This window comes from Duganella sp. Root1480D1, assembly GCF_001427305.1.
Taxonomy (GTDB): domain Bacteria; phylum Pseudomonadota; class Gammaproteobacteria; order Burkholderiales; family Burkholderiaceae_D; genus Rugamonas.
This window is the reverse complement of sequence record NZ_LMFZ01000010.1, coordinates 1-54,964: the sequence shown is the minus strand read 5'-3', so window position 1 is coordinate 54,964 and position 54,964 is coordinate 1. Positions and strand designations below refer to the sequence as shown.

Sequence of the window (54,964 nt, the reverse complement as noted above, 5' to 3'; positions counted from 1 at the left end):
AGCGCGGGCGCGCCGCCTTGCACCAGTTGGCAGGGCAGGTGGCCGACGCGCGCGTGCCTTTGCCGACGACAGCGAACCGGGATCGAATCGCACGCTATGTCCGGTTTTTCCAGGACGGCGATTTCGATGCCATCCGCGCCATGCTGGCGGCGGAGGTGCAACTGGAGCTGGTCAACCGGCTGCGGCTGGCGGGACGCGACGGCGTCAATCCATATTTCACCCGCTACGCCGCCGAACCGAAATGGTGCTTTGAACTCGGCGCCGTGGAAGGGCGAATGGCAATGCTGGTCTTCGACCGCCATGGCACCGTGGACAAGCCGGCCCACTTTGTCCTGCTGGCATGGCAGGGCAGCCAGCTTGCCGGCATTCGCGATTTCCTGTTTGCGCCCTATGCGATGGAGGCCGTCGATTGGATACGCCTGCCGGCGGCGGTTTAGTCGTCGTCGAAAGCGTGCAGCGCTGCCGAGACCAGCAGGCCCACAATGCCCAGCAAGCCGAAAGCATAGGTGAGCAAAGGCCTGGCCTGCCTCATTTCCAGCGCGAGCGCGCCGGTGAGCAGGGACATGCCGACCAAGGCCAGCACGCCATTGATGAAAAGGGATCGCCTAAGCGCCAGTCGGGCGCCGTGCGCTGCATACCATTTGGCGATCAGCCAACTGGGCAGGCAAGACAGGCCGATCAGGAGGCCTATTAACTCAATACCGAGCAGGTGATCCATCAATGTATGATGTCAGAACTGAAATATTTACGATATCAGTTGCGGCCCATTGCGGGCAAGTAAAAACTTGATCTAGGGCATATCGCCCCCTCAAACGTGTACCTACAATGCCACTTATCGAGATTGCATTGTGGGAGCCATCGTGGGCTGGAGCAGGAGACAGATTGCCGGAATAGTCAGGATCGCGCTGTTTGCGATGCTGATGGCCGTCTCCGCCCCAACGCTGTCCACGTTGCTGGCTGCGGCTTGCGGCGATAACAACGTCGCCCATTGCCACGCACAGCCGAAAGCCCACCACGTGCTCCAGAAATGCGGCTATTGCATGGTGCAGGCCGACCTGCCCGCCGTGCCGCCGCCGCCTGCCAGTCTTGCCTTGGCGCTGCTGCTGCCGGCTGGCGCCGAGCCGGCATTGCAGGCTCACGCAGCGCTGCCGCAGCAGGAATCCTTCGCGCCTCCTTCGCGCGCCCCACCTTCCGCCTGATCCTTCGCAGCAGTACCTCCCGGCTTTGCATTGCACGCGCCCTGTGGCGGCGCGGTGGCAAGGCCCTCGCTCGCAAGAACAGGAAAGGAAGCATCATGAACACCCGTCTTATTCCCCTGGCCGCAGCATTGCTGGCCGTTTTCTCGGCCCCGGCATTCGCCGATCACGAAGGGGAATCGCCGCTCAAGATGGTTGGCACCGTCGTCATCGCCGGCAACCACCCGACTTCGCTGCCAACCCAGATCCCGACCACGATTGAAGGCATCACCCGCACCCAGATCGAGGAACAGGTCAACGCCAGCGATGCGGAAGACGCACTGAAATACCTGCCTAGCCTGCTGGTGCGCAAGCGTTATATCGGCGACTACAATCACGCCGTGTTGTCCACCCGCGCTTCCGGAACCGGCAACAGCGCGCGTTCTGCGGTGTACGCCGACGGCGTGCTGCTGTCGAACTACCTCGGTAACGGCGCCACGTTCGCGCCGCGCTGGGGCATGGTGGCGCCGGAGGAAATCGAGCGCGTGGACGTACTGTACGGCCCGTTCTCGGCAGCATATGGCGGCAACTCGGTCGGGGCGGTGGTCGACTACGTGACACGCATGCCGAAGCAATTCGAAGCGCATGCCCGGGTGGCCTATGTGCGCCAGCCGTTTGAGCTGTACAACACGAACATGACCTCGACCGCGCGCCAGTCCAGCATGTCGCTGGGCGACCGCCACGGCGCCTGGTCGTGGTTTATCAGCGTGAACCGCACCGACAGCGATGGCCAGCCGCAGACTTACACCACGCGCGCCATGGCCAGCGGCACGCTGAATGGCAAAGGCGTGCCGGTCAGCGGCGCCGTGGCCGACAAGGACCGCACCAACCGCGACATCTACGTCCTTGGCACGGCGACCCAGTACAACACGGTGCAGGACCACGCCAAGATCAAGCTGGCATACGACTTTTCGCCGACCGTGCGCGCCAGCTACTCGCTGGGCTGGTGGCAGAACGATTCCAGCGGCTCGCCCAATACCTACCTGCGCGATGTGGCGGGCAAGCCGGTGTTCAGCGGCCCGGTGTTGATCGACGGCCGCAGCTTCACGCTGGCAGCGTCCGACTTCAATTCAAGCAAGGAAGAACTGCGCCACGTGATGCACGGCTTGACGGTGAAGAGCAACACCAAGGGCGTATTCGACTGGGAGGTGGCCGCCAGCCTGTATGACTACAGCCGCGACATCCTGCGCGCGCCGACCACGGCGCGCCCGGCGGCCGCCAGCGGCGGCGCCGGCCGCATCGTCGACCAGGGCGGCACTGGCTGGAATACGCTGTCGCTGAAAGGCGTTTATCGCCCGGACGGCATGCGCGGCACGCATATCTTCGACTTTGGCTACCAGCGCGCAGCCTACAAGCTATCCACCGTCGAACGCGGCACGATGGACTGGCAAAATGGCGATCCCGGTGCGCGCAACCAGGCTTTCTCCGGCCGCACCAGCATCGACAGCCTGTACCTGCAAGACACCTGGAAACTGTCGCAAGACTGGAAGACCGTGCTCGGCGCACGCTTCGAACATTGGGAAGGGCGCGACGGCGAAACCGCGAATGCGACCACCGTGGTGCGCCATGCCAAACGCAGCGACAATTTCGTCTCGCCCAAGGCGGCGCTGGCCTTCCAGGCCAATGAGGACTGGACGCTGAAAGCTTCCACCGGCCGCGCGATTCGCATGCCGACCGTGTCCGAGTTGTACCAGGGCGGCATCAACAATACCGGCACCCTGATCAACAACGATCCGAACCTGAAACCCGAGCGTTCCTGGACCACGGAACTGAGCGCCGAGCGATTGGTCGGCAATTCCGCCTTGCGCATCACCGCTTTCTTCGAACGCAACCGCGACGCGTTGTATTCGCAGACCAATGTGCTGGTCACGCCGAATGTAACCAATGTGCAGAACGTCGACCTGATTCGCACCCATGGCCTGGAAACTGCCTGGTCTAACGAGAACGTGCTGGTCGAGGGTCTGGACATGCAGGCCAGCCTGACCTGGACCGACTCCAGGATCAAGCGCAACGAGAAATTCCCGGCCAGCGCAGGCAAGTGGCAGCCGCGCATTCCTGAATGGCGCGCCAGCGCCGTAGCGACCTACCGCGTCAACGACAAGCTGAGCGCCACGCTGGCCGCACGCTACAGCGGCAAGCAGTACTCGACGCTGGACAACACCGACATCAATGGCTTCGCCTACCAGGGCGCCAGCAAGTACTTCACGGTCGATGCGCGCCTGCGCTACCGCATCGACAAGCACTGGAGTGCCGCTTTCGGCATCGACAATGCCAACAACTACAAGTACTGGAACTTCCACCCTTACCCACAACGCTCGTATTCCGCGGAGGTGAAATTTGATTGGTAATGCGCTCGAGCTGGGCCAGTTTGAACTCTGGTGCCAGCCGCATGTGACGGCGCGCGACGGCAGCGTGTCTGGTGTCCAGGCCTCGGTGCGCTGGCGTCATCCGGAACGTGGCGTGCTGGCGTTCCCAGCGTTCGCCGATGCGCTGGCGGCACAGGGCTTGCAGCAGGTCTTTGTGCTGCACATGGTGTGCGATGCGCTGGCCGCGCTGCGCATGTGGGAAGCCGACGGCTTTAGCTTGGCGCTGGAACTGTCCGTGCCGCTGCCGTTGACGCCATCGCTGGCAGCGGAGATCGATGGGCTGCTGGCGCAAGCCGGCGTGGCGCCGCAGCGCCTGGTGCTGAGGGAGTCTGAAGCAGCCGGCTGCTGCGAAGTGTCCAACCTGCTCGACTGGCTGCATGTGTGCGAAGCGGGATGCGCGCACGCTGCTGGTGATTTCATCGTGGCGCCACAACCGATGCAGGTCCTGCCTGCCGCGCTGCGCCGCTGGCAAGCCAGCTATTCGGTGATGAGCGCTGCCGATGCCTTCAGCTGAAATGCACCTGGCCGAAGAAGCCGTATTGCAGGCTTTGCGCAATGCGGCTGGCCACCAGTCGGAATTCCTCCGCCACGGCTGGTTCGAACAGGCGGTCCACGGTCGACTGGAACAGCGCAAGCCAGCGCTGGAAGTGCTGCGGCTGAACGCCGGGCAGCGCCATATGCTTGCCGTAGACGTTGCCCTGGAAGCTCTTGGTGCCCAGCATGGTGGTGCTCCAGAACTCCACCATGCGCGCCAGGTGCGGCTCCCAGTCGCCGATGGCGGCATTGAACACCGGTCCCAGTTCCGGATCGGCGCGCACGCCGTCGTAGAACTCGTAGACCAGGGTTGCAATGGATTCTTGGGTCAGTGGTAAAGTCATGGCTCCATTTTAACCTTGCGGAGCGCACCCATGATCATCGTCCACCACCTCAATAACTCTCGTTCGCAGCGCGTGCTGTGGTTGCTGGAAGAGCTGGGGCTGGCGTATGAGATCAAGCACTACCAGCGCGACCCGAAAACCATGCTGGCGCCGCCGGAACTGAGCAAGGTGCACCCGCTCGGCAAGTCGCCGGTCATTGAGCATGAAGGCAATATCGTCGCCGAGTCGGGCGCCATCCTCGAGTATCTGGTGGAGAAGCACGGCAACGACCGTCTGGTGCCGCCGGCCGGCACGCCCGACAAGCTGCGCTGGCGCTACTTCATGCATTACGCGGAAGGATCGCTGATGTCGCCGCTGCTGATGAAGTTGGTGTTCGACAAGGTCGAATCGTCGCCGGCGCCATTCTTCGTCAAGCCGATCAAGCGCGCCATTGCGCAGAAGGTGATGTCGAGTTTCGTGCAGCCGAACATCGATCGCCACCTGGCCTACCTGGAGTCCGAACTCGCCCAGCGTGAATGGTTCGCCGGCAACGAGTTCAGTGCTGCCGATATCCAGATGAGCTTCCCGCTCGAAGCCGCCGCGGCCCGTGGCGGCCTTGGCGCCAGCCATCCGCGCCTGCAAGCTTTCCTGCAGCGCATCCATGCCCGTCCGGCCTACCAGCGCGCGCTGGAGCGCGGCGGCCCTTACGAACTGCTGCGCTAAGTCTTAGTGTGAATTTGAATATAACTTAGTTGTGAAAGAACACTAAGTGGGTTATGATGTTCCTGCCTGATCCAAAAACCAATAACAAGAAAGGAACATCACAATGATCAATCGAGAAGTCCGCTCGCGAATCGCCCAGGAATCCCTGTCCCTCATGGAGGCCGGCGGCTACCAAAATTCACGCGGCAAATATGTCGATATCGCAAGCGCCCTGGCGCAGGCCAAGGCCGGTACCGTACATTACAAGGGCGAGGCGCTGCAGCAACTGGTGAATGGCCGCGGTGACCGGCAGTCCTTCGCGACCAAATTCGAGGTACGCAACGAAGCCACGCTGGCGGCAGCGCGCCGCCTCATCGGGCTTGGCTATGCCGATCCACTGTGCCTGAACTTCGCATCGGCCAGGAATCCGGGAGGCGGTTTCCTCGGCGGCGCAGAGGCGCAGGAAGAGAACCTTGCAAAATCCTCCGGGCTTTATCCGTGCATCGTGCAGAAGTCCGAAATGTACGAAGCGAACCGCGCACACAAGTCGTGCATCTACCTGGATGACATGATTTATTCGCCCAAGGTGCCGGTGTTCCGCGATGACGATTACGGTATGCTGGACGAACCGTATGTGGCGTCGATGGTCACCGCGCCGGCGGTCAATCGCGGTGCAGTTGCACGCAATGAGCCACAGCGCCTTGGCGAGCTTGAGGCGGCCATGCTGGCCCGCATTGAAATGCTGCTGGCGCTGGCCGCCCACCATGGCCATACTGCGCTGGTGCTTGGCGCCTGGGGCTGCGGCGTGTTCGGCAACCAGCCATCGGACATGGCGCGCTGGTTCGCCGAGCATCTGCTGCACAGTCCCAAGTACCACAACGCATTCGAGCACGTGGTCTTTGCCGTGCTGGATCGGAAGGGCGCGGCAGTTGCCGCGTTTGAAGCGCAGTTCACTGGAGAAGAATCGAAATGAGAAATGTCGTCGAGCTGTGTGATTATGTCCGGGACTATGGACAGCCCAGGATGGTCCTGTTCTGGGGACATCAGCCTTCCAGGAACGGCGCAATCACGAAGACGTGCTTCAGCCAATGGTTCGAGGCGGCCTTTGTCGTCGATGAAATCCGCTACCTGACGGCCGAGCACTTCATGATGGCAGGGAAGGCGCGCCTGTTCGGCGATGCCGTTGCGCTTGAGCGCGTCCTGCAATCGCCCAATCCCGCTATGGCCAAAGCTGCCGGCCGCGAGGTACAGGGCTTCGACGAAGAGGTTTGGGCGGAGAACCGCTGGGAGATCGTCGTCCAGGCCAATTACGCAAAGTTCTCGCAGAACGCACCGTTGCGCGACTTCCTGCTCGCCACCGGAGATCAGGTGCTGGTCGAGGCGAGCCCGGTCGATTTCGTCTGGGGCACCGGCTTTGCCGCCGATTCCCCGTATGCCGAGGTCCCATCCGAATGGACCGGAATGAACCTTCTCGGTTTCGCCCTGATGGAAGTACGCTCGCGCCTCAGGCAAGTGGAATAAATGGCCGCCGAGGCAAAGGCCGGGAGCAAGTAGCTGTGCGGTAAAATGGCGGCATGACGGGAAGATTGTTGGCCATTGATGGATTGAATATCGTGCGGCGTGTGTATGAGGCCAGTCCGGAGCCGGACTCCGACCTCAAAGCCGAGATCGCCATGCGCCATGCGTTCAACGCCTTCCAGCGCCTGGTCAATGGCCACGAACCCACCCATATCCTGCCCGCATTCGATTACGGCGGCACCACCTGGCGCCACACCCTGTACAAGGGTTACCGCGAAGGCCGGCAACCGATGCCGGAAGTGCTGCGTGAAGCGCTGCCCGAATTCTATATGCAGCTCACCAGGATCGGCATGTGCCCGATCGCCATCCCGGAAGTGGAAGCCGACGACGTGATCGGTACCGTGGTGACGCGTTGGCTCAATGAAAACCGCGGCGAGGCGGTGGTGGCCACCACCGACAAAGACCTGCATTGCCTGATCGCCGAAGGCGCCCGCATCTGGGACCATTTCAAGTCGGAATGGCACGACCGCGACTGGGTCGAGCAGAAGTGGGGTGTCACGCCCGGCATGCTGCCGGACCTGCTGGCACTGATGGGCGACGAGACCGACTCGATCCCCGGCGTCTCCAACGTGGGCGTGAAGACCGCCGCCAAACTGTTGCGAACTTACGGCACTCTGGACGCAATCATGGCCGGCGCAGGCATCCTGAAGGACAAAGTCGGCGAAAGCCTACGAAAAGAGCGCGAGATGTTGTATCTTTCTCGTCAATTGGTACAACTAAAGACGGACGTCCGGATCGGCGTGAGCTGGAACATGCTGGCCTGGGACCACCGTTAAACCACCTGATGTTAAAAGCAGTTCTCATCGACAGCAGTGCCATTGCACGCGGCCTGCTCAACACAGTGCTGATCGACGGCGGCTACGACGTGGTCGGCCAGGCGCATACCTGCGTGGCGGGCAATGTGCTGCTGATCAAGCACCAGCCCCAGATCATCTGCGTCTCGCGTGACTGCATCGAGGCCGACGAGCCGTCGATGCTGGCCATGCGCAAGGATTGGCCGAAAGCCATGATCTTCATGGTGTCGTCGGAGTTCGACCAGACCACGATCCAGAAAGCCCATGCGATGGGCATCAACGGCTACATCGTGAAGCCGTTCAATGGCGGTACGGTATTGAAGACCATCCGCAACACCATCATTGCGACGGTGAAGCGGCAGCAGAAGGCGCAGGCCGACGCGCAGGGCGCCAGCCCGACCGAGGGATCAGACGAAGTTTGAACCGTCGATGATGCCGCCGCCCAGGCAAACATCGCCGTCATACAGCACGGCCGACTGGCCTGGGGTGACTGCCCACTGGGCATCCATGAATTTCAGCGCGAACTCGTTGTTGCCATTGGCGGCAACGTCGCATGGCACGTCGGCCTGGCGGTAGCGGGTCTTGGCGCTGATGCGGCCTGCTTCCGGCGCCACGCCGGCCACCCAGCTCGCCTGGCCGGCATGCAGTGCTTCCGACAGCAGCCACGGATGGTCGTGGCCCTGCACCACCCACAGCGTATTGTTTTCAACGTCCTTGCGCGCCACGTACCAGGCGTCGGAAGAACCGTCGGCGTTCTGGTAAGTCTTCACGCCGCCGATGCCGATGCCCTTGCGCTGGCCCAGGGTGTAGAAGGACAGGCCCACGTGCTCGCCCACCACTTTGCCGTCCGGCGTCTTGATCGGGCCGGCCTTGTAGGACAGGTAGCGGTTCAGGAATTCGCGGAAAGGGCGCTCGCCGATGAAACAGATACCGGTGGAATCCTTCTTGGCCGCATTCGGCAGTTGCAGTTTTTCCGCGATCTTGCGCACCTCGGTCTTGGGGATTTCGCCCAGCGGGAACAGGGTCTTCGACAACTGTGCCTGGTTCAGGCGGTGCAGGAAGTAGCTCTGGTCCTTGGTGTGGTCGACGGCTTTCAGCAGTTCGTGGCGGCCGGTCGCGGTGTTGTGGCGCACGCGCGCATAGTGGCCGGTGGCGATCAGGTCCGCACCCAGATGCATTGCATGGTCGAGGAAAGCCTTGAACTTGATCTCCGCATTGCACAAAACGTCAGGATTCGGGGTGCGGCCAGCCTGGTATTCGCGCAGGAACTCCGCGAACACGCGGTCCTTGTATTCGGCGGCGAAATTGACGGCCTCGATATCCACGCCCACCACGTCGGCCACGCTGGCCGCGTCGATCCAGTCCTGGCGGGTGGAGCAGTATTCGGAATCGTCATCGTCTTCCCAGTTCTTCATGAACAGGCCGACAACTTCATAGCCTTGCTCTTTCAGCAGCCAGGCGGAAACGGAGGAATCAACGCCACCGGACATGCCGATGACCACTTTTTTCTTGCTCATGTTGTAAATCGTCCAAACTTAGAGGAAGTCCTCAGACTTCCTCGAATACCGACACGTGGGTGTGCAGGATTTCCAGCGGGGCACGCTTGCCTGCCAAATATTCGTCCACGCAAGTGAGCAGCAGGGGGCTGCGGTGGCGTTCGCGGCAGGCGGCGATTTCATCGCGCGTCATCCAGTGCGTGCGCAGGATGCCATCATCCAGCGGCCGGTCCGGATAGTAGGCACCAACTTCGCCGCAAAAGGCAAAGCGCAGGAAGGTCACCAGCTGTCCGGTACGCGCCGAACGGTAGCGCGACATATACATGCCCACCAGGGCAGTCGGGGTGAAATCGTAGGCGGTTTCTTCCAGGGTTTCGCGGACTACGGCCTGTTCCAGCGATTCCAGCGGATCGAGGTGGCCGGCCGGCTGGTTCAGGCGAATGCCGTCACTGGTTTCTTCTTCAATCAGAAGAAACTTCCCGTCGCGCTCGATGACGGCGGCGACTGTGACATTCGGTTTCCAGGTACGCGGCATGTTAGTCCATCCTCAGAAGACCCGACATTGTAGCCTGATCTTGCCTCTTCGTTGTTACCACGACGTGAAATGCTTGTGCATTGCAACAATTCGGCATAGGTAATGTTGGCCGTAGAACATTTCATGTTAGATTTTAGTCAGTTTTTCCCACTATTTGGAGGCAATATGAAGATTGGCGTACCGGCCGAGTCAAGGCCGGGGGAGACCAGGGTGGCGGCAACGCCCGAAACGGTCAAGAAACTAGCAGTCAAACACCAGGTGGTCGTGCAGGCGGGAGCCGGCATTTCTGCTTCGGTGACGGACGAAGCATATGCCGCTGCCGGCGCCACCATTGGCACCGCTGCAGAGGCACTGGGCGCGGAAATGGTACTGAAGGTACGCGCCCCGAATGCCGAGGAGCGCGGCCTGATGCAATCGGGCGCGGTGCTGGTCGGCATGCTGAATCCTTTTGATGGGGAAAACATTGCGGCCATGGCGGCTTCCGGCCTGTCCGCGTTTGCATTGGAAGCTGTGCCGCGTATCACGCGCGCGCAGTCGATGGACGTGCTGTCCTCCCAGGCCAATATCGCGGGCTACAAGGCCGTGATGGTTGGCGCGAATACCTACCAGCGTTTCATGCCCATGCTGATGACCGCAGCGGGTACCGTGAAAGCTGCCCGTGTGCTGATCATGGGCGTCGGCGTGGCCGGCCTGCAAGCCATTGCAACGGCCAAGCGCCTGGGCGCCGTGATCGAAGCGTCCGACGTGCGTCCGCCAGTGAAAGAACAGGTGGAGTCGCTCGGCGCAAAATTCATCGACGTGCCTTACCTGACCGACGAAGAGCGCGAGATCGCGCAAGGCGCCGGCGGCTATGCGCGCCCGATGCCGCCTGAATGGATGAAACGCCAGGCGGAACTGGTGCATGAACGCGCCAAGCAGGCCGACATCGTCATTACCACGGCACTGATCCCGGGCCGCCCGGCGCCGGTGCTGATCTCCGAAGAAACCGTGAAGGCCATGAAGCCCGGCTCCGTCATCGTCGACCTGGCGGTGGAGCAGGGCGGCAATTGCCCCCTGTCCGAACTGGGCAAAACGGTCATCAAGCATGGTGTGCATATCGTCGGCGAGCCGAACCTGGCTTGCCACGTGGCGGCGGATGCCTCCGCCCTGTACGCGCGCAATGTGCTCGACTTCCTCAAGCTGGTCTTCGACAAGGAGGACAAGCTGGTCATCGACCGCGAGGATGAAATCATCAAAGCAACGCTGGTCTGCCACGGCGGCGAGCAGTTGCGGAAATAGGAGACGGCAATGGAAGTCAGTCACACCATCATCAACCTGATCATCTTCGTGCTGGCCGTGTATGTCGGCTACCACGTGGTCTGGAACGTCACGCCGGCGCTGCATACGCCGCTGATGGCGGTAACTAATGCTGTATCGGCCATCATCATCGTGGGCGCCATGCTGGCGGCTGCGCTGACCGAGGGCCTGGTTGGACAAGTCATGGGCACGATCGCAGTAGCGCTGGCCGCGGTCAATGTGTTCGGTGGCTTCCTGGTCACCCAGCGCATGCTGGAGATGTTCAAGAAGAAGGAGAAGAAGGCAGCGCCTGCGGCTGGTGCTGCCGCCTCGGCGGAGAAGGAGGTCAAGGCATGAGCTTCATCACCATGAACCTTGTCACGATGATGTACCTGATCGCGTCTGTCTGCTTCATCCAGGCGCTGAAAGGTTTGTCGTCGCCGGCATCGGCACGCAAGGGCAATGCCTTCGGCATGGCCGGCATGGCGATTGCAGCCGTGACCACCATCGCGCTGATCCTGCGCATCAAGGCCGATATTGCAGCGGCATCGGAAGGTACGGAAGCGCTGGCCGCTGCCGCACGCGCCTTTGGCATGGACGTGCATGCGCGTTCCGGTTCCGGCAACCTGGGTCTCGGCCTGGTGGTGCTGGGGGTGCTGGTTGGCGGCGGCATCGGCGCCTTCCTGGCCAAGCGCGTCGAGATGACCAAGATGCCGGAGCTGGTGGCTGCCATGCACTCGCTGATCGGGATGGCGGCAGTCTGCATCGCCATCGCAGCGGTGGCCGAGCCGCACGCTTTCGGCATCGCCGCGCGCGGCCAGGCACTGCCGGTCGGTAACCGCATCGAGCTGTTCATCGGTACCTTCGTCGGCGCGATCACCTTCAGCGGGTCGGTAATCGCTTTCGGCAAGCTGGCGGGCAAGTACAAGTTCCGCCTGTTCCAGGGGGCACCGGTGGTGTTCAGCGGCCAGCACATGCTGAACCTGGTGCTGGCGCTGGTGATGGTCGGCCTGGGCCTGGTGTTCGTGTTCAGCGGCGGCAGCGAGCCGGCCTGGACCCCATTCCTGGTCATGACGGCGATTGCCTTCGTGCTGGGCGTGCTGATCATCATCCCGATCGGCGGCGCCGACATGCCGGTAGTGGTGTCGATGCTGAACTCCTACTCCGGCTGGGCGGCGGCGGGCATTGGCTTCTCGCTCAATAACTCGATGCTGATCATTGCCGGTTCGCTGGTGGGTTCTTCTGGCGCGATCCTGTCCTACATCATGTGCAAGGCGATGAACCGATCCTTCTTCAACGTGATCCTGGGCGGCTTCGGCGGCGACGCTTCCGCTGCGGCGGCAGGCGGCGCGCAGGCGCAACGCAATGTGAAGTCGGGTTCCTCCGACGACGCCGTGTTCCTGATGCAGAACGCCGAGACCGTGATCATCGTGCCTGGCTACGGCCTGGCGGTGGCACGCGCCCAGCATGCGCTGAAAGAACTGGTCGAAAAGCTGGGCCACCATGGCGTGACGGTCAAGTACGCGATCCACCCGGTCGCCGGCCGCATGCCGGGCCATATGAACGTGCTGCTGGCGGAAGCCGAAGTGCCGTATGACCAGGTGTTCGAGATGGAAGACATCAACAGCGAATTCGCGCAAGCCGACGTGGTGCTGGTGCTGGGCGCGAACGACGTGGTGAACCCGGCGGCGAAGGATCCGAAATCCCCGATCGCCGGCATGCCTATCCTTGAAGCGTACAAAGCGAAAACCATCATCGTCAACAAACGCTCGATGGCGTCCGGCTATGCAGGCCTGGACAACGAGCTGTTCTACATGGACAAGACCATGATGGTCTTCGGCGACGCCAAGAAGGTCCTGGAAGACATGGTAAAAGCCGTCGAATAACCACGGCCCAGCCCGTGTCACACCTTGGGGTCACACCCCGAGAGTGACACGGGCCCAACCGTAGCAGATGATGAGCCCGTGTCACAGTTGGGGTGTGACCCCAGGGTGTGACACGGGCTCTTCTGTATCCTAGTGGGTGGGTTTGGCGCGCTGGCGCTGGAAGTCGCTGATCTGGGCCGCGTAGCGTTGCTGCGAGGCTTGGGTGTGCCAGGTGTTCTGCGCTTTGATCATGGCGGCGGCGCCTTGCGGCGTGCCGACGATCTGGTCGATGCGCTTCACCGTCGCCATGCCCCAGGCGTTGCGCGGGCAGGCGATGCCACCCAGCATGGGCTTGTTGTTTTGCGCGATCGGCACTGTTTTCAGCGCGCCAATCTCGGGTTCGGATTTGCTGGCGTATTGCAGGGCGTAGTCGTAGTCGAGCGTGTAGTCGGCGCGGCCATGCGAAACCAGCTTCAGCACATTGCGGCCGTAGTCGCCGACCGAAGTGGTCTCCAGCCTTGAATTGGCGGGCCGCTTTGCCAGCAATGCGTCGACTGCTGAACCGTAGCTGCGGCGCTCCACGATGATGCCGCGCATGGAGGGATCGGCCAGCAATCTTTCCAGATCGATTTCGCCATGGGCGTTCTGCGGCAGCCTTGGCAAGGTGCTTTCCTGCGCCACCAGTTGCAGCGGCGGCACCAGGTTGGTGTTGACGAAATAGGCCAGCTTGTCCCTTTCGGCATTGCGCAAGGCAGCCACCACGCAGGCTTGTTCGCCGCGCTCGATCATCAGCCAGGTGCGTTTTGGATTGGCGTAGATGAAGCGGTGTTCGGCCTCGGGCCAGTGGGCGCTGATGTATAGCACGATCTGGTCGGCGATGCCGGTGGTGGGCTTGCCGTGCACCGGCATCGAGGCGGGCGGAATGTCGGGCATCAGCCAGGTCATCGTGTCGCGTGCCTGCGCTGCCGGTACCAGAAGGGCGGTGAGCAGGGCGCAGGCCAGGCGGTACATTGGCTTTCCTTTAGCGGCGGCCGTACATCATCAATTCGGCCAGCACGGCGCGTGCCGGGGTGGCGACATCGATGGCGGCCAGGCCCAGGCCGAGCAAAGGTTGCAAGGCCGACTCGTTGGCGAAGATGCGGGCCATGGTGTCGGTCAGGCGCACGGTCAGCTTGCGGTCCTGGCGGCGCTGGGCCGCATATTGTTCCAGTGCTTGCGGGGTGGCGCCGCGTGCCAGTGCGCGCGCCAGCTCGGTGGCGTCGCGCAGGCCCAGGTTCAGGCCCTGGCCGGCAACCGGGTGCAAGGTTTGCGCGGCATTGCCGATGGCGACGCTGCGCGCGCTGCCTGTCACGCCGGCGTTCAGGCCAAGAGGGAAGGCCAGGCGGCGCGTGGCTTGCGTGAACCTGCCGAGGCGCTCGCCGAAGGTTTCGCCCAGCTTGGCGAGGAAGGCGGCATCGTCCAGTGCCAGAAGGGCTTGCGCATTGGCCGGACGGGCGCACCACACCAGCGAATAGCCATCGTCCTGCGGCAGCAGGGCCAGCGGGCCTTCATTGGTGAAGCGTTCGTAGGCGCGGTGTGCGACCGGGGCGCTGGTGTGTACCTGGGCGATGATGGCGGTCTGCCGGTAGTCGCGCGTTTGGGCCTTGTCGGCTTGTTCGCCGAACAGGCCGCCCTCGGCTTGCACTACCACCGCTGCGCGCAGCACGCGCGCAGCCTGGCCTTCGCTTTCGAGATGCAGCGTGACGCTGTCGGCGGCTTCGTCGCTGCCGCTGACGCGCACCGGGCGCAGGGCGGCGATCCCGTGGCGCTGGCACACACTGCCCAGCGCTTCGACGATGGCGCCGTAGCGCGTGACATAGCCCAGCGCCGGCAGCTTGTGCTCGTCGCGCGTGATCATGCTGCGCCCGAATTGGCCGCGGCGCGAGACGTGGATTTCGTGGATGGCAGTGGCCTGGATCGGCCAGGCGCCGACCTGCTCGAGGATCTGGCGGCTGCCGTAGGACAGGGCCAGGGTGCGCGGGTCCTGCATGGCCTGTTCGAGCGGCTTGGCGTCCACCAGCACGATGCGCGAGGCATCCATGCCGCGTTTGACCAGCAGCGCCGCCAGCGCCATGCCGGCCGGGCCGGCGCCGCAAATGGCGATATCGTAATCAATCATTTCATCAATGCTTCAATCTCGGCCACCGTCTTGGGCGCGCCGCCCGTCAGCAGCTCATAGCCTTTATCGCGGACGATCACGTCGTCTTCGATGCGGATGCCGATGTTCCAGTACTTTTCCGGCACGCCTTCGGCCGGCCGCACATAGATGCCCGGTTCCACCGTCATTGCCATGCCGGCTTGCAGCAGGCGCGATGGCTTGTCCTCGCGTGCCACGTCGCGGTACAGGCCGACGTCATGCACGTCCATGCCGATCCAGTGGCCGGTGCCGTGCATATAGAACTGCGTGTACTTCTTTTCCGCCAGCACGTCGTCCAGCGTACCTTGCAGCAGGCCGAAGTCCAGCATGCCTTGCGCCAGCACCTGCACGGCGGCGTCGTGGGCGTCGTGGTATTTGCGGCCCGGTTGGATGGCGTCGAAGGCGGCTTGCTGCGCGGCCAGCACCAGTTCGTACAGCTCGCGCTGGGCGGGGCTGAAGCGGCCGTTGACCGGGAAGGTGCGCGTGATGTCGGAGGCGTAGCCATCGAGCTCGCAGCCGGCGTCGATCAGCACCAGGTCGCCGTCTTGGGTGCGGCGGTTGTTGGCGTTGTAGTGCAGCACGCAGGCGTTGGGACCGGACGCCACGATGGGCGTGTAGGCCGGGAACTGCGCACCGTGGCGGCGGAATTCGTGCAGCAGTTCGGCTTCCAGCTCGTATTCGAAGACGCCGGCGCCGTGGGCAGCGGCGAAGCGCATGGCACGCGCGTGGGCTCCCGAGGAAATCTCGCCGGCGCGCAGCATGATGGCGCTTTCGTGCTGGTCCTTGAACAGGCGCATTTCGTCCACCAGCGGCGGCAGGTCGCGCATGGCCGCAGGCGCGGTAGTGCCGCTGCGGGCGAGCCTGCGCACGCCGTCGAGCCAGCGCCGCTGCTGTCCTTCGCCGCCGCGGGCCAGGGGAGCGTACAGCGCGCTGGCATTGGACAGCAGGCGCACCATGTGTTCGTCCAGCGCGCCGATCGGGAAGGCCGAGTCGAAGCCGAATGCTTCGCGGGCGGCATCGGGACCGTAGCGGTAGCCATCCCAGATTTCCGACTGCAGGTGCTTTTCGCGGCAGAACAGGATCGACTGCGCGGCGGCACCGCCATGCGGGGCCACCAGCACCAGCACCGCTTCCGGCTCGCTAAAGCCGCTCAGATAGTAGAAGGAGCTGTCGTGGCGGTAGGGGTATTCGGTGTCGGCATTGCGCGTGGCTTCGGGCGCGGTGCCGATGACCGCCACGCTGCCCGCTTCCATCTGGGCCAGCAGGCGCGCGCGGCGGTCGGAGTATGGTTTCATGCGTTCAGTTCTTCCAGTTGGCGCACGGTGCCGACGTTGACCCATTCGTCCTGGTAGATCTCGCCGCCGATGCGGCCCTGGTCGGCGTATTCGAACAGCAGCTTGCCCAGGCCCGCCTTCTGGCCCGGTGTGATGCCGGCGAACATTTCGGGGCGGTACACGCCGATGTTGGCAAAGTTCCACTTCGGTGTGCCCTGGCCGGAAACGGTGTACAGGTTCAGCGCAAAGTCGCCTTCCGGGTTGTGCCAGGGGTTGGGGGTCAGCCAGATCCAGGCGATGTCGCGCACGTGGGCCGGGTACGGGTCGCCGCGGTGGTCCTTGTCTTTCAGCACGTCCAGCGCTTCCGAGAAGTCGAAGTGCGGGCAGAAGATGTCGCCCGACAGCACCAGGAAGGGTTCATCGCCCAGCAGGTGCAGCGCGTTGGCGATGCCGCCCGCCGTCTCCAGCGCTTCCGCTTCCGGCGAATACCGGATCTTCGCGCCGAACTGCGCGCCGTCGCCCAGTGCCTCCTCGAGCATGTGGCCGAGGTGGGCGTGGTTGATCACGATGTCCGTGATCCCGGCGCGCACCAGGTTCAGGATATGCCACACGATCAGCGGACGGCCGCGCACTTTCAGCAGCGGCTTGGGGCAGGTGTCGGTCAGCGGCCGCATGCGTTCGCCGCGGCCGGCGGCGAGGATCATGGCTTTCATGCGACGCCCCTCAGAAGGTGTAGCCGACTTGCGGCGCGGTGCCTTCCAGCGTGTCGAGCAGCTTGATCAGCGGCTTCAGCTCGCGGTAGCGGTTGGCGGTCTTGCGCACATATTCCATCACGGTCGGCAGGTCGCCCAGGTAATGCGGCTTGCCGTCGCGATAGTTCAGGCGGCAGAAGATGCCGAGGATTTTCAGGTGGCGCTGCAAGGCCATGTATTCGAAGTCCTGGTAGAAATCGTCGAAGTCCTTCTTCACCGGCAGGCCGGCACTGCGCGCGTGCTGCCAGTAGCGGATCAGCCAGTCCAGCACCAGCTCTTCGTCCCACGACACATAGGCGTCGCGCAGCAGCGAGGCGGCGTCATAGGTGATCGGGCCCCATACCGCGTCCTGGAAGTCGAGGATGCCGGGATTGCCTTCGTCCATCCACATCAGGTTGCGCGAGTGGTAGTCGCGGTGCATGAAGACCTGGGGCTGGGCCAGGCAGTTGGCCAGGATCGCCTCGAACACCTTGTCCAGCTCCTGCTGCTGTTTTTCGCTCAGGGTGGTGGCCAGGTGCTTGCCGATGTACCACTCGGGGAAGATGTTCAGTTCGCGCAGCATGAAGGCGCGGTCGAATTCCGGCAGCACGCCGGGCTGGCTGGCTTGCTGGATCTTGACCAGCGACGACAGCGCTTCGGCATACAAGGTGGCGGCCGAATCGTGGTTCAAAGCTTGCAAATACGTGGTGCTGCCAAGGTCGGACAGCAGCAGGAAGCCTTGCGCGATGCTTTCGGCGGCGATTTTCGGCACCGATACGCCGGCCGCCTGCAGCAGGCCCTGGACTTTCACATAAGCGGGCACGTTTTCGCGCTGCGGCGGGGCATCCATGGCGACCAGGGTGGCGCCGTGGGCGGCACGGTGCTGCGGCAGCACGTCAACGCGGAAATAGCGGCGGAAGCTGGCGTCCTCGGAAGCCGGGCGCGCCGAAGCGACGTCCACCAGGCCGGTAGCTTGCAGCCATTCGGTGAGCTCGGCAAGGCGTGGATCGGCGGCTGGGGATGGTGAATTAGATAATAAAGACATTAAAGCAGCCTGCGAAATCCGGTGAGTGGTAAAGATTCCCATATAATAAGGGATTCACATTAAAAAATCGCCTTTATGGTGTTTCTCGCGCCCCACCCATGACCCGGTTCCTGGCACCCCCCAACTCCAAGCGCTGGGCGTTCGCCTTGACCGCCATTGCCGCCGCCACTACGGCGATGTCCGCCCATGCACAGTCGCATGCCGCGGCCAAACGCCCGCCGCATGTGGAAGACAAGAATGCTCCAACCACTGTACGCGCCGAAGACATGTCCGGTCGCCCGGAGCGCGACTTGCGCCTGCTGCGCGACGTGGAAGTCGTGCACGACAAGACGCGCGTGACCGCCGACTCGGCCAGCTTCCAGCAGGTCGAACAGGAACTGGAGGCCAAGGGCAATGTGCGCCTGTGGCGTTTCGGCGACTATTACACGGCCGATGAACTGAAGCTGAACCTGGAAACGGCGCGCGGTTACGCCCTGCAGCCGACCTACCAGCTCGAAACCAACAATGCCCAGGGCAAGGCGCAGCGCATCAACTTCCTGAACGAGGATGAAGCCCAGGTGGTGGACGGCACCTACAGTACCTGCCAGGGCCCCAACCCGGACTGGTACGTGAAGGCGCGTTCGCTCAACCTGGACCAGGGCCGCGATGTCGGCACCGCCGGCGCCACCCTGATCTACTTCAAGGACGTGCCGATCCTGGGCACGCCGGCCATGTCGTTCTCGCTGTCGGGCGCGCGCCGCTCCGGCTGGCTGCCGCCGACCCCGTCCTATTCCTCGCGCGGCGGGGCCGAGCTGCTGGTGCCGTACTACTTCAATATCGCGCCCAACCGCGACCTGACGCTGTACCCGCGCTATATCTCGCGGCGCGGCATGCAACTGGGCGCCGTTGGCCGCTATATCGGCGAAACCGATGCCGGCAACTATTACGAAGGCCGCACCCTGGTCGAGTACCTGCCGAACGACAAGGAGGCCAACCGCGACCGCTGGCAACTGCAAACCGTGCATACGCAAAACCTGGCCAAGGACTGGACCTTTGGCTGGAACCTGCGCGCCGCTTCGGACAACAACTACCCGAACGACTTCTCCAAGACGGTGGCTTCGTCGTCCGAGCGTCAGTTGCTGAAGGAACTGCGCACCGACTACGGCGGCGAATTCTGGAGCCTGACCGCGCGCGCCCAGAAGTACCACGTGCTGCAGGATCCGGGCTGGCCTGCCGACCCGACGCTGTTCGTGTCGCGCCCCTACGACCGCCTGCCGGCCATCAACCTGCACGCGGCGCGCTATGACGTCGGCGGCTTCGACTGGCAGCTCGACTCGGAGCTGACCCGCTTCTGGCACCCGGACCTGATCAAGGGCAACCGCATGGTGGTGGTGCCGCAGGTCAGCTACCCGATCATCGGCACCTCGTATTTCGTGACGCCGAAAGTGATGCTGAACGCCAGCGCCTACCAGCTTGATGCCTTCGGCACCGACCCGTCGCGCTCGCTGCAGCGCGCGGTGCCGACCTTCTCGCTCGACTCGGGCCTGATCTTCGAACGCGACACCAAGTTTGGCGGCAAGAAGCTGACCCAGACCCTGGAGCCGCGCCTGTTCTACGTCTATACGCCGTACCGCAAGCAGGATCAGTTCCCGAACTTCGACACCGCGCCGGCCACCTTCAACTTCTCGCAGATTTTCAGCGAGAACCGCTTCGTCGGCTCCGACCGCATCGGCGACGCCAACCAGGTGACGGCGGCCGTGGTGTCGCGCTTCCTGGAATCGAGTGGCGCGGAACGCCTGCGCCTGGCGTTCGGCCAGCGCTTCTACTTCGCCGACCAGCGCGTGCAGATCGACAATTCGACGCCGGTCAACAGCACCCGTTCCGACCTGCTGCTGGCGGCCACTGGCCGCATCTCCAATTCCTGGGGCATCGACAGCCTGGTGCAGTACAACCCGAGCACCAGCAAGGTCACCACCTCGAATATGTCGCTGCAGTACACGCCGGGCACCTACAAGGTGATCAACGCCGGCTACCGCTATGTGCGCGACAGCTTCAAGAATGCCGACCTGTCGACCCAGTGGCCGTTGTCGGACAAGTGGTTCGGCGTGGGCCGCGTGTCGTACTCGCTGCGCGAACACAAGATGCTGGAAAGTGTGGTGGGCCTGGAATACAACTGCGATTGCTGGGTATTCCGCATGGGCGCGCAGCGCTTCGTCACCACCGCCAAGAAAACCTCGACCCAGTTCTTCTTCCAGCTGGAGTTGAACGGCTTGTCCAAACTCGGTCTCGGCAACCCGCTGGAGGTGCTGAAAAACAGCATCCCTGGCTATCGTCGCGTCAATGAAGGCGTGCGTTAAGCTTTCGATTTCCTCCACACTGATACATGAGCGTTTCAGATATGCACCCGATCAAATTAGCTGTTGCCCTGCTGTGTGCTTCCCTTGCCGTCCCGGTCCTGGCGCAGGACGCCAAGACTGCCAAGCCGGCCGCGCCGGCCGCCGCCAAGGCGGCGCCATCGAAGGGCTTCACGCCGCCTGGCCAGTCGGCCAACGCGCCGATCGACGCCATCGCCGTGATCGTCAACGATGAAGTGATCACCCAGCGCGAACTGAACGAACGCGTGGCCAACATCGTGGCCCGCATGCAGCAGCAGAAACTGGCCTTGCCCGACAGCGCCGAACTGCGCAAGCAGGTGCTGGAACGCATTATCGTGGAACGCGCCCAGCTCCAGTTGGCCAAGGAAATGGGCGTGCGGGTCGACGACAACATGCTCGACCGCGCCATCGCCCGCATCGCCGAACAGCAGAAGATGACGGTGCAGCAGTTGCGCAACCAGATGGAGAAGGAAGGCACCACCTTCTCTTCCTTCCGCGAAGAGATCCGCGAAGAGATCATCATGCAGCGCCTGCGCGAATATGAGGTCGACAACAAGATCACCATCGGCGAAGCGGAAGTGGACAACTTCATCGCTGCCGAAAAAGCGGCTGCCTCCGAGCAGTTCGAGCTGAATATCTCGCAGATCATGGTGCGTATCCCGGAAAACGCTTCGGCGGACGTGATCGGCCAGCGCCAGAAGCGCGCCGAGGAAGTGCTGCGCCAGCTGCGCACCGGCGCCGACTTCGCCAAGATGGCTGCCACCTATTCCGACGCTTCCGACGCGCTGGAGGGCGGCGCCGTCGGCTGGCGCCCGGGCAGCGCGCTGCCGCCGATCTTCGCCGAAGCGCTCAACAAGCTGAAGCCGGGCCAGAACACCCCGATCATCAAGAGCGCGGCCGGCTTCCACATCCTGAAGCTGGTCGACAAGCGCAGCATGGCCGATGCGGCCGCGCAGGAAACCGTGCAGCAGACCCACGCCCGCCACATCCTGCTGAAGGTGACGCCGACCATGAGCGCGGCCGACGCCAAGCGCAAGCTGCTGGAACTGAAGGAGCGCCTGGACAACAAGGCCGCCAAGTTCGAGGAACTGGCGCGCCTGTTCTCCAACGACAGCAGCGCAAACAAGGGCGGCGACATGGGCTGGCTGTACCCGGGCGACACCGTGCCGGAATTCGAGCAGGCCATGAACGGCCTGAAGCTAGGCCAGGTATCCGAGCCGGTGGAAACCTCCTTCGGCTACCACCTGATCGAAGTGCTGGAGCGTAAATCGGACGACGTCTCGAAAGAGAAGCAGCGCGCCGCCGCCCGCAACGCCCTGCGCGAGCGCAAGCTGGTGGAAGCGGTGGAAGACTGGCAGCGCCAGGTGCGCGACCGCGCCTACGTCGAATTCCGCGACGAATCGCTGAAATAAGCAGGCGGGGGACACCATGAGCGCCAACCTGCAAGCACGGCGCCCAGGTGTGCGCCCCGGAGTCCGTCCGGTCATTGCAATCACCACCGGCGAACCGGCCGGCATCGGGCCGGAAATCGCCATCCGGGCGGCATGGGCCATGCGGCACCAGGTCAATGCGGTGCTGGTGGGCGATGCCGCCTTCCTGGCCATGACTGCATCGGCCATCGACCCCGAGATCCGCATCAGCGCCGTCACCACCATGGCGGCGCGCAATGCCGGCCTGCCGCACTTCGGCGCCGACCGCCTGTGCGCGCTGGACATCCCGCTCGGCGCCCACGTGCAGCCCGGCGTGCTGGACAAGGAAAACGGCCGCTACGTGCTGTCCACGCTGGACGCCGCCATTGAAGGCATCCGCGCCGGCTGGTTCGAAGCGGTAGCCACCGCGCCGGTGCAGAAATCCACCATCAACGACGCCGGCGTGCCGTTCTCCGGCCATACCGAATATTTTGCCGAGCAGACCGGCACCGCGCGCGTGGTGATGATGCTGGCCGGCGATGCCAACGGCATGCCGTTACGCGTGGCCCTGGCCACCACCCATCTGCCGCTGAAAGACGTCAGCGCCGCGCTCACGCAAAAGAGCCTGGCGCAAACGCTGGACATCATCGACGCCGACTTGCGCGGCAAGTTCGGCATCGCCGCGCCGCGCATCCTGGTGGCGGGCCTGAACCCGCACGCCGGCGAAAACGGCTACCTGGGCCGCGAAGAAATCGACACCATCACACCCGCGCTGGAAGCGGCCCGGACGCGCGGCATCGACGCGCGCGGCCCGTACCCGGCCGACACCCTGTTCCAGCACAAATACCTGAAAGACGCCGACTGCGTGCTGGCCATGTACCACGACCAGGGTTTGCCTGTGCTGAAGTACGCCACCTTCGGCCACGGGATCAACATCACGCTCGGCCTGCCGCTGATCCGCACCTCGGTCGACCACGGCACCGCGCTCGACCTGGCGGCGCAAGGCCTGGGCCGCGCCGACTGCTCCAGCATGCAGGCCGCGCTGCAAGCGGCGCTGCAGATGGTGCAGGCCAACCCGGCCAGCCAATAAGAAAGACAGAACATGAAACACATTGCCCGCAAACGCTTCGGCCAGAACTTCCTGCAGGACGACCGCGTCCTCGGCGACATCATCGATTCCATCGCGCCGGCCGCCGGCGACACCATGGTGGAAATCGGCCCCGGCCTGGCCGCCATGACCGACCTGCTGCTCAAGTCCCTGCCGCACATGCACGTGGTGGAGCTGGACCGCGACCTGGTGGCGCGCCTGGAACAGCGCTACCCGCGCGAAAAGCTGACCATCCACGCCGGCGACGCGCTGAAATTCGACTTCGGCTACATTCCGGTGCCGGAAGGGAAAAAGCTGCGCGTGGTGGGCAACCTGCCGTACAACATTTCGTCGCCGCTGCTGTTCCACCTGGCCGAGTTCGCGCCCGTCGTGCAAGACCAGCATTTCATGCTGCAAAAGGAAGTGGTGGAACGCATGGTGGCCGAGCCGGGCACCAAGGCCTATAGCCGACTGTCGGTGATGCTGCAGTGGCGCTACCGCATGGCCATGCTGTTCATCGTGCCGCCGGACGCCTTCGACCCGCCGCCGAAAGTCGATTCGGCCATCGTGCGCATGATCCCGATCGAAAAGCCGCTGGCCTGCGACCAGGCGCGGCTGGAAGCCGTGGTGCAGAAAGCCTTTTCGCAGCGCCGCAAGGTGATCCGCAACTGCGTGGCCGGCATGTTCACCGAAGCGCAGCTGGTGGCGGCCGGCATCAATCCGCAAGACCGGCCGGAAGCGGTCCCGGTGGAAGCCTACGTGGCGCTGGCCAACCTGCCGGTTTGAAAGTCGGGGTCAGCTCCGGCAATCGGACACAAAGTGTCCGATTGCCGGAGCTGACCCCGACTTTCACCTTAGCGGGCGGCGGTCAGTTCCAGCACCTGGTCGGCCACGCGGTCCCAGGTGAAGGCTTTGGCGTACTCCAGGCTGGCTTCGCTGACGCTGCGCCAGTAGTCCGGCTGTTCGAATTTCAGGATCTCGCTGCGCCAGGCCGCGGCATCCAGGTGCGCCGGGTAGCGCGGATGGTCCTTGGCCCAGACCTTGATGCTGTCGAGTCCGTGCGTCAGTACCGGAATCCCGGCCGCCATCCCTTCCAGGATGGTCAGGCCAAAACTCTCCAGCTCGGTCGGATGCAGCAGCAGGAAGGCTTGGCGCAGGATGCCTATCACTGCGTCCTGGCGCTGGCGGCCGTGGAACGTCATGCTGGGCTCCTGCCCGTACCTCGCCAGCATGCTGGCCAGCAGCGGACCGTCGCCCACGATATCGAGGTGGTAGCCTTGCCGGGCCAGGCCGCTTTGCAGGAAGAAATCGGCCAGCCAATCCACGTTCTTGCTGCCATCCAGGCGGCCGATGTACAGCAAGCGCTTGGCGCCCGGGTAGGGCGGCGGGCCGGCCGGGAAAAACGCATCGTCGACGCCCAGCGGCAGCGACTGGATTTCCAGGCCCCATTTGCGCCGGGTCTTCTGCGCCGCCCGGTAGCCCAGGTAAAACACGTCCTTGGCCGGCACCTGGCGGAAGAATCCGCGCATCGATACCCCGGGCAGGAAATGGCGCAAGCGCTCACGCAAGGCGGGGTAGCGCTTCGACAGCAGGTAGGCATCGGCTTCATAGAACGTCACGATGCGGTCGTAGCGCGACAGCTCGATGCCGGATTTCCCGAGCTCCCTGAAAAAGCTGTAACTCTCGATCTTGAAGCGGCTGGTCATCAGGAGTTTGCTGAGCACGCGGTTGAGCTTGGAGTCGCGCGCGATAAACGGCAGCGTGAGCAACTCGACGCCCTCGACGTCGAACAGGCGCTTGCGGCCGGCGGCCGGCGCGCCGCTCAGCAGCGTAATCCGGGCCTTGTGCCGCAGGCGCTGGCAGAACTGGCTGACCACCGTTTCGGTGCCGCCAATATAGCCGGCCACGGTCGGGCAGATGAACAGCAGGTGGAGTTTTTCTGGTTTCAAGCGGTGGTTGCCTTCAACTTGCGTGCCGCGGCCGGCGCGGATGCGGCATACAGCAGGGCGCCCTGCAGGCCGATGAACATCATCACCCAGGAACGGCTGACCGCCCCCATGAACACGGTGTTGGTAAAGCTGCACAACACCAGCACCAGGGCAAACGCAAACACGATGCGGCCCTCGAACGAGCGGCGCTGCTGCCAGCCGGTCCAGAGCAGCGCGCCATATAGCCAGAGCAGGGCCAGCAGGCCGAAGATGCCGTAAAACGAGGCGTAGAACAGGAAGGCATTGTGCGGTTCGACGAAGGACTTGGCCTCGTCGCCCCGGGACTGGCTGGTCCAGGCGGTCTCAAACCCGGTCGGGCCGCCGCCCACCAGCGGATGGGCGCGGAACACTTCCCAGGCCGTCTTCCACATCTCGAGGCGGTAGCCGAGCGAGGTTTGCGTGACGTTGTGCTGCATCAGCTGCACGTCGCTGGCCGCGTCCCTGATCCTTTTTTGCACGTTAGGGGCCATCAGCAGGGCCACGCTGGCCGCCACGCAGAGCAGGGCGGCCTTGGCCCGGTTCTGCTTGGCGAACAGGTTGGTGATGATGAACGGCAGCAGGACCAGCACCACCCACATGCCGGTGCGCCCCATGCCGGCGCTCAGGCCGAAGAAGAACAGGGCGATGCCGGCCGCATACACGGCCCGGATGCCCTTGCTGCTCTCAAATTTGTAAAGAATCGACAGCAGGACCACGCCAATGGCCAGGAATTGCGAATACAGGATGTAATTGGCAATCAGGGACGGCGGGTCGAGCGGCCACCAGCCCTTGTAGGGCAGCTGGGCGTAGCAAAAGCCGACGAAGATCCCGCATAGCAGCGCGCGCATCCAGGGCAGCACGCGCACCTGGCTGGCGGCCAGGAAGGTCATGACGGCAATCACCCAGTAGTAGCAGTTCTCGAGCTGGGAAAACGGCTTGTGGCCGGCCGGGTGGATCAGTAGCGACAGCACCGGCAGGAGCGCCAGGATGGCCGCCGGCTTGGCCCAGGGCAGGCTGCGCCAGGAACGTGCGGCGTGGCTGAAGCCGCCGCCTGCGGCAAACAGGATGATGGCGATGCCCAGCGCGATAAACAGCAATGCCTTGGACAGGGGAAGGAAGAAGAATGCCGCCGCGTAGGCCTTTTGTGTTGCATTCAGCAGTTTTACCGGTTGGCCCTGGAAGCCTTCTGATGTCATATGTTTTTCCGGCTATGCCGCTTGGGTCGTGAAACTAGGCGACTATAGCTCACAAATATCGCGCTCATCAAGGCTGGCACGGCTGCGGCGCAGGTGGCGACGAGGAAAAAAAAAGCCCGCTCAGGGAGCGGGCTGAATCCATTTCTGTTAAGAAGTGGAGGAGACGGGAGTAAGTATGCTGCGTTGCGGCATATCTTTCCAATTTATTTTTGGAATTCCAGTCATTCCATTTGCTTATATCACGGCGTGCAGCTCACCACGATGTTGGCGCGGTCGGCGTCGCCCATCACGCCGCTGCCGTTGGCCACGCTGCAAGTCTGGCCGGTTGGCTGGGTCAGTACGGTCACGCCATACGCGGTGCCGACCGGGATGCTGCCCGGCACCACAAAGCTGGTGGCGCCCTTGGCGACCGTGATGCCGCCGCTGGTGCTGCCGTTGACCAGCACCAGGCCGTCGGTCGTCAGGTGTTGCACCGTGCCGCCCAGGGTATAGCTGTTTTGCACGCAGGTAATGCCGACATTGATGCTGGTGGTGTGGCCGGCCGAACCGATATTGCTGGTGCCGATCACGGCGCAGGTCATGTGCTCCGGCTGCTGCTTGATGGTGACCTTGTACTCGGTGCCGTAGCTGATGCTGTTGGGGAAACTGAAGGTGGTGGCGCCGGCATTGACGGCCAGGTCGTCACCGCCATTGTTTTGCAGGATCAGGCCGTTGTTGGACAGGCCGGAAATGGTGCCGCCAATGGCGAAACTGGCTTTGCCGCCGCAGGCGGCCAGGGCTACCGCCAGCAGGGCCGCGGCAATGAATTTTGCTTTCATCTGGATTCTTTCTTATTTGCAGGTAACAACCACGGTCAAGTTGACATTGATATTCGTCTTGTCGGCCTTGATGGTGCCGCTGCCGTTGCCGCTGGTGCCGCCGGTCACGGTGCAGGTCTGGTTGGTCGGCTGGCTCAGCACGGTGACACCGTATACGCTGCCGTTGCCGATCGGGCTGCCGAACTGCCAGTTGCCGTTGGCGGCCACGCCCACCGTCTGGGCGCCGTTGGCCAGCACCAGGCCGCTGCCGGTCAGGCCGCTGATGGTGCCGCCCAGCGGGTACGGGTCAGGCGTGCAGGTCACGGTGCTTTGCAGGTAGGTGTAGTAATTGATCTTGCCGGTATTGTTGGCCAGCACGCAGCTCACATTGTCCGGGGTAGTCTTGATCGTCACGCTGAACGGCGCGTCCGGGGCCATCAAGGTCTTGAAGAAATACTGGGCATTGCTGGTGCCGGTGATTTCCAGGTCGTCGCCGCCATTGTTCTGCAGCACCAGGCCGGTACGGTCGATGCCGATCACGTTCACGCCCAGTTGGATGCTGCCATTGCCCTTGCCGCCGCAGGCGGCCAGTCCGGCGACGCACAGCAGCGCGGCGGCGGCAGACAGATACTTACTCTTCATTCCACATTCTCCAGTCGGTTGCGCCCGTGGCGCGGACAAATCGGCGCCTATTTTAGTGCATTTGCTACTTCTTTAGCCGATTTGGCCAGCTTTTCCCTTGTAACAGCTTGCAACCGCGGCGCGGTACAATGCGCCCATGAAGCCGAAAGCCATCCTGTTCGACCTGGACGACACCCTGTGGCCGATCGCGCCCGTCATCGCCGAGGCGGAACTGACGCTGCATGCCTGGCTGGCGGCCCATGCGCCGCAAGTGGCGGCGCAGTGGTCGATCGAGGCCTTGCGCGCGCACCGCGCCGACCTGGCGGCCGCCCGGCCGGAACTGCTGGTCGACCTGGGCCAGCTGCGGCGCGCCAGCCTGCACGCGGCCTTTGCCGCGGCCGGCGCGGATGCGGCCAAGGTCGATGGCGCCATGGCCCATTTCTTCGCCGCGCGCAATGCGGTGACGCCGTATGACGATGTGCTGCCGGGCTTGCTCAAGCTGCGCCAGCATGTGCAACTGGGCACCATTTCCAATGGCAATGCCGACCTCGAAGTGATCGGCCTGGCCCACCATTTCGAGGTATCGCTGGCGGCCGCCCGTTTCGGCGCGGCCAAGCCGGCGCCCGGTATTTTCCGCGCCGCCTGCCAGGCGCTGGACGTGGCGCCGCACGATGCGGTGTACGTCGGTGACGACCTGGCGCTGGACGTGGCGGGCGCGCAGGCGGCCGGCCTGCGCGCGGTGTGGATGAACCGGCGCGGCGCCGCGCTGCCGGACGGCGCGCCACAGCCGGACGCGATTTGCGCCACGCTTGATGAACTGCTTGCGTGGCTGGAACAACAGTTGGCAGAATAGACCTATGCATCTCGATATCCGTGCCCAAACCCTGCTCAAAGCCCTGGTCGAGCGTTACATCGCCGATGGCCAGCCGGTGGGCTCGCGCGCCCTGTCCAAGATTTCCGGGCTGGAGCTGTCGCCGGCCACCATCCGCAACATCATGGCCGACCTGGAAGAGCAGGGCTATGTGGCCAGTCCGCATACCTCGGCGGGCCGGGTGCCGACCCCGCGCGGCTACCGCATCTTTGTCGATACCCTGCTGACGGTGCAGCATATCGACGAGCGCGCGGTGCAGGCCGGCTTGCAGGTGGCGCAGCCGCAAAAGCTGATTGCCAACGCGGCCCAGATGCTGTCCTCGCTGACCCAGTTTGCCGGGGTGGTGGTGGCGCCGCGCCACGAGTCGGTGTTCCAGCAGATCGAATTCCTGCGCCTGGGCGAGAAGCGGGTGCTGCTGGTGATCGTGCTGCCCGGCGGCGACGTGCAAAACCGCATCCTGCTGACCGATGTCGATTACACGCCGGCCCAGTTGCAGCAGTCGGCCAATTTCATCAACCAGCACTATTCCGGGCTGTCGTTCGAGGATGTGCGCGGGCGCCTGCAGCACGAGCTGCGCCAGTTGCGCGACGATATGGGGCGCCTGATGCAGGCGGCAGTGGAGGCCGGCAGCGAGGCCATGGCCGAATCGGCCGACGACATGGTGATCGCCGGCGAGCGCAACTTGCTGTCGGTGGCCGACCTGTCTTCGAACATGAGCTCGCTGCGCGCGATGTTCGACCTGTTCGAGCAGAAGACCGGGCTGATGCAGCTATTGGACGTGTCGTCCAAGGCTTCCGGCGTGCAGATTTTCATCGGCGGCGAGTCGCAGCTGGTGCCGATGGATGAAATGAGCGTGGTGACCGCGCCCTATGAGGCCAACGGCAAGATCGTGGGAACGCTGGGGGTGATCGGGCCGACCCGCATGGCTTACGAGCGGGTGATCCCGATTGTCGATATCACGTCGCGGCTGCTGTCCAACGCGCTCAGCAACCACTAAAAAATAAATGGGGACGTACCCCATTTATTTTTCGCAGAAAAATGGGGTACGTCCCCATTTATTTTTCAGTGCTTGTGCGGGCAGTTGAGCTTGGTGCAGCTGCCGTAGATGGCCAGCGCGTGCTCGGCGATCTTGAAGCCGCGCTCGGCGGCGATGCTTTGCTGGCGCTTTTCGATTTCTTCGTCGACGAATTCTTCCACCCGGCCGCAATCGAGGCAGACCAGGTGGTCGTGGTGCGAGCCTTCGTTGAGCTCGAAAATCGCCTTGCCGCTCTCGAAATGGTTGCGGTTGAGCAAGCCGGCCTGCTCGAACTGGGTCAGCACGCGGTACACGGTGGCCAGGCCGACGTCCATGTTCTCGGCCAGCAGCAGCTTGTACACGTCTTCCGCCGTCAGATGGCGCACGGGACTGCTCTGGAAAATATCGAGGATCTTCAGGCGCGGCAGGGTAGCCTTCAGGCCGGAAGCCTTCAGGTCGGTGGGGCTGTTACTCATGTTTGCTAACGTCAGTTGCGGGAAGTGCTTTATGATATAGCGTTTTAGGCACTTCTGCTCACGGAATTGAGGTATGCATAATATGCGTTTGACCCCGCTGTCTTTGTTGCAACGTAGCACTCCGCTGCTGGCCGCCGCCCTGTTGGCGGCCTGCGCCAGCCAGCCGGCCAGCGTGGCCCCGGTGGAAGCCTCACAGGGGGCCCAGACCACCCAGATCACCAAGACGCAGAAGTTCTTCTGGTTCTTCTCGCCTTACCGGCCCGACATCCAGCAGGGCAATTTCGTCTCCAGGGAAATGCTGGCCCAGCTCAAGAACGGCATGACCAAGGACCAGGTCAAGTTCCTGCTCGGCACGCCGCTGATGGCCGATGCCTTCCACGGCCAGCGCTGGGATTACCCGTTCCGCCTGGCCAAGGGCAATGGCGAGCTGACCACCAGCACGGTGGTGGTGTTCTTCGACAAGGACGACAAGGTGGCGAGCTTCGAGGGCGGCAACCTGCCGACCGAGCAGGAATACATCGCGCGCATCGCCGGCCCGATCAAGGAGTTCAAGAAGGCCGAGGATGCCAAGGGCAACCTGGCGCCGGGCAAGGCGCCGCTGCCGGGCGGCCAGGAATCGGGCACCAAGCAATAAGTTTCAAGAGCATTAAGGAAACAGCAATGACGCAACTGAATATCGCCATCGCCGGCGCCAGCGGCCGCATGGGCCATATGTTGATCGAGGCGGTGCAGAAGGCGCCCGAGGCGCGCCTGTCCGGGGCGCTGGACCGCGCGGGCGCGGCTGCCCTGGGCAGCGATGCCGCCGCCTTTACCGGCCAGCCGGCCGGCGTGGCCATCACCGCCGACCTGGCCAGCGGCCTGGCCGGCGCCGACGTGCTGATCGACTTCACGCGCCCGGAAGGCACCCTGGCCCACCTGGCCTACTGCGCCGAACATGGCGTGAAGATGGTGATCGGCACCACCGGCTTCGACGAAGCTGGCAAGGCGGCCATCGCTGAAGCGGCCAAGCGCACGGCGATCGTGTTCGCGCCGAACATGAGCGTGGGCGTCAACGTCACCCTGAAATTGCTGGAATTTGCGGCCAAGCAGTTCGACCTCGGCTACGACATCGAGATCATCGAAGCGCACCACCGCCACAAGGTCGACGCGCCGTCCGGCACCGCGCTGAAAATGGGCGAGGTGATTGCCGACGCGCTGGGGCGCGACCTGAAGCAGTGCGGCGTGTTCGCGCGCGAAGGCGTGACCGGCCCGCGCGACCCGTCCTCGATCGGCTTTGCCACCGTGCGCGGCGGCGACATCATCGGCGACCATACCGTGATGTTTGCCACCGAGGGCGAACGCATCGAAATCAGCCACAAGTCGTCGTCGCGCCAGCATTACGCCAACGGTTCGCTGCGCGCCGCGCAATTCCTGGCCGACAAGAAGAGCGGCTTGTACGATATGTACGACGTGCTGGGCCTGAACGGCTGATGGAGCACTTTACCTTCGCCAGCTACTGGCAGCGCAGCGACGCGATCAGCCACGCCGTGGCTTACCTGCTGTTGGCGATGTCGCTGGCGTCCTGGTTCTTCATCCTGTGGAAGGGCTGGGCTGCGTGGCGCATCCGGCGCGCGGCGCCGGTGGTGCAGGCGTTCTGGGACGCGCCGACGGTGGCCGATGGCGTGGCGCTGATGGCAGTGCGCGACCAGGAACGCATCTTCGCGGCCGTGGCGCAGGCCGGCGCGCACCAGGTGGCGCATGCCAGGAACGGCAGCATTGCCGCCGAGATGGGACGCTCCGAGCAGGTCACGCGCGTGCTGCGCGATGCGATCCATGTGTCGACCACCCGGCTGGAGTCCGGCTTGACGCTGCTGGCGTCGATCGCCTCGACCGCGCCGTTTGTCGGCCTGCTGGGCACCGTGTGGGGCATCTACCATGCGCTGGCGGCAGTGTCGGCGCAGGGCACGGTGCAGATCGACAAGGTGGCCGGGCCGGTGGGCGAGGCCTTGATCATGACCGGCGTCGGGCTGACCGTGGCAATTCCTGCGGTGCTGGCGTATAACGGTTTTAACCGCATCAACCGCATCACCATGTCCGAGCTCGACGCCTTCGCGCACGACTTGCACGCTTACCTGGCCAGGGATTGAACGGATGGCATTCGGCTCCTTCAACCATCACCGGCAGAAGGAATCCATGGCTGACATCAACGTCACGCCGATGGTGGATGTGATGCTGGTGCTGCTGGTGATCTTCATCATCAGCGCGCCGATGTTTACCAATGCGGTGCAACTGGAGCTGCCCAAGGCGCAGGCCAAGGCGCTGCAGCAGGAAGCCGACACCGTGACGCTGGCCATCGATGCCGCGGGCACGGTCTACTGGAATAACGATGCCTTGCAGGCAGGGGAGCTGGATCAGCGCCTGGCCGAGGCGGCGGGCTTGCCGCAGCAGCCGGAGTTGCAGCTGCGGGCCGACAAGGATACCCGCTATGAAGTGGTGGCGCAGGTGATGGCGGCGGCGCAGTCGCATGGCCTGACCCGTCTTGGTTTCGTCACCGATCCGAAGGAAAAGAAATAATGGCGATTGCCACATTAAACGGCGCCGCGATCGGCGATGAAGCGGCGTTCCACGCTGCCTGCCAGGCGGAACTGGGGTTCCCGCCGGGCTACAGCGCGACCATCGATGCCTGGGTGGACTGCCTGTCCTACCTGCGCGATGAAGACAATATGACGAAGTTCCGGCTCAAGCCGAATGAGGTGCTGGAGATCGTTATTACCGATGCGGCGAAGATGCCGGCGGATTTGCTGGAAGAGATTAGCTTTTGCGTCGGCGGCATCAATGAGCGCTATGACGATTATGGCGAGAAGCCGGCGTTGAGGCTGAGCTTGCGCTAAAACCGGTAAACCAGTGTCTGACCCGCAGGGTCAGACACTGATACGCGGCCGCCGCAGGCCGGTGTCAGACCCGGCAGCTTTACCGGTTTTGTTCGCCCGGCGCCAACGTCAGTACGTCGAACCCGGTCTCGGTCACCGCCACCATATGCTCCCACTGCGCCGACAGCGACCTGTCGGCCGTCACCACCGTCCAGCCATCCGGCAGCGCGCGCGTGGCGTGCTTGCCCGCGTTGATCATCGGCTCGATGGTAAACACCATGCCCGGCTCCAGCAGCAGGCCGGTGCCCGGCCGCCCGTAATGCAGCACCTGCGGGTCTTCGTGGTACACCATGCCGATGCCATGCCCGCAGTAATCGCGCACCACGCTGTAGCCGGCCGCTTCGGCCAGCTTCTGGATCGCATGCCCGACGTCGCCCAGCCGATTGCCCGGCTTGACCGCGCGGATGCCGGCCCACATCGCGTCATAGGTCACTTCGCACAGCTTTTGCGCCGCTTTCGACGGCGTGCCGACGTAGTACATGCGGCTGGTGTCGCCGAACCATTCATCCTTGATGACGGCCACGTCGATGTTGATGATGTCGCCATCCTTCAGCACTTTCTTGGCCGACGGGATGCCGTGGCACACTACCTCGTTGACCGAGGTGCAGACGGTGCCGGTAAAGCCGCCGTAGCCGACGTTGGCCGGGATGACTTTCTGGGTGTGGACGATGTAGTCGTTGCACAGCTGGTCAAGCTGGGCGGTCGAGACGCCCGGCTTGACGTGCGGCGCGATGAAGGTCAGCACGTCGGCCGCCAGTTGGCCGGCCACGCGGGCCAGCTCGACCTGGTCGGGCGTCTTGATCAGGATGGATTTGTTATTGCGTTTGCGCATAGGGGGTGCATGGTATCACGCGACCTTGGCCCTGTCGAAATGCGGGTTCTCAATCAGGCCGAGGACATTACCGAATGGGTCGGCCAGCTCGGCGACCTTGATGCCTTCACCTACTTCCTGAATCTCTGAGTGAGTGCTTGCTCCCAGTGCGAGGATGCGCTGGACTTCTGTTGCGATGTCTTCCACGCCCCAGTAGACCTGGCTGCCGGCCTTGCCGGGCGCGCCGTCCGGCAGCAGGCCCAGCTCGAAGCCGCCGATTTCAAAGCCGACGTAGAACGGTTGGTCGAAGTAGGGTTCTTTCTGGAATACCTTGCTGTACCAGGCCTTGCCGGCTTCCAGGTCGGGGGTAGGGTAGATGGCGGTGCGCAGGCCTTTGATCATGCTGTTCTCCTCTATTGGTGGGGTGATGGGCGCATCTTGCCATGGCTGCGGCGGCGCCGATTGGAAAAATGGAAACTAGTCGAGCAAGAGGTCTTCCGCGCGGCGGTATATCTGGCGCCGTTCTTCGAAGTCGGGCCGCAACTTCGGTGCCAGCAGAACCCCGGCAGGCAGGACGCGCGGCGGCGCGGCTGTCGGAGCCGGTGCCGGTGCGGCTGGACGCTTGGCCTTCTGGCGCTCATTGGCCTCCAGCGCACGGCGCAGGTGCAGCGCCAACTTCCATTCACGCTGGCCGGGCAGCTGGACATAGACGACCTCCCAGGCATTGCGCGCCGAACCCAGCGTCATTTGCGCAAACCGGTTCGGGGAAACTGTCATGCCCTCGTAGACGAGGTCGTCACCGACGACGGCGGCATAGCGCGTGATCGTGTAATTGGAGAGGCGCAGCCGGGTGCCGTCTGGAAGGAACAGCCTTTTCCAGAAGTAGCCGCGTTGCCCGGCAGGCTTGGCGAGTTCGAGTTGGTAGTGTAGCCAGTCGCGGATAGCGCGGTCGGCCAGGTCGGCAGGTTCGATGTCGCTGAAGTGCTCGCTCTGGAAGTCGAGCAGGGCGCGCAGCGTAGAGGCTGAAATGGCGATGCAAAGGCTCGGCGTCATTTTCTTCTCCCTCGCGAGAAGGTGCGATTTTTACCGTAAATTGGTCAGGCCAAACCGCTATTTCGTGCGATTTTTGAGCCTTTTCCGTGATTTTTTCCTTTGGACATGCGAAATCACGGAAAGTTCCCGAAAATCGCAGAAAATAGCGGTTTTGTCAGGCCAATTTGGGCCAAAAATCGCACCTTCTCGCGACAGCGCCGGGAGGCTCACCGTTTGCCCAGATGGGCGTCGGGCGAGTTGCCCGTGAAGTCCTGGAAGTCGCGGATCAGGTGGGACTGGTCGAAATAGCCGCAGTCCAGGGCCACGGTGGCCCAGTCGTGAGCCTGCCGGCCCGCTGTGGCCGGGCCGCTGGCGGCGAGGGCGGCGCGGAAGCGGCAGATGCGGGCGAACAATTTGGGCGACAGGCCGACATGGTCGCGGAACTGGTTGGCGAGATATTGGCGCGAGACGCCAAGCGCGGCGGCCAGCGTTTCCACGCGCAATGCACCGCCACTGGCCTCCAGTTCGGCCACTGCGCGCAAGGCGAGAGCTTGGCCGGCCGGCGCGCCGGCTGCGATACGTGAGGCGAGGGCCGTGGCGGCGCGGGCGCCAGCCGAAGCAACCGAGAGGCGAGCGTACAGCGCCTCGGTCAGCAGCGCCAGGCGTTCGGCATCGCTGCGCGCCACCGACCACAGGGCGTCGCCGAGCCGATCGGCCACCGGGCGGCCCCATAGCAGTTCGAGGTCGGCACGGTCATCGGCCAGGCCGGCCAAGGGCACTGGCCCGACAAACAGGCTGGCCGCCCCTGGCCGGAAGCGCACCGCCACCGTCCGTACCCGGCGCGCAGCCGGCACATCGAACCAAGTGCTCATCATGCCGACAAAGAAGGCCTCGCCGCTGTCCTGCCACAGGATATCGGTGCAATTATCGGGCAGCACCCGGTGCGAAACAGGGGCCACGGCGGGCCCGGCAGGGGCTTCGGACAGCCACAGGCAGTCCACCAGACCGGCCAGCCCCGGCGGGGGCGGAAATTCCTGATATCTCATTCTGACGCGCCGCACCAATGCATTGTTATAATGTCCGGTTCATATCCTCTCATTTTAGTGCGCTCCATCATGCAAGAAAAATATAGTCCAGCAGACGTTGAAAAAGCCGCCCAATCGCACTGGAAGGCGATCGACGCCTACAAAGCCGTCGAAAACGACCCGCGTTTCCCTAAAGGCAAGTACTACGCTTGCTCGATGCTGCCTTACCCTTCGGGCAAGCTGCACATGGGCCACGTGCGCAACTATACGATCAATGACGTGATGTACCGCTACCTGCGGATGAACGGCTACAACGTGCTGATGCCGATGGGCTGGGACGCCTTCGGCATGCCGGCTGAAAACGCGGCAATGGCCAACAACGTGCCGCCAGCCAAATGGACTTACTCCAACATCGACCACATGAAGGAGCAGATGCAGTCGATGGGCCTGGCGATCGACTGGTCGCGCGAAATGGCCGCCTGCAAGCCTGAATACTACAAGTGGAACCAATGGATGTTCCTGAAGATGCTGGAAAAGGGCATCATCTACCAGAAAACCGGTACCGTGAACTGGGACCCGGTCGACCAGACCGTGCTGGCCAACGAGCAGGTGGTCGATGGCCGCGGCTGGCGTTCGGGCGCGCTGATCGAGAAGCGCGAAATCCCGATGTACTACGTCCGCATCACCGACTACGCCGACGAGCTGCTGGACTATGTCGACAACAAGCTGCCAGGCTGGCCTGAGCGCGTGCGCATCATGCAGTCGAACTGGATCGGCAAGAGCACCGGCGTGCGCTTCGCCTTCCCGCACACCATCGCCGGCGCTGACGGTCAGCTGATCAACGACGGCAAGCTGTATGTGTTCACCACCCGTCCCGACACCGTGATGGGCGTGACCTTCTGCGCCGTGGCTGCCGAGCACCCGCTGGCCGCCCACGCCGCGCAAGACAAGCCTGAACTGCAAGCCTTCATCGCCGAATGCAAGATGGGTTCCGTGATCGAGGCCGACATGGCCACCATGGAAAAGAAGGGCATGCCGACCGGCCTGTTCGTGACCCACCCGCTGACCGGCGCACAAGTCGAAGTCTGGATCGGCAACTACGTCCTGATGACCTACGGCGACGGCGCCGTGATGGGCGTGCCGGCGCACGACGAGCGCGATTTCGCCTTCGCCAAGAAATACAAGCTGCCGATCAAGCAGGTGATCGCCGCCGAAGGCCAGTCGTATTCCGACGAAGCCTGGCAGGAATGGTACGGCGACAAGGCCGTCTCGGTGGTGACCAACTCCGGCAAGTACGACGGCCTGCGCTACACCGAGGCGCTGGAAGCGATCGCCGCCGACCTGGCCGAAAAAGGCCTGGGTGAGAAGAAGACCACCTTCCGCCTGCGCGACTGGGGCATTTCGCGCCAGCGCTACTGGGGTACCCCGATCCCGATGATCCACTGCGAGTCCTGCGGCTCGGTGCCGGTGCCTGAGAAGGACCTGCCGGTGGTGCTGCCGGAAGACTGCGTGCCGGATGGCACCGGCAACCCGCTGAACAAGCACGAAGCCTTCCTGAAGTGCGACTGCCCGCAATGCGGCAAGCCTGCGCGCCGCGAGACCGACACCATGGACACCTTCGTCGACTCGTGCTGGTACTACATGCGCTATACCTCGCCAGGTTCGGACAAGGCGATGATCGATGAACGCAACGACTACTGGATGCCGATGGACCAGTACATTGGCGGCATCGAGCACGCCGTGCTGCACCTGCTGTACGCGCGCTTCTGGACCAAGGTCATGCGCGACTTCGGCCTGGTGAAGTTCGACGAGCCGTTCACCAACCTGCTGACCCAGGGCATGGTGCTGAACGAGACCTACTACCGCGAGGAAGCCTCCGGCAAGAAGCACTGGTTCAACCCGGACGACGTGACCCTGACCACCGACGACCGCGGCCGCCCCGTATCAGCCGTGCTGAAGGCCGACGGCCAGCCAGTCAGCCTGGGCGGCATCGAGAAGATGTCCAAGTCCAAGAACAACGGCATCGACCCGCAGGTGCAGATCGAGCAGTACGGCGCCGACACCGCGCGCCTGTTTACCATGTTCGCTTCGCCGCCGGAACAGACCCTGGAGTGGTCCGGCTCCGGCGTGGAAGGTGCCAACCGCTACCTGAAGCGCGTGTGGAACTTCGGCTTCGCCCAGCGTGAGGCGATCCGCGCCGCCGGTTCGCCGCTGGCCGCCGTTGCCGCCACCGAGGAAGGTAAGGCGCTGCGCCGCGAAGTGCACAAGGTGCTGCAGCAGGCCGACTACGACATCAAGCGCATCCAGTACAACACCGTGGTGTCGGCCTGCATGAAGATGCTCAATACCCTGGAATCGGCGAAAGGCGTGGAGCCGGCGGTGCTGGCCGAAGGCTATGCCGTCTTCCTGCGCCTGCTGAATCCGGTGGCGCCGCACATCACCCACGTGCTGTGGCAGGAAATGGCTTACGCCGGCGACATCCTGGATGCCGCCTGGCCGCAAGTCGACCCGGCCGCGCTGGAACAGTCCGAGATCGAGCTGATGATCCAGGTGAACGGCAAGCTGCGCGGCTCGGTGAAGGTGCCGAAGGCCGCCGACAAGGCCGCCATCGAAGCGGCCGCGCTGGCCGAGGAAAGCGTGCAGAAGTTCCTGGAAGGCGCGCCGAAGAAGGTCATCGTGGTACCGGGCAAATTGGTCAATATCGTGGTGTAAGGCAAAGATGACGACGACTCTGAAATCCCGCGGCGCCCTGCGCCGCACCATGCTGGCGCTGGCGGCGCTGGGCGTAGCTGCCGTGGCCACCGGCTGCGGCTTCCACCTGCGCGGCTCCGGCGGCACATATACGCTGCCGTTCAACGCCATCTACGTGGGCTTGCCGGAGTCGTCGCCGCTGGCGATCGAACTCAAGCGCAATATCCGCGTCAACGGCCACACCACCGTGGCCACCAGCAAAGCCGATGCCGACGGCGTGATCGAAGTGCTGACCAACCCGGAAAAGACCCGCACCAAGTCGATCCTGTCGCTGAACAGCAATGGCCGCGTGCGTGAATACCTGCTGAGCTACAACATCCTGTTCCGCGTGACCGACAAGGCCGGCAAGGAACTGCTGGCGCCGACCAATATCGTGCTGGGCCGCCCGATCACCTTCAGCGAAACCCAGCTGCTGGCGAAAGAGCAGGAAGAAGCCCTGCTGTACAAGGACATGCAGGCCGACCTGGTGCAGCAGATGATGCGCCGCATGGCTGCCATCAAGCCGGGCGCCCCGGCGCCGGCGCCGACCCCGTCCGGCGTGCTGCCAGGCGTGCTGTCGGCGCCCGACGTCACCGCCCCTACCGCGCCGGCCGCGCCGCCGGTCCGCTAAGGGCGCGCCATGCAGTTGCGCGCCGACGCCCTGGACGGCCACGTCGCCAAGACGCTGGCCCCGCTGTACGTGATCACCAGCGACGAGCATTTGCTGGCGCTGGAGGCGGCCGACAAGATCCGCCGTGCCGCGCGTGCGCAAGGCTATTCCGAGCGCGAGGTGCTGAGCGTCGAGCGCAACTTCAAGTGGGGCGAGCTGCTGGCCGCCAACCAGGCCATGAGCCTGTTCGGCGACAAGAAGCTGATCGAGCTGCGCATCCCGTCCGGCAAGCCGGGCAAGGATGGCGGCGCCGCCCTGCAGGCTTACGCCAAAGATTTATCGCCAGACAACCTCACGCTGATCACCCTGCCCAAGCTGGACTGGCAGACGCAGAAGGCGGCGTGGGTGGCGGCCTTGCAGCAGGCCGCCGTGTACATCGACATCCCGAACATCGAGCGCAATGCGCTGCCGGGATGGATTGCCAACCGGCTCGCCGCACAAGGGCAGAGCGCGGAGCGCGCCAGCCTGGACTTCATCGCCGACCGCGTCGAAGGCAACCTGCTGGCGGCACACCAGGAAATCCAGAAACTCGGCTTGCTGCACGAGCCGGGCAAGCTGGCCCACGAGCAGGTGCAGGACGCCGTGCTCAATGTGGCACGCTACGACGTGTTCAAGCTGTCCGAAGCCATGTTGTCCGGCGACACCGCGCGCCTGATCCGCATGCTGGAAGGCTTGAAAGGCGAAGGCGAAGCGCTGCCGCTGGTGTTGTGGGCCGTCTCCGAAGAAATCCGCACGCTGCTAAAATTAAAGGCAGGCATGGCCCAGGGCCGCCCGCTGCCGGCGCTCCTGAAGGAATACCGCATCTGGGGCCCGCGCGAACGGCTGATGGAGCCGGCGCTGCGCCGCATCTCGCTACCTACGCTGGAAGCGGCGATGCAGCAGGCGGCGCAGGTCGATCGCATGGTCAAGGGCTTGCGCGCCAAGGCGTTCGCCGGCGACCAGTGGGACGCCATGCTGCAGTTAGCTTTGCGCGTCGCAAAAGGGTAAGAATATGGACATCAAGCAGTACATGCAAGACATCGGCCAGCGCGCCCGCGCCGCATCGCGCGGCATGGCACGTGCCGACAGCGCGACCCGCAACCGTGCGTTGCAGCTGATCGCCGAAGCCATCGAGCGCGAAGCACCGGCCTTGCGCGCGGCCAACGAACAAGACCTGGCCGCCGCGCGTGCCGCCGGCCTGGCGCCGGCCATGCTGGACCGCCTGGCGCTGACCGACAAGGCGATTGCCACCATGGTGGAAGGCCTGCGCCAGATTGTTTCGCTGCCGGACCCGGTGGGAGAAATCTCGAACGTGAAAATCCGCCCGTCCGGCATCCAGGTCGGCCAGATGCGCGTGCCGCTGGGCGTGATCGGCATCATCTACGAAGCGCGCCCGAACGTGACGGTGGACGCGGCCGGCCTGTGCATCAAGAGCGGCAACGCCACCATCCTGCGCGGCGGCTCGGAAGCGATCCATTGCAACCGGGCGCTGGCCAAGCTGGTCGCTGAAGGCCTGCAAGGCGCCGGCCTGCCGGCCGACGGCGTGCAGGTGGTCGACACCACCGACCGCGCCGCCGTGGGCGCGCTGATCACCATGCCGCAATACGTGGACGTGATCGTGCCGCGCGGCGGCAAGGGCCTGATCGCACGCCTGATGGAAGAAGCCACGGTGCCGATGATCAAGCACCTGGACGGCATCTGCCACGTCTACATCGACGCCAAGGCGGACCTGGCGAAAGCGCTGGACATCGGCTTCAACGCCAAGTGCCACCGCTACGGCACCTGCAACACCATGGAAACGCTGCTGGTGGCGCGCCCCATCGCGGCCGAGGTGCTGCCGCTGCTGGCAGCGCGCTACGCCACCGAGAAGGTCGAGTTGCGCGCCGACGCCGAAGCGCACACCATCCTGGCCGGCGCCGGCTATCCGCACCTGGCGCACGCTACGGAAGAAGACTGGGCCACCGAATACCTGGCGCCGATCCTGGCGGTGCGCGTGGTGGACGGGCTGGACGCGGCCATCGAGCATTGCAATACCTGGTCGTCCAAGCATACCGAGGCGATCGTCACCGAAGATTACTCGGCCGCCATGCGCTTCCTGCGCGAAGTCGATTCGTCTTCCGTGATGATCAACGCCTCGACGCGCTTCGCGGACGGTTTCGAGTACGGCCTGGGCGCCGAGATCGGCATCTCGAACGACAAGCTGCACGCACGCGGACCGGTCGGCCTGGAAGGATTGACTTCCCTTAAATACGTGGTGTTCGGCCACGGCGAAATTAGGAAATAGCGAATGCTCTGGATCAAAGCGCTGCATATCGTCTTCATCGTGTCCTGGATGTCGGGGCTGTTCTACCTGCCGCGGATTTTCGTGAACCTGGCGATGGAAACGCCGGGCCCGAGCACCGAGCGGCTGCTGACGATGGCGCGCAAGCTGTACCGCTTCACCACCATGCTGGCGCTGCCGGCGGTGGTGTTCGGGATCTGGCTGGCGGTGCTGCAGTACGGCGCCAGGATGCCGGGCTGGCTGCATGCCAAGCTGCTGGTGGTGTTCCTGTTGATCGGCTACCACCACGCCTGCGGCTCGCTGCTGAAGAAGTTTGAACGCGGCGCCAATGCGCGCGGTCATGTGTTTTACCGGTGGTTCAATGAAGTGCCGGTGCTGATGTTGCTGGCGATCGTGATTCTGGTGGTCGTCAAGCCTTTCTAAAACCGGTAAACCGGTGTCAGACCCGCAGGGTCTGACACCAGGCCCGGGACAGCCGCGTGGCGGGTGTCTGACCCTGCGGGTCAGACACCGGTTTACCGGTTTTGATTCAAACAACGGATAAAGGGTCCCCCAAATGCCATCATATTTCTGCCCATGCCCGCGCGGCCTGGAAGCCGCCCTGGCGGAAGAACTGACCGAAATCGCGGCCATGAGCCCGACCATGAAGGTCCATAACCAGGTCCCGGGCGGCGTGCACGCCTCCGGCGACCTGTACGACGCCTACCGCATCAACCTGCACTCGCGCATCGCCTCGCGCGTGCTGATGCGCATGGGCGTGTGCCACTACCAGAACGAAAACGACATCTACGACTTGGTGCTGGGCCAGCCGTGGGAAGAATGGTTCGGCGTCCACCACACCATCCGGGTCGACGTCACTGCCATCAAGTCGCCCCTGAAATCGCTGGAATTCACCACGCTGAAGATCAAGGACGCCGTATGCGACCGCTTCCGCGACATGTATGGCAAGCGCCCTTCGGTCAACACGCGCGAGCCTGACATGCGCATCTTCGGTTTCCTCGACCAGCGCCAGTTCATGGTCTACCTCGACACTTCCGGCGAAGCGCTGTTCAAGCGCGGCTGGCGCAGCGAGACCGGCGACGCGCCGCTGCGCGAGAACCTGGCCGCCGGCCTGTTGCGCGTGTCGGGCTGGAAGCCGGGCATGCCGCTGTTCGACCCGATGTGCGGCTCCGGCACCATCCTGTGCGAAGCGGCGCAGATGGTGCAGGGCATCCCACCGGGCGCGCGGCGCCGCTTCGCGTTCGAGAAGTTCCACGACTTCGATCCCGAGCCGTGGCAGAAGATGAAGACCGATTTCAAGCCGAACCCGCTGCCGCCCGAACCGACCATTTTCGGCTCCGACATTTCCGGCGACATGGTCGCGATGGCGCGCCATAACCTGAAAAGCGCCGGCATCCTGTTCGAGGTACCGCTCAAGCAGATCGAAGCGCAGCAGGTGCAGGCGCCGACCAGGGAACCGGGCATCCTGCTGACCAACCCGCCGTATGGCGAGCGGATCGGCGTGCGCGGCGACGCCAGCCTGGAAGAGGACGAACTGGCGAAGAGCTTCTACAGCGCCTTCTCCAGCACGCTCAAGCAGCGCTTCAGCGGCTGGACCGCCTACCTGTTCACCGCCGACCTGGGCCTGCCGAAAATGCTGCGCCTGAAAGAATCGCGCAAGACGCCATTCTTCAACGGCGCGCTCGAGTGCCGCCTGTTCCGCTTCGACATGGTGGCCGGTTTCAACCGCAAGCCGGCAGCCGACGCGGACGAAAGTCGGGGTCAGGTCTGACAAACGAACATGCCTCGGGCGACGCGCGTGGCCAGGATGGCCGCCGCGGGCCTCAGCATGTCCGTTTGACAGACCTGACCCCTGGCGACGCTCCCGCCAGCATTCCTGCGCCGGAGGCGCCGCACCGGAAGCCGCTGGGGCCGGGCGCGCTGGCAGCAGTCCTGGCCAGCCTGTCGATGCTGGGACCGTTCTCGATTGACGCCTACCTTCCCGCTTTCCCCAACATCCAGGCCACGCTGCACGCGACGCCGATCGAAGTGCAGCAATCGCTGACGGCCTACATGCTGGCCTTTGCCGGCATGGTGCTGTGGCATGGCGCGCTGTCGGACGCATTCGGGCGCCGCAACGTGATCCTGGTCTCGCTGGTGGCTTTCCTGCTGGGCACCGTGGGCTGCGCCGCCGCGCATTCGGTGCAATACCTGTGGTTCTTCCGCGTGCTGCAAGGCGTGTCGGCCGGCGCCGGTGTGGTGGTGGGGCGCGCCATCATCCGCGACCTGTACGCCGATGCCGCCGCCGCCCGGCTGCTGTCGCTGGTGACCATGATCTTTTCCATCGCGCCGGCGGTGGCGCCGGTGCTGGGCGGCTTCATCGTCAAGTATTCGGACTGGCGCACCATTTTCCTGGCGCTGGCCGGCTACACGGTGCTGCTGTTCATCGTCTGCTACCGGCGCCTGCCCGACACGCTGCCGCGCGACAAGCGCCAGCCATTCAACCCGCGCTACCTGTGGCGCAACTACAAGTCCATCCTGTGCTCGCCGCTGTTCCACCTGAAGACCGGGGTGGTGGCCTTCAATTTCGCCGGCTTGTTCCTGTACATCACGGCCGCGCCGGTGGCGCTGCCGGCCCACCTGCACCTGGGCCCCGAGCAATTCGCCTGGCTGTTCGTGCCAGCCGTTTCCGGCATCTTCCTGGGCGCCCTGGCCGCCAACCGCATTGCCGGCAAGACCAGCTTCGCGCGCCAGATCGGCATCGGCTTCTGCTTCCTGATCACGGCGGCCACGGTCAATGTCAGCTACCACCTGCTGGCCGCGCCCGCGCTGCCGTGGAGCGTGCTGCCATTGTTTTTCTACACGTTCGGCATGTCGATGTCGGCGCCGGCGGCCACCCTGCTGGCGCTCGACCTGTTCCCGCACATCCGCGGCACGGTGGCGTCGGTGCAATCGTTCGCCACCACGCTGCTGGGGGCGCTGGTGGCCGGCGTGCTGGCACCGCTCGCCTCGCATTCCTTCCTGTGGCTGGCCGCCGGCCAGCTGGCGCTGACCCTGACGGCGCTGGCGCTGTGGTTGACGGCGCGCGCACTCCGGCGCAAGATAGTGCCTATTTGAAAATATTGTTAGTACAAAGTAAATTACTACCAATAGTGTAGTTCTTTCTACACAAATGCATTTTATTGCCGTCAGAAATTTGTATTGCTGCTAAGTTATAGTATATTTATGCCAATTTGCGTAGTGGATTGCAAGCCGGAAGACAGCCGCTAAGACCCCATGCAACATCCCGACCAAGACATCCGCAATCGCTTGCTGATCGCGCGGCTCCCTGCCATGCCGCAGATCCTGATCAAGCTGATTGAACTCCTGCAAGCCGATGATGCCGGCATGCCGGAGCTGGCTGCGCTGATCGCCAAGGATGCCGGGATGGCCAGCAAGATCCTGGCCGTGGCCAACAGTTCGGCCTACCAGCGCCACCACCGCACGGTGGGCCTGGAGCAGGCCCTGGTCTCGCTGGGCACCGACACCATCAAGACGCTGGTGATTTCCGAGTCGGTATTCCAGACCTTCAACAATTTCCCGCACAGCGGCAGCACCGACCTGCGCGCCTTCTGGAAAGGCTCGCTGACCACCGCCGTCATCGCGCGCGACATCGCGCGCGCGCTCGATTACCCGCAGGTGGAAGAAGCCTACCTGGCCGGCCTGCTGCACAACGTCGGCCGCCTGGCGCTGCTGGCCACCGCGCCCAAGGAATACGCCTACAACTTCACCGCACGCGACGACGAAGAGCTGTGCGCGGTGGAGCAGCGCACGCTGGAAATCACCCACGCCGAAGCGGGCGCCTGGCTGATCGAGCGCTGGAACCTCGATTCCTTCCTGGCCGACTCCGTGCTGTACCACCACGAGCCGGTGCCGCGGCTGGAGGCGGCGCATCCCTTGATCCGCATCGTGCGCCTGGCGCACCAGCTTTGCTACCACGCCGACGCGCCGCAAGCGGCAGCCGACGCAGGCGCGCTGTGCGGCATCGAGGAAGACAAGCTCGATGCCTTCGTCAAGTCGGCCGCGCGGCAAGTGGCGCGTGCCGCTGAAGCGCTGGGCATCGACCTGGCCGGCGCCGACGACGTGCCGGCGCCGCCTGCCGCGCCGCCGGTGCCGCCCGACCCGGTGCAGGCGCGCCTGTCGGAAGAAGTGCGCAATATGGTGCTGGTGCAGGAGATGGGCCAGTGCTTCGCGCGCCAGCAGGGCGAAGCGGGCATGCTGGACGCCATGACGCGCTCGGCGCGCATCCTGTTCGACCTGGAGGCCACGGTGATCCTGCTGGAGAGCCCGACCGGCCACGCGCTGCAGGGCGCCGGCGGCGGCGAGGCCCAGCAGCGCCTGGCCGAATTTGCCGTGCCCCTCAACAAGCCCGGCCTGCTGGCCGATGCCGCCAACAGCCGCCAACTGGCGTTTGCCGCGCGCAGCGGCGCCGGCGCGCCTGCCGGCCTGGGCATCGCCGAAGAACAGCTGTTCCGCATCATCGGCAGCGAAGCGCTGGTGTGCCTGCCGCTGGTGGCCGGCCAGCGCTGCCTGGGCATGATCGTGGGCGGCGTGCCGGCCTGGCAATTGCCGCTGCTGCAAAAGAAGGAGCGCTTCCTGCAAGCCTATGGCAGCCAGGCGGCCAATGCGCTGGAGACCGCCCTGTCCGAACGCGGCCACGCGCGGCGCCAGCTGGCGCACGTGGCGGAGGAATACCGGGAAGCGTCGCGCCGCGTGGTGCACGAGGTGAACAACCCGCTGTCGATCATCAAGAACTACCTGTCGGTGCTGGACGCCAAGCTGGCGCGGCGCGAGCCGGTGGTGTCGGAAATGTCGATCCTGAACGAGGAAATCGACCGCGTCGGCCACCTGATCAACGGCCTGGCCGACCTGCAGCCATCGGATGCGGGTTGCGCGGCCAATGTGGCGCGCGTGGTGGAAGACGTGCTGCGGCTGTTCCGCGCCACCGACTTCCTGCCGGCCTCGGTGCAGGTGATCACGCGCATGCAGGAAGGCCCGCAGGAAATCGACGGCGACGCCGACCTGCTCAAGCAAATCCTGGTCAACCTGGTCAAGAACGCGATCGAGGCGCAGCCGAACGGCGGCCGCATCGAGATCGCCAACCGCGGCCTGGTCAATCGCGAACGCCGGCTGTACGTGGAGCTGGCGGTGGCCGACGCCGGCCCCGGCCTGTCGCAGGACGTGCTGGCCAACCTGTTTACCGCCGTGAAGAGCAGCAAGGAAGGCAAGCATCACGGCCTCGGGCTGTCCATCGTGCATAGCCTGGTCAAGAAGATGAACGGCATGATCAGCTGCCGCAGCGGCGCCAACGGCACCTCGTTTGAACTCCTGCTGCCGGCCCGCGGCAGTACCAGCCAGCTCGCCCCGGTGCAGGCGCGCGGCGTGGTCGATTCCGTATAAGGCCCGCATGAACCCGATGATCCCGACGCACCCGACCGCGGCACCGGAATTCCAGCCACGCCTGCTGCTGGTAGACGACGAACCGCGCCTGCTGTCTTCCCTGTACGAGCTGTTGCGCGTGCAGGACAGCTTCCAGCTGGTCACCGCTACCAATGGCGCCGAGGCGCTGGCGCACCTGAGCCGCCAGCAATTCGACCTGCTGCTGCTGGACCTGCGCCTGCCCGACATGAGCGGCCATGACATCATGGACTTCGTGAATGCGCGCGAGATCGATTGCGACGTGATCGTGATGAGCGGCGAAGCCGGCATCGAGGCCGCCATCGGCGCCCTGAAGCGCGGCGCCTACGACTACCTGCGCAAGCCGTACAACCCGCCCGAACTGTTGAAAACGGTGGAGAATGCGCTGCAAAAGCGCCGCCTGGCGGTGGACAACATGCGCATCGCGCAGCGCCTGGAAAACTCGGAAAAGATGTACCGCTACCTGGTGGACAGCTCGCCCGACATCATCTACACCCTGAACCATGAAGGCTGTTTCACCTTCGTCAACGACCGCGCCTACCAGTTGCTTGGCTACGCGCGCGAGGAGCTGATCGGCCGCCATTACTCGGTGCTGGTGCACGAGGAAGACCAGGAGCGCGCCCGCTACGTGTTCAACGAGCGCCGCGTCGACGAGCGCGCCTCGCGCAATGTGGAGCTGCGCCTGAAGTGCAACAACAGCGCCGCCGGCGACCGCACCTTCAACAACACCTTGATGACGATTTCCCTGAACGCGATCGGCATGCACGTGCCGGGCGAGGAAATGTCGCGCCACGAATTCTTCGGCACCTACGGCGTGGCGCGCGACATCACGGACCGCAAGCGGGCCGAGGAGATGATCTCCTACCAGGCCTACCACGACATCCTGACCGACCTGCCGAACCGCATCCTGTTCAAGGACCGCCTGGGCCTGGCCGTGATCCAGGCCAAGCGCAAGCTCACCGAGCTGGCCGTGATGTTCATCGACCTGGACCGCTTCAAGCTGGTCAACGACACGCTGGGCCACGTCAAGGGCGACGAGCTGCTGCAGCAGGCCGCGCGGCGCCTGAAGGAATGCCTGCGCAAGGGCGACACCCTGGCGCGCCATTCCGGCGACGAATTCACCATCGTGCTGCCCGAGCTGCGCGACCGCGCCGACGCCAGGGCGATCGCCGACAAGTTCCAGGAAGTGCTGCAGTCGCCGTTCGACCTGGATGGCCACGTGGTGCACATCTCGGCCTCGATCGGCATCGCGGTCTACCCGAGCGACGGCGATTCGATCGAGGAGCTGCTGCGCCACGCCGACATCGCCATGTACCAGGTCAAGGCGCAGGGCAAGAACGGCCACAGCTTCTACCACCCGTCGATGCAGGACATGTCGCACCAGAAGATCGTGCTGGAACAGTCGCTGCGCAAGGCGCTGGAAAACAACGAGCTGGAAATGTACTATCAGCCGCAGGTCGACATGGCCAGCGGCCGCATCATCGGCGCCGAAGGCCTGATGCGCTGGAACCATCCGACGCGCGGCCTGCTGTCGGCCGGCGAGTTCCTGCCGTTTGCCGAAGAAAACGGCCTGATGCTGCCGATTTCGGACTGGATGATCGGCGCGCTGTGCCGCGACCTCTTGCTGTGGAATGCGGCCGGCGCCGACAATATCCGCCTGTCGCTGAACCTGTCGCCGCAATACCTGGACCGCGGCGACTTCTTCGAGAAGATGCGCAATGCGCTGGCGCGCTACCAGATTTCGCCGTCGCAGATCGAAGTCGAGATCACGGAGAACATCTGCATCCGCAACCCGCAATACGCGATCGAGCAGTTGAACAAGCTGTGCCAGCTCGGCGTGTCGGTGGCCATCGACGATTTCGGCACCGGCTATTCCTCCTTGTCCTACCTGCACCGCTTCCCGATCCACACCATCAAGATCGACCAGAGCTTCGTCAAGGAGATCCACGACGAGCATGGCCACTATCCGGTGATCCTGGCCATCATCTCGATCGCGCGCGGCCTCGGCCTGCACCTGGTGGCGGAAGGCGTGGAGACCGAAGTGCAGGCGCGCTACCTGGCCGCCAACGGCTGCGCCACCATGCAGGGCTACCTGTATTACCGCCCGATCGCGCTGACCTCCTTCATGGAAGTGCTGGCGGCGCAGAACCAGGCCGACGCTCCCGCTGTTGCCATTCCGGCCGGGCTGCGGCTGGCTGGCCAGGCCTGAATATATGCAGCGTGATTCCCCGACCGAAGCTGCAGCCAGCGGCGCGCCGACGCCGCAGGCCCACTTCGTTGCCGAGTTCCTGCGCGTGCGCCAACTGGCCGAGCGCGGCGTGGCCAATGCCCAGCATAGCCTGGGCTTCATGTACTTCAACGGCCAGGGCGTGGCGCAAAGCTATGAACTGGCGCTGGCCTGGTACCGCCAGGCCGCCAACGCGGGCCTGGAGCATGCCCAATACAACCTGGGCGTGATGTTCCAGAAGGGGCAGGGCGTCGACGCCGATTTCGCTGAAGCGGCGCACTGGTACCAGCTGGCGGCCGAACAGGGCTACGCTGCCGCGCAGTACAACCTGGGCTGGCTGTACGCCAAGGGCCAGGGCGTGCCGCACGATACCGAGCGGGCGCGCTACTGGTTCGCCAAGGCCGCCGACCAGGGCGATCCCGGCGCGCAGAATAATCTCGGCATGATGTACGACAGCGGCAGGGGCGTGCCGCAGGATTTCGCGCAAGCGATCATGTGGTACCGCAAGGCGGCCGAGCAAGGCTATGCGCGCGCCCAGTTCAACCTCGGCCTGCGCTACGACAACGGGCAGGGCGTGGCGCAGGACGGCAAGCAGGCGCTGGGCTGGTTCCGCAAGGCCGCCGAACAAGGCTATGCCGCCGCCCAGTTCAACCTCGCGCTGCGCTACGACAAGGGACAGGACGTAGCGCCTGACGCTGCGCGCGCCATCAAGTGGTACACGCTGGCGGCGGAGCAGGACCACGTCAGCTCGCAGTTCAACCTGGGCCTGATCCATGACAATGGCAACGGCGTGCCGCGCGACGAAGCGCTGGCGCTGAAGTGGTACCGCCGCGCCGCCGAACTGGGGCACGCCGGCGCGCAGAACAACCTGGGCCAGCGCTACGAGCATGGCCAGGGTGTGGCGCAGGACCACCGCGCAGCAGCGCACTGGTACCGCAAGGCATCCGAGGCAGGCCACCCGTCCGCGCAATACCACCTGGCGCTGCTGTACGAGCAGGGCCACGGCGTGCCGCGCGACCAGCAGGAAGCCATCTTCTGGTCCCGCAAGGCCGCCGACCAGGGCCATTTGCGCGCGCAATTCGACCTTGGCCTGCGCTATGAAACGGGGCAGGGCGTACCGCAGGATGGGCGCAAGGCGCTGGCCTGGTTCCGCCGCGCCGCCGAACAGGATTACGTGGCGGCGCAATTCATGCTGGGCCAGATCCATGACCGCGACGACGGCCCCGCGCCCGACCTGCTGCAAGCGAACGCCTGGTACCGCAAGGCCGCCGAGCAGGGTCATACGCTGGCCTGCTTCACGCTCGGCCTGCGCCACGACAACGGACAGGGGCTGGCGCGCGACTTCCAGCAAGCCCTGTTCTGGTACCTGGCCGCCGCGCGCCAGGGGCATGGCCGCGCCCAATTCAACGCCGGATTGATGTTCCTGTGCGGGCAGGGCACGCCAGCCGACGCCGAACAGGCCTGGCGCTGGCTGTCGCTGGCCGAGCGCAACGGCCAGCCTGGCGCCGCACGCCACCTCGCCACTGCAGCCGCCCGCCTCGCGCCGCAGCAACTGGCCGCGCTGCGTGCCGTTCCTGAGTTGCTGCCTGCTTGAGTGCTGCCCCGCACATACTGCGCCTGCGCTGGTTCGGCGGCTTCTCGCGCGGCAGGGTGGTGGGTACCGTGTTTTTCCTAGGGTATGCCTACTTGGCTCACCGTGTTTTCAATAGTGACTTCCTCGGCGTGGTCGCGTTGTTAATGCTGTCGACCGCTTACTTCACCGGCTGGACGGACGTCGACCTGGAGCGCGCGGAGGTGCGGCGCTCCGTGTACTTCCTCTGGTTCCTGCGCGTCTGGCGCAAGACAGTCCCGCTGCGCCAGGGCGGCCGGCTGTGCGTCACCTTCCGCCCGTCCTTCCGCGACCAGCGGCATTGGGTTGAGCGGGACTACACCGTGATCGAGCTGCGCTATGGTCCGCACGACTGGATCCAGCTCGCCCAAACCGACCGCAGCGGCGGCGACTTCTGCCCGGCCATGCTGGACCGGGCACGCCGCCTGGCCGCGCGGCTGCGCATTCCGCTGGAAGAGCGCGTAGACTACATGCCAGGCGCTATCGAGCATTACGACAAAGGCGGGCGTTTGCCGCCGCAATGACGCACTAAATATCCGATGGAATTTCACGATCCTGATACATGGTCGAACGTTGCTGGCGTTGACTATGGCGCAGACACCATCAGCTTGAACACCATTGTGCCGGCATCCGGCACGAGAACTTCGGCATATTTTTCGAGATCAGAATGCTTGCACGCTGGTGCAACCAAAAATCTTCTTTGGCGGCCTCCGCTCAGCATGTACAACGGCTGGAGTGAACAACCTTCCGAAATCGCACTTAGCTATGTTCTGGTCGCACATGTGAGCGGCGTTGCCGAATCGCGCGAGAGGTATGGTTGGCGGCATGACCTCGAGATCCTTTCCCGCAAGCCCTTGATTGAGTTGTTGCAGGCGCTGGACGACGATACGAGGAAATGGGAGATGCCTTCGGCATTCGATGGAAGGCGAAGCCACCTGATATGGGACGAAATAAGGTGGTGCGGAACGGCGAAAGTCGCGGGCTACCTGTATGTCGTGGCGAAGACTGGTAACGAAACCCACATGGAGCTCATTGCCGAAGAAGTGGAGGGTGAGCTGGTTGGGCTTCTATACATTCACTCAGATCCAGGCGGCACTACCTGCGACATTGGCCGGGGCAAGCTGACAGCTAAAGAAAGCGAGGCGGTCAGGCGCGCAATAGACATGTCTTACCGCCTCAACGACATGTCCGGTCCTTACCTGGCCCCTTGACGCCAATGTTAACGGCGCCGCTGTGCCGGCCGCGGGCCCGCAGTACCGCGCTGTTCGATGTGGCGGAATACGATGCGGCCTTTGTTCAGGTCATACGGGGAGAGTTCCAGCGTTACCCTGTCGCCGGCGATGATGCGGATGAAGTTTTTCTTCATGCGGCCGCCAGTGTAGGCAATCAGCTTGTGGCCATTATCCAGGTCCACGCGGAAGCGTTGCTCCGGCAGGATCTCGGTGACCACGCCATTCATCTCGATGAGTTCTTCTTTTGCCATGCTGGTTTCCTTTGCGATTGGGAGGGCGAGGTGCGAAAAAAAAGCCCGCGTTGTTGCGGGCTTCGTTTCAATGTAATGCCAATGTTTCAATCGCTGCTACAGCCCGTGCTATCTGCACGGTGCGAAGCGGTCAGCCAATGCTATCTGCAAGGTGCCGGCCTGTGACCAATGTTTGGTGCTACAGGGTAAAGTTCTCGAGTACTTCACCGCGGAACGCAGTGTAACACAGATTTTGTGCGCCGCACAAATTATTTTTCTGGCGCGCTTAGCGGTAGCGTTCCGGGTCGAAGGGATAGGAGAAAATGTTTTCGATGAACCGTTCGCCGTCCTTGGCCTGGCGCGCCAGGTAGAGCCGGCCGCCGTGCACGAACGGCGTGAATTCGGCCTGCGCGGTGTTGTATGGCGCGCCGAGGTTCTTCGGCGTGCTCCAGCCGTTCTTGCCGTTGAAGCTGATGTACAGGTCCATGTCGCCGGCGCCGCCAGGCATGTCGGAGAAATACAGCAGGTAGCTTTGGTCGGCGGCGATGTAGGGATTCGACTCGCGCCATGGGCCGCTGTTGACCGGCTCGGGCAGGCGCTCTGGCGCGGCGTACTTGCCTTCCACGCGGCGCGCGCGCCACAAGTCCGATTTGCCTTCGGCGCCGTTCTTCATGAAGTAGACGGTGCCGTCGGCAGCGATCGAGCCGGAGGATTCGGATTCGTCGCTGTTGATGTCGTGGCCGAGGTGCAGCAGCGGCCCCCAGCGGCCGTCCTGCAGTGCCACCGAATAGATGTCGAAGCCTTTGCGCTGCGGCTGGTCCGGCACCGGGCGGTTGGACTGGAAGATGATCGACTTGCCATCCGGCGCAAAGGCCGGGTCGATGTCGCGCGAGCCATCGGTGGCGGAAAACGGCACCGGCGTCGGCTTCTGCCACTTGCCGTCCACCTTGTGCGATTCGACGATCACCAGCCTGGTGCGGGCGCCGCCTGATTGCACCCACAGTGCGTGCCGGCCATCGGGCGAGAGCGTGAGGCCGAACACGCCGTTGTCGGACACCAGTCCCGGTTCGAACATGCCATCGCTGGGCGAGGCGGCGATGGCAGTGGCAAGCAGCAGCGCAGAAATATTCATGGACTTGCTTTCGTGGATGACGCGCCATAGTGATGTAATTGTCATCAGCATGCAATGCCGGGCTGGTGCCGGGAAGGCAGCTTGTGGCGTTTTTGGTAACTAAATTTGTGCCTTGCCACAAGGCACTATATAATTCATAAATTAAAACTCTATTAATTCATTGATATGAAAAAAATTCTGGCATCCGTCGTCGCTGTAGCGGCCCTGGCCGGCTGTGCAACCGAAAGCCACCAGGCCATCCAGGTGGAAAAAGTCGCTAGCGCAGCGCGTCCTTACACCGGCCCGCGCACCCTGGTGGCGGTCGGCAAGTTCGACAACCGTTCCTCCTTCATGCGTGGCGTGTTCTCCGACGGCGTGGACCGCCTCGGCAGTCAGGCCAAGACCATCCTGATCTCGCACCTGCAGCAGACCAACCGCTTCAATGTGCTGGACCGCGACAATATGCAGGAGCTGCAGCAGGAAGCCGCTTACAAGAAGCAGGGCCAGAACATCAAGGGCGCTGACTTCGTGGTTACCGGCGACGTGACCGAATTCGGCCGCAAGGAAGTGGGCGACCACCAGCTGTTCGGCCTCGCAGGCCGCGGCAAGACCCAGGTGGCATACGCCAAGGTCACCCTGAACGTGGTGAATATCGCTACTTCCGAAGTGGTGTACTCCGCTGCCGGCGCCGGCGAATACAGCCTGTCCAACCGCGAAGTGCTGGGCTTTGGCGGCACCGCCAGCTATGACGCGACCCTGAACGGCAAGGTGCTGGACCTGGCCATGCGCGAAGCGGTGGAAAAACTGGTGGGCGGCATGGAAGCCGGCGCCTTCGGTCGCGAGGCGCGCCAATGATGCGCCGCCTTGTCCTGACCCTCGGCGTTGCCCTGGCGCTGGTCGGCTGCCAGCACCGGCAGCCGACGATCTACCAGTGGGAGAGCTACCAGCCGCAGGTTTACCAGTACTTCAAGGGCGAGAGCCCGGATGCGCAAATCGCGGTGCTGGAAAAGGACCTGCAAAAGATCAATGCGAAAGGCATGATCCCGCCGCCTGGTTATCACGCTCATCTGGGCCTGCTGTACTCCGTGACCAACCGTCCGGAACAGATGGCAGCCGAGTTCGAAGCGGAGAAGTTGCTGTTCCCTGAGTCCGCCGCGTATATGGACTTTTTGCTGAAGAATACGAAGAAAGCCGTTCAATGATCAAGAAATGCATGAAACTGGCGGCGTGCCTGCTGCCTGCGCTGTTCTTCGTCGGTTGCGCCCACCGTCAAGCACAGCCTTACGATTACACCGCGTTCAAGGCAGCCCAGCCGAAATCGATCGTGGTGCTGCCGCCGCTGAACAACTCGCCGGAAGTCAAAGCGACCTACGGCATGCTGTCGCAACTGAGCTACCCGCTGGCCGAAGCCGGCTACTACGTGCTGCCGGTTGCCGCGGTGGATGAGACCTTCAAGCAGAACGGCCTGAGCAACGCTGCCGACATCCACAACGTCAGCGTGCAAAAGCTGCGCGAGATCTTCGGCGCCGATGCCGGGCTGTATGTGACCGTGACCAGGTATGGCTCGGTTTACACGCTGCTGAACAGCGAAGTCGTGGTGGCGGCGGAAGCCAAGTTGGTGGACCTGAAGACCGGCACCCTGCTGTGGAAGGGCCAGGCTAGCGCCTCCAGCGCGGAGCAGAACAATAACAACGGCGGTGGCGGCCTGATTGGCGCCCTGGTAGCGGCAGCGGTCAAGCAGATCATCAACAGCAACACCGATGCAGCCTATCCGATGGCAGGCGTGACCAGCAGCCGCATGCTGTCGGCCGGCGGCTCGAACGGTATCCTGTACGGTCCGCGTTCGACCAACTACGGCAAGCCTTAATCTCCCTTTAAAAGTCGGGGTCATCGATAATGACGGGCGCGTTCGCCGCCATGCCGGCCACGCCCAGCTGGCAGCGGCGGTCCGCCACCATCT

Annotated in this window: 58 protein-coding genes (1 of these 58 cut by a window edge); 38 read left to right on the top strand and 20 right to left on the bottom strand. The window is 63.9% G+C overall.

Going from position 1 to position 54,964, the window contains the following annotated elements:
• A protein-coding gene (locus ASD58_RS11795; RefSeq protein WP_057261367.1) for a sigma-70 family RNA polymerase sigma factor crosses the window boundary here: on the top strand, positions 1-437 show its 3' portion. It extends 433 nt beyond the left edge of the window; 437 of the gene's 870 nt are visible here — the last part of the coding sequence; its start codon lies off the left edge, out of view; the stop codon is at positions 435-437.
• Here the strand turns inward: ASD58_RS11795 and ASD58_RS11790 are convergent.
• A complete protein-coding gene (locus tag ASD58_RS11790) occupies positions 434-718 on the bottom strand; it encodes a hypothetical protein (protein WP_057261366.1) in 285 nt (94 codons plus the stop codon). The genes ASD58_RS11795 and ASD58_RS11790 overlap by 4 nt on opposite strands.
• Positions 719-848: 130 nt before the next feature.
• Between ASD58_RS11790 and ASD58_RS11785 the strand changes: the two genes are divergently transcribed.
• The 3 genes from ASD58_RS11785 (at position 849) to ASD58_RS11775 (ending at position 4,115) form a co-directional block, all read left to right on the top strand.
• On the top strand, positions 849-1,199 hold the full coding sequence (locus tag ASD58_RS11785; protein ID WP_156401250.1) for a DUF2946 family protein: 351 nt from the start codon (positions 849-851) through the stop codon (positions 1,197-1,199).
• Between the two features lie 95 nt (positions 1,200-1,294).
• Complete coding sequence (locus tag ASD58_RS11780; RefSeq protein WP_057261364.1) at positions 1,295-3,583, top strand: TonB-dependent receptor; 2,289 nt, start codon at positions 1,295-1,297, stop codon at positions 3,581-3,583.
• Complete coding sequence (locus ASD58_RS11775; protein ID WP_057261363.1) at positions 3,573-4,115, top strand: EAL domain-containing protein; 543 nt, start codon at positions 3,573-3,575, stop codon at positions 4,113-4,115. Before ASD58_RS11780 ends, ASD58_RS11775 begins: the two co-directional genes overlap by 11 nt.
• Here ASD58_RS11775 and ASD58_RS11770 read toward each other — a convergent pair.
• Positions 4,108-4,479: a group III truncated hemoglobin gene (locus ASD58_RS11770; RefSeq protein WP_057261362.1), complete on the bottom strand. Its 372-nt coding sequence runs from the start codon at positions 4,477-4,479 to the stop codon at positions 4,108-4,110. The genes ASD58_RS11775 and ASD58_RS11770 overlap by 8 nt on opposite strands.
• A 30-nt stretch (positions 4,480-4,509) precedes the next feature.
• On the opposite strand from ASD58_RS11770, the gene ASD58_RS11765 reads away from it, so the two are divergent.
• From ASD58_RS11765 to ASD58_RS11745, 5 genes are all read left to right on the top strand, one after another.
• Entirely contained in the window at positions 4,510-5,181 is a 672-nt protein-coding gene (locus ASD58_RS11765) for a glutathione S-transferase family protein (protein WP_057261361.1), read from the top strand.
• 103 nt (positions 5,182-5,284) lie between these two features.
• Positions 5,285-6,133 carry a TIGR02452 family protein gene (locus tag ASD58_RS11760; protein WP_057261360.1) on the top strand — a complete coding sequence of 283 codons (849 nt, stop codon included), beginning with the start codon at positions 5,285-5,287 and terminating at the stop codon, positions 6,131-6,133.
• Positions 6,130-6,681, top strand: coding sequence for an NADAR family protein (locus ASD58_RS11755; protein WP_057261359.1), 552 nt, complete (start codon positions 6,130-6,132; stop codon positions 6,679-6,681). Before ASD58_RS11760 ends, ASD58_RS11755 begins: the two co-directional genes overlap by 4 nt.
• Before the next feature lie 53 nt (positions 6,682-6,734).
• Positions 6,735-7,514 carry a 5'-3' exonuclease H3TH domain-containing protein gene (locus tag ASD58_RS11750; RefSeq protein WP_057261358.1) on the top strand — a complete coding sequence of 260 codons (780 nt, stop codon included), beginning with the start codon at positions 6,735-6,737 and terminating at the stop codon, positions 7,512-7,514.
• A gap of 8 nt (positions 7,515-7,522) precedes the next feature.
• Positions 7,523-7,954 (top strand): ANTAR domain-containing response regulator, encoded by a 432-nt coding sequence (locus ASD58_RS11745; RefSeq protein WP_057261357.1) that lies wholly within the window; start codon positions 7,523-7,525, stop codon positions 7,952-7,954.
• Here the strand turns inward: ASD58_RS11745 and mnmA are convergent.
• Entirely contained in the window at positions 7,940-9,049 is a 1,110-nt protein-coding gene (gene mnmA / locus ASD58_RS11740) for a tRNA 2-thiouridine(34) synthase MnmA (RefSeq protein WP_057261356.1), read from the bottom strand. The two genes, ASD58_RS11745 and mnmA, sit on opposite strands and share 15 nt — an antisense overlap.
• A gap of 31 nt (positions 9,050-9,080) precedes the next feature.
• A complete protein-coding gene (locus tag ASD58_RS11735) occupies positions 9,081-9,563 on the bottom strand; it encodes an NUDIX hydrolase (protein ID WP_057261355.1) in 483 nt (160 codons plus the stop codon).
• 165 nt (positions 9,564-9,728) lie between these two features.
• Here ASD58_RS11735 and ASD58_RS11730 point away from each other — a divergent pair, with 165 nt between their 5' ends.
• Genes ASD58_RS11730 through ASD58_RS11720 form a run of 3 tightly spaced genes read left to right on the top strand, consistent with a single transcriptional unit; the run spans position 9,729 to position 12,724 of the window.
• Positions 9,729-10,841 (top strand): Re/Si-specific NAD(P)(+) transhydrogenase subunit alpha, encoded by a 1,113-nt coding sequence (locus ASD58_RS11730; protein WP_057261354.1) that lies wholly within the window; start codon positions 9,729-9,731, stop codon positions 10,839-10,841.
• 9 nt (positions 10,842-10,850) lie between these two features.
• Positions 10,851-11,195: a proton-translocating transhydrogenase family protein gene (locus tag ASD58_RS11725; RefSeq protein ID WP_057261353.1), complete on the top strand. Its 345-nt coding sequence runs from the start codon at positions 10,851-10,853 to the stop codon at positions 11,193-11,195.
• On the top strand, positions 11,192-12,724 hold the full coding sequence (locus ASD58_RS11720) for an NAD(P)(+) transhydrogenase (Re/Si-specific) subunit beta (protein WP_057261352.1): 1,533 nt from the start codon (positions 11,192-11,194) through the stop codon (positions 12,722-12,724). The genes ASD58_RS11725 and ASD58_RS11720 overlap by 4 nt, the downstream gene beginning before the upstream one ends.
• Before the next feature lie 129 nt (positions 12,725-12,853).
• Here ASD58_RS11720 and ASD58_RS11715 read toward each other — a convergent pair whose 3' ends face one another.
• The 5 genes from ASD58_RS11715 to ASD58_RS11695 are packed head-to-tail and all read right to left on the bottom strand — an operon-like array spanning position 12,854 to position 17,929.
• The gene (locus tag ASD58_RS11715) at positions 12,854-13,714 is read right to left on the bottom strand and encodes a TIGR02285 family protein (RefSeq protein ID WP_057261351.1); all 861 of its coding nucleotides are present in this window, start codon (positions 13,712-13,714) and stop codon (positions 12,854-12,856) included.
• 10 nt (positions 13,715-13,724) lie between these two features.
• Positions 13,725-14,861 (bottom strand): UbiH/UbiF/VisC/COQ6 family ubiquinone biosynthesis hydroxylase, encoded by a 1,137-nt coding sequence (locus ASD58_RS11710; protein ID WP_057261350.1) that lies wholly within the window; start codon positions 14,859-14,861, stop codon positions 13,725-13,727.
• Entirely contained in the window at positions 14,858-16,174 is a 1,317-nt protein-coding gene (pepP, locus tag ASD58_RS11705; protein WP_057261349.1) for a Xaa-Pro aminopeptidase, read from the bottom strand. The genes ASD58_RS11710 and pepP overlap by 4 nt, the downstream gene beginning before the upstream one ends.
• The gene (gene murU / locus ASD58_RS11700; protein ID WP_057261348.1) at positions 16,171-16,866 is read right to left on the bottom strand and encodes an N-acetylmuramate alpha-1-phosphate uridylyltransferase MurU; all 696 of its coding nucleotides are present in this window, start codon (positions 16,864-16,866) and stop codon (positions 16,171-16,173) included. Before murU ends, pepP begins: the two co-directional genes overlap by 4 nt.
• A 10-nt stretch (positions 16,867-16,876) precedes the next feature.
• Complete coding sequence (locus ASD58_RS11695) at positions 16,877-17,929, bottom strand: aminoglycoside phosphotransferase family protein (protein ID WP_057261347.1); 1,053 nt, start codon at positions 17,927-17,929, stop codon at positions 16,877-16,879.
• 98 nt (positions 17,930-18,027) lie between these two features.
• Here ASD58_RS11695 and ASD58_RS11690 point away from each other — a divergent pair, with 98 nt between their 5' ends.
• The 4 genes from ASD58_RS11690 to rsmA are packed head-to-tail and all read left to right on the top strand — an operon-like array spanning position 18,028 to position 23,565.
• Positions 18,028-20,265, top strand: a complete 2,238-nt coding sequence (locus ASD58_RS11690) for an LPS-assembly protein LptD (protein ID WP_057261346.1) — start codon at positions 18,028-18,030, stop codon at positions 20,263-20,265.
• Positions 20,266-20,291: 26 nt separating this feature from the next.
• Positions 20,292-21,695 (top strand): peptidylprolyl isomerase, encoded by a 1,404-nt coding sequence (locus tag ASD58_RS11685; RefSeq protein ID WP_057261345.1) that lies wholly within the window; start codon positions 20,292-20,294, stop codon positions 21,693-21,695.
• A 16-nt stretch (positions 21,696-21,711) separates the two neighbouring features.
• On the top strand, positions 21,712-22,782 hold the full coding sequence (pdxA, locus tag ASD58_RS11680) for a 4-hydroxythreonine-4-phosphate dehydrogenase PdxA (protein ID WP_057261344.1): 1,071 nt from the start codon (positions 21,712-21,714) through the stop codon (positions 22,780-22,782).
• Positions 22,783-22,794: 12 nt separating this feature from the next.
• Positions 22,795-23,565: a 16S rRNA (adenine(1518)-N(6)/adenine(1519)-N(6))-dimethyltransferase RsmA gene (rsmA, locus tag ASD58_RS11675; RefSeq protein WP_057261343.1), complete on the top strand. Its 771-nt coding sequence runs from the start codon at positions 22,795-22,797 to the stop codon at positions 23,563-23,565.
• Positions 23,566-23,633: 68 nt separating this feature from the next.
• On the opposite strand, the gene ASD58_RS11670 is transcribed toward rsmA, so the two are convergent.
• The 4 genes from ASD58_RS11670 to ASD58_RS11655 all read right to left on the bottom strand — a co-directional run bounded on the left by ASD58_RS11670 (position 23,634) and on the right by ASD58_RS11655 (position 27,381).
• Complete coding sequence (locus ASD58_RS11670; protein ID WP_057261342.1) at positions 23,634-24,728, bottom strand: glycosyltransferase family 4 protein; 1,095 nt, start codon at positions 24,726-24,728, stop codon at positions 23,634-23,636.
• Positions 24,725-25,942 carry an O-antigen ligase gene (locus ASD58_RS11665; protein ID WP_057261341.1) on the bottom strand — a complete coding sequence of 406 codons (1,218 nt, stop codon included), beginning with the start codon at positions 25,940-25,942 and terminating at the stop codon, positions 24,725-24,727. Before ASD58_RS11665 ends, ASD58_RS11670 begins: the two co-directional genes overlap by 4 nt.
• 239 nt (positions 25,943-26,181) lie before the next feature.
• Positions 26,182-26,760, bottom strand: coding sequence for a hypothetical protein (locus ASD58_RS11660; protein WP_057261340.1), 579 nt, complete (start codon positions 26,758-26,760; stop codon positions 26,182-26,184).
• Between the two features lie 12 nt (positions 26,761-26,772).
• Positions 26,773-27,381, bottom strand: a complete 609-nt coding sequence (locus ASD58_RS11655) for a hypothetical protein (protein ID WP_057261339.1) — start codon at positions 27,379-27,381, stop codon at positions 26,773-26,775.
• 136 nt (positions 27,382-27,517) lie between these two features.
• Between ASD58_RS11655 and ASD58_RS11650 the strand changes: the two genes are divergently transcribed.
• Together ASD58_RS11650 and hrcA are read left to right on the top strand one after the other, a co-directional pair.
• Positions 27,518-28,213: an HAD family hydrolase gene (locus ASD58_RS11650; RefSeq protein ID WP_057261338.1), complete on the top strand. Its 696-nt coding sequence runs from the start codon at positions 27,518-27,520 to the stop codon at positions 28,211-28,213.
• A gap of 4 nt (positions 28,214-28,217) precedes the next feature.
• Positions 28,218-29,228, top strand: a complete 1,011-nt coding sequence (hrcA, locus tag ASD58_RS11645) for a heat-inducible transcriptional repressor HrcA (protein ID WP_057261337.1) — start codon at positions 28,218-28,220, stop codon at positions 29,226-29,228.
• A gap of 65 nt (positions 29,229-29,293) precedes the next feature.
• Here hrcA and fur read toward each other — a convergent pair whose 3' ends face one another.
• The gene (fur, locus tag ASD58_RS11640) at positions 29,294-29,722 is read right to left on the bottom strand and encodes a ferric iron uptake transcriptional regulator (RefSeq protein WP_057261336.1); all 429 of its coding nucleotides are present in this window, start codon (positions 29,720-29,722) and stop codon (positions 29,294-29,296) included.
• A 73-nt stretch (positions 29,723-29,795) separates the two neighbouring features.
• On the opposite strand from fur, the gene ASD58_RS11635 reads away from it, so the two are divergent.
• Genes ASD58_RS11635 through ASD58_RS11615 form a run of 5 tightly spaced genes read left to right on the top strand, consistent with a single transcriptional unit; the run spans position 29,796 to position 32,592 of the window.
• Positions 29,796-30,356 carry an outer membrane protein assembly factor BamE gene (locus tag ASD58_RS11635; RefSeq protein ID WP_373994446.1) on the top strand — a complete coding sequence of 187 codons (561 nt, stop codon included), beginning with the start codon at positions 29,796-29,798 and terminating at the stop codon, positions 30,354-30,356.
• 26 nt (positions 30,357-30,382) lie between these two features.
• Complete coding sequence (dapB, locus tag ASD58_RS11630) at positions 30,383-31,192, top strand: 4-hydroxy-tetrahydrodipicolinate reductase (protein ID WP_057261335.1); 810 nt, start codon at positions 30,383-30,385, stop codon at positions 31,190-31,192.
• The gene (locus ASD58_RS11625) at positions 31,192-31,848 is read left to right on the top strand and encodes a MotA/TolQ/ExbB proton channel family protein (RefSeq protein WP_057261333.1); all 657 of its coding nucleotides are present in this window, start codon (positions 31,192-31,194) and stop codon (positions 31,846-31,848) included. Before dapB ends, ASD58_RS11625 begins: the two co-directional genes overlap by 1 nt.
• Positions 31,849-31,852: 4 nt before the next feature.
• Positions 31,853-32,275 (top strand): biopolymer transporter ExbD, encoded by a 423-nt coding sequence (locus ASD58_RS11620; RefSeq protein WP_057261331.1) that lies wholly within the window; start codon positions 31,853-31,855, stop codon positions 32,273-32,275.
• Positions 32,275-32,592, top strand: a complete 318-nt coding sequence (locus ASD58_RS11615) for a barstar family protein (RefSeq protein ID WP_057261329.1) — start codon at positions 32,275-32,277, stop codon at positions 32,590-32,592. Before ASD58_RS11620 ends, ASD58_RS11615 begins: the two co-directional genes overlap by 1 nt.
• A 79-nt stretch (positions 32,593-32,671) precedes the next feature.
• Here the strand turns inward: ASD58_RS11615 and map are convergent, their stop codons facing one another.
• The 4 genes from map to ASD58_RS11595 all read right to left on the bottom strand — a co-directional run bounded on the left by map (position 32,672) and on the right by ASD58_RS11595 (position 35,520).
• The gene (gene map / locus ASD58_RS11610) at positions 32,672-33,463 is read right to left on the bottom strand and encodes a type I methionyl aminopeptidase (protein ID WP_057261328.1); all 792 of its coding nucleotides are present in this window, start codon (positions 33,461-33,463) and stop codon (positions 32,672-32,674) included.
• Positions 33,464-33,478: 15 nt separating this feature from the next.
• Positions 33,479-33,844, bottom strand: coding sequence for a VOC family protein (locus ASD58_RS11605; protein WP_057261326.1), 366 nt, complete (start codon positions 33,842-33,844; stop codon positions 33,479-33,481).
• Positions 33,845-33,919: 75 nt separating this feature from the next.
• The gene (locus ASD58_RS11600) at positions 33,920-34,495 is read right to left on the bottom strand and encodes a hypothetical protein (protein WP_057261324.1); all 576 of its coding nucleotides are present in this window, start codon (positions 34,493-34,495) and stop codon (positions 33,920-33,922) included.
• Between the two features lie 206 nt (positions 34,496-34,701).
• Positions 34,702-35,520, bottom strand: a complete 819-nt coding sequence (locus ASD58_RS11595) for a helix-turn-helix domain-containing protein (RefSeq protein ID WP_057261322.1) — start codon at positions 35,518-35,520, stop codon at positions 34,702-34,704.
• 69 nt (positions 35,521-35,589) lie between these two features.
• Between ASD58_RS11595 and leuS the strand changes: the two genes are divergently transcribed.
• From leuS to ASD58_RS11535, 12 genes are all read left to right on the top strand, one after another.
• Positions 35,590-38,211 (top strand): leucine--tRNA ligase, encoded by a 2,622-nt coding sequence (gene leuS / locus ASD58_RS11590; RefSeq protein WP_057261320.1) that lies wholly within the window; start codon positions 35,590-35,592, stop codon positions 38,209-38,211.
• A gap of 7 nt (positions 38,212-38,218) precedes the next feature.
• Positions 38,219-38,860, top strand: coding sequence for an LPS assembly lipoprotein LptE (lptE, locus tag ASD58_RS11585; RefSeq protein ID WP_057261318.1), 642 nt, complete (start codon positions 38,219-38,221; stop codon positions 38,858-38,860).
• A 9-nt stretch (positions 38,861-38,869) separates the two neighbouring features.
• Positions 38,870-39,886 carry a DNA polymerase III subunit delta gene (gene holA, locus ASD58_RS11580; RefSeq protein ID WP_057261316.1) on the top strand — a complete coding sequence of 339 codons (1,017 nt, stop codon included), beginning with the start codon at positions 38,870-38,872 and terminating at the stop codon, positions 39,884-39,886.
• A gap of 4 nt (positions 39,887-39,890) precedes the next feature.
• Positions 39,891-41,162, top strand: a complete 1,272-nt coding sequence (locus ASD58_RS11575) for a glutamate-5-semialdehyde dehydrogenase (protein ID WP_057261315.1) — start codon at positions 39,891-39,893, stop codon at positions 41,160-41,162.
• A 3-nt stretch (positions 41,163-41,165) separates the two neighbouring features.
• Positions 41,166-41,582 (top strand): CopD family protein, encoded by a 417-nt coding sequence (locus ASD58_RS11570; protein WP_057261313.1) that lies wholly within the window; start codon positions 41,166-41,168, stop codon positions 41,580-41,582.
• 133 nt (positions 41,583-41,715) lie between these two features.
• Positions 41,716-42,930, top strand: a complete 1,215-nt coding sequence (locus ASD58_RS11565; RefSeq protein WP_373994445.1) for a class I SAM-dependent RNA methyltransferase — start codon at positions 41,716-41,718, stop codon at positions 42,928-42,930.
• Positions 42,931-43,004: 74 nt separating this feature from the next.
• Positions 43,005-44,255, top strand: coding sequence for a multidrug effflux MFS transporter (locus ASD58_RS11560; protein ID WP_373994447.1), 1,251 nt, complete (start codon positions 43,005-43,007; stop codon positions 44,253-44,255).
• Between the two features lie 159 nt (positions 44,256-44,414).
• Positions 44,415-46,577, top strand: a complete 2,163-nt coding sequence (locus ASD58_RS11555; protein WP_057261311.1) for an HDOD domain-containing protein — start codon at positions 44,415-44,417, stop codon at positions 46,575-46,577.
• 7 nt (positions 46,578-46,584) lie between these two features.
• Positions 46,585-48,804, top strand: coding sequence for a bifunctional diguanylate cyclase/phosphodiesterase (locus ASD58_RS11550; protein WP_057261310.1), 2,220 nt, complete (start codon positions 46,585-46,587; stop codon positions 48,802-48,804).
• Between the two features lie 4 nt (positions 48,805-48,808).
• On the top strand, positions 48,809-50,416 hold the full coding sequence (locus tag ASD58_RS11545; RefSeq protein WP_057261419.1) for an SEL1-like repeat protein: 1,608 nt from the start codon (positions 48,809-48,811) through the stop codon (positions 50,414-50,416).
• On the top strand, positions 50,413-50,955 hold the full coding sequence (locus ASD58_RS11540; RefSeq protein ID WP_057261307.1) for a hypothetical protein: 543 nt from the start codon (positions 50,413-50,415) through the stop codon (positions 50,953-50,955). Before ASD58_RS11545 ends, ASD58_RS11540 begins: the two co-directional genes overlap by 4 nt.
• Positions 50,956-50,970: 15 nt before the next feature.
• The gene (locus tag ASD58_RS11535; protein ID WP_156401249.1) at positions 50,971-51,642 is read left to right on the top strand and encodes a hypothetical protein; all 672 of its coding nucleotides are present in this window, start codon (positions 50,971-50,973) and stop codon (positions 51,640-51,642) included.
• Between the two features lie 8 nt (positions 51,643-51,650).
• Here the strand turns inward: ASD58_RS11535 and infA are convergent, their stop codons facing one another.
• Positions 51,651-51,914 carry a translation initiation factor IF-1 gene (infA, locus tag ASD58_RS11530; protein ID WP_057261303.1) on the bottom strand — a complete coding sequence of 88 codons (264 nt, stop codon included), beginning with the start codon at positions 51,912-51,914 and terminating at the stop codon, positions 51,651-51,653.
• Positions 51,915-52,179: 265 nt separating this feature from the next.
• A complete protein-coding gene (locus tag ASD58_RS11525; protein ID WP_057261301.1) occupies positions 52,180-53,025 on the bottom strand; it encodes a PD40 domain-containing protein in 846 nt (281 codons plus the stop codon).
• A 165-nt stretch (positions 53,026-53,190) separates the two neighbouring features.
• On the opposite strand from ASD58_RS11525, the gene ASD58_RS11520 reads away from it, so the two are divergent.
• From ASD58_RS11520 to ASD58_RS11510, 3 genes are read left to right on the top strand one after another with little or no spacing between them, the layout of a single operon-like run.
• Complete coding sequence (locus ASD58_RS11520; RefSeq protein WP_057261299.1) at positions 53,191-53,859, top strand: CsgG/HfaB family protein; 669 nt, start codon at positions 53,191-53,193, stop codon at positions 53,857-53,859.
• Entirely contained in the window at positions 53,856-54,206 is a 351-nt protein-coding gene (locus tag ASD58_RS11515) for a DUF4810 domain-containing protein (RefSeq protein ID WP_057261297.1), read from the top strand. Before ASD58_RS11520 ends, ASD58_RS11515 begins: the two co-directional genes overlap by 4 nt.
• Complete coding sequence (locus tag ASD58_RS11510; RefSeq protein WP_057261295.1) at positions 54,203-54,871, top strand: DUF799 domain-containing protein; 669 nt, start codon at positions 54,203-54,205, stop codon at positions 54,869-54,871. The genes ASD58_RS11515 and ASD58_RS11510 overlap by 4 nt, the downstream gene beginning before the upstream one ends.
• The last annotated feature ends 93 nt before the right edge of the window (positions 54,872-54,964 follow it).

Bases quoted from the DNA above. Each gene is read 5' to 3' on its own strand.
- ASD58_RS11520 (WP_057261299.1), top strand. From the start codon at position 53,191: ATGAAAAAAATTCTGGCATCCGTCGTCGCTGTAGCGGCCCTGGCCGGC.
- pdxA (WP_057261344.1), top strand. From the start codon at position 21,712: ATGAGCGCCAACCTGCAAGCACGGCGCCCAGGTGTGCGCCCCGGAGTC.
- rsmA (WP_057261343.1), top strand. From the start codon at position 22,795: ATGAAACACATTGCCCGCAAACGCTTCGGCCAGAACTTCCTGCAGGAC.
- ASD58_RS11655 (WP_057261339.1), bottom strand. From the start codon at position 27,381: ATGAAGAGTAAGTATCTGTCTGCCGCCGCCGCGCTGCTGTGCGTCGCC.
- pepP (WP_057261349.1), bottom strand. From the start codon at position 16,174: ATGAAACCATACTCCGACCGCCGCGCGCGCCTGCTGGCCCAGATGGAA.
- ASD58_RS11515 (WP_057261297.1), top strand. From the start codon at position 53,856: ATGATGCGCCGCCTTGTCCTGACCCTCGGCGTTGCCCTGGCGCTGGTC.
- ASD58_RS11665 (WP_057261341.1), bottom strand. From the start codon at position 25,942: ATGACATCAGAAGGCTTCCAGGGCCAACCGGTAAAACTGCTGAATGCA.
- ASD58_RS11600 (WP_057261324.1), bottom strand. From the start codon at position 34,495: ATGACGCCGAGCCTTTGCATCGCCATTTCAGCCTCTACGCTGCGCGCC.
- holA (WP_057261316.1), top strand. From the start codon at position 38,870: ATGCAGTTGCGCGCCGACGCCCTGGACGGCCACGTCGCCAAGACGCTG.
- ASD58_RS11760 (WP_057261360.1), top strand. From the start codon at position 5,285: ATGATCAATCGAGAAGTCCGCTCGCGAATCGCCCAGGAATCCCTGTCC.
- ASD58_RS11780 (WP_057261364.1), top strand. From the start codon at position 1,295: ATGAACACCCGTCTTATTCCCCTGGCCGCAGCATTGCTGGCCGTTTTC.
- ASD58_RS11650 (WP_057261338.1), top strand. From the start codon at position 27,518: ATGAAGCCGAAAGCCATCCTGTTCGACCTGGACGACACCCTGTGGCCG.
- lptE (WP_057261318.1), top strand. From the start codon at position 38,219: ATGACGACGACTCTGAAATCCCGCGGCGCCCTGCGCCGCACCATGCTG.
- ASD58_RS11765 (WP_057261361.1), top strand. From the start codon at position 4,510: ATGATCATCGTCCACCACCTCAATAACTCTCGTTCGCAGCGCGTGCTG.
- ASD58_RS11730 (WP_057261354.1), top strand. From the start codon at position 9,729: ATGAAGATTGGCGTACCGGCCGAGTCAAGGCCGGGGGAGACCAGGGTG.
- ASD58_RS11565 (WP_373994445.1), top strand. From the start codon at position 41,716: ATGCCATCATATTTCTGCCCATGCCCGCGCGGCCTGGAAGCCGCCCTG.
- ASD58_RS11720 (WP_057261352.1), top strand. From the start codon at position 11,192: ATGAGCTTCATCACCATGAACCTTGTCACGATGATGTACCTGATCGCG.
- infA (WP_057261303.1), bottom strand. From the start codon at position 51,914: ATGGCAAAAGAAGAACTCATCGAGATGAATGGCGTGGTCACCGAGATC.
- ASD58_RS11620 (WP_057261331.1), top strand. From the start codon at position 31,853: ATGGCATTCGGCTCCTTCAACCATCACCGGCAGAAGGAATCCATGGCT.
- ASD58_RS11735 (WP_057261355.1), bottom strand. From the start codon at position 9,563: ATGCCGCGTACCTGGAAACCGAATGTCACAGTCGCCGCCGTCATCGAG.
- map (WP_057261328.1), bottom strand. From the start codon at position 33,463: ATGCGCAAACGCAATAACAAATCCATCCTGATCAAGACGCCCGACCAG.
- dapB (WP_057261335.1), top strand. From the start codon at position 30,383: ATGACGCAACTGAATATCGCCATCGCCGGCGCCAGCGGCCGCATGGGC.
- ASD58_RS11725 (WP_057261353.1), top strand. From the start codon at position 10,851: ATGGAAGTCAGTCACACCATCATCAACCTGATCATCTTCGTGCTGGCC.
- ASD58_RS11710 (WP_057261350.1), bottom strand. From the start codon at position 14,861: ATGATTGATTACGATATCGCCATTTGCGGCGCCGGCCCGGCCGGCATG.
- ASD58_RS11690 (WP_057261346.1), top strand. From the start codon at position 18,028: ATGACCCGGTTCCTGGCACCCCCCAACTCCAAGCGCTGGGCGTTCGCC.
- mnmA (WP_057261356.1), bottom strand. From the start codon at position 9,049: ATGAGCAAGAAAAAAGTGGTCATCGGCATGTCCGGTGGCGTTGATTCC.
- fur (WP_057261336.1), bottom strand. From the start codon at position 29,722: ATGAGTAACAGCCCCACCGACCTGAAGGCTTCCGGCCTGAAGGCTACC.
- ASD58_RS11525 (WP_057261301.1), bottom strand. From the start codon at position 53,025: ATGAATATTTCTGCGCTGCTGCTTGCCACTGCCATCGCCGCCTCGCCC.
- ASD58_RS11635 (WP_373994446.1), top strand. From the start codon at position 29,796: ATGCATAATATGCGTTTGACCCCGCTGTCTTTGTTGCAACGTAGCACT.
- ASD58_RS11790 (WP_057261366.1), bottom strand. From the start codon at position 718: ATGGATCACCTGCTCGGTATTGAGTTAATAGGCCTCCTGATCGGCCTG.
- ASD58_RS11745 (WP_057261357.1), top strand. From the start codon at position 7,523: ATGTTAAAAGCAGTTCTCATCGACAGCAGTGCCATTGCACGCGGCCTG.
- ASD58_RS11550 (WP_057261310.1), top strand. From the start codon at position 46,585: ATGAACCCGATGATCCCGACGCACCCGACCGCGGCACCGGAATTCCAG.
- ASD58_RS11755 (WP_057261359.1), top strand. From the start codon at position 6,130: ATGAGAAATGTCGTCGAGCTGTGTGATTATGTCCGGGACTATGGACAG.
- ASD58_RS11685 (WP_057261345.1), top strand. From the start codon at position 20,292: ATGAGCGTTTCAGATATGCACCCGATCAAATTAGCTGTTGCCCTGCTG.
- ASD58_RS11595 (WP_057261322.1), bottom strand. From the start codon at position 35,520: ATGAGATATCAGGAATTTCCGCCCCCGCCGGGGCTGGCCGGTCTGGTG.
- ASD58_RS11510 (WP_057261295.1), top strand. From the start codon at position 54,203: ATGATCAAGAAATGCATGAAACTGGCGGCGTGCCTGCTGCCTGCGCTG.
- murU (WP_057261348.1), bottom strand. From the start codon at position 16,866: ATGAAAGCCATGATCCTCGCCGCCGGCCGCGGCGAACGCATGCGGCCG.
- ASD58_RS11545 (WP_057261419.1), top strand. From the start codon at position 48,809: ATGCAGCGTGATTCCCCGACCGAAGCTGCAGCCAGCGGCGCGCCGACG.
- ASD58_RS11570 (WP_057261313.1), top strand. From the start codon at position 41,166: ATGCTCTGGATCAAAGCGCTGCATATCGTCTTCATCGTGTCCTGGATG.
- ASD58_RS11555 (WP_057261311.1), top strand. From the start codon at position 44,415: ATGCAACATCCCGACCAAGACATCCGCAATCGCTTGCTGATCGCGCGG.
- ASD58_RS11695 (WP_057261347.1), bottom strand. From the start codon at position 17,929: ATGTCTTTATTATCTAATTCACCATCCCCAGCCGCCGATCCACGCCTT.
- leuS (WP_057261320.1), top strand. From the start codon at position 35,590: ATGCAAGAAAAATATAGTCCAGCAGACGTTGAAAAAGCCGCCCAATCG.
- ASD58_RS11660 (WP_057261340.1), bottom strand. From the start codon at position 26,760: ATGAAAGCAAAATTCATTGCCGCGGCCCTGCTGGCGGTAGCCCTGGCC.
- ASD58_RS11750 (WP_057261358.1), top strand. From the start codon at position 6,735: ATGACGGGAAGATTGTTGGCCATTGATGGATTGAATATCGTGCGGCGT.
- hrcA (WP_057261337.1), top strand. From the start codon at position 28,218: ATGCATCTCGATATCCGTGCCCAAACCCTGCTCAAAGCCCTGGTCGAG.
- ASD58_RS11615 (WP_057261329.1), top strand. From the start codon at position 32,275: ATGGCGATTGCCACATTAAACGGCGCCGCGATCGGCGATGAAGCGGCG.
- ASD58_RS11770 (WP_057261362.1), bottom strand. From the start codon at position 4,479: ATGACTTTACCACTGACCCAAGAATCCATTGCAACCCTGGTCTACGAG.
- ASD58_RS11625 (WP_057261333.1), top strand. From the start codon at position 31,192: ATGGAGCACTTTACCTTCGCCAGCTACTGGCAGCGCAGCGACGCGATC.
- ASD58_RS11605 (WP_057261326.1), bottom strand. From the start codon at position 33,844: ATGATCAAAGGCCTGCGCACCGCCATCTACCCTACCCCCGACCTGGAA.
- ASD58_RS11535 (WP_156401249.1), top strand. From the start codon at position 50,971: ATGGAATTTCACGATCCTGATACATGGTCGAACGTTGCTGGCGTTGAC.
- ASD58_RS11575 (WP_057261315.1), top strand. From the start codon at position 39,891: ATGGACATCAAGCAGTACATGCAAGACATCGGCCAGCGCGCCCGCGCC.
- ASD58_RS11715 (WP_057261351.1), bottom strand. From the start codon at position 13,714: ATGTACCGCCTGGCCTGCGCCCTGCTCACCGCCCTTCTGGTACCGGCA.